The sequence below is a fragment of the Actinomadura harenae genome (genome assembly GCF_003696215.1).
Taxonomy (GTDB): Bacteria; Actinomycetota; Actinomycetes; order Streptosporangiales; family Streptosporangiaceae; genus Spirillospora; species Spirillospora harenae.
Genome location: NZ_RFFG01000019.1, coordinates 57,672 through 114,764 on the forward strand (window position 1 = coordinate 57,672; position 57,093 = coordinate 114,764).

A 57,093-nucleotide genomic window follows, 5' to 3' on the forward strand; every position below is an offset into this window, starting at 1 on the left:
CCGCTATCAGCGTCCCATCGGTTCCGTAGGACCAGCCGTGATAGGGACACGTGAACGCCTTGGCGTTCCCGGAGTCGTACCGGCAGACCCGCATGCCCCGGTGGCGACAGGAATTCAGCAACACCCGGTAAGTGCCGTCACGCTGCCGGGTGACGATGACCGGGTCCGCGCCCATAAAGGTCGTGAAGAAATCGCCCGCCCGCCCGAACTGGGTCTCGTGGGCCAGGAAGAGCCAGCTCCGGGCGAACACGCGTCCGAGTTCCTGCTGGTAGAGCGCGGGGTCCGAGAAGACCGCCCGGTCGACGAGCGTCCGCTCGCCATCGACGAATGCCCTGCCTTGCCGCGGATCCATGCGAACTCCGTCCCCTGCGCGACCCGAGAACAACGGCCGCCCGCCAACCTCGATCCGGCGCGGACCGGCGGCCCCGTCATCCCGGAACGCGCCCGACGGCCGTGGGCTCGCAGGTCGGCTTTCTCGATGCGTATACTACCCTTAGTAGTGGCCTATATGCGATATGTAGTGATGTGCTTGGGGGCACGATGGCCGAGCAAATCCAGGGCGATCCGCCGCGAGAGGCGCCCGAAGGCGTGAAGCTGCTACTCACCCGCACCGCCGTCCGCCAGTTCACCGACCAGCCCGTCGCCGACGACCTCGTGACCCTGATGACCGAGGCGATGGTGGCCGCGCCATCGGCCTCCAACCGGCAGGCGTGGGCCTTCGTCGTCGTCCGCGACCCGCGCACGCTCCGCCTGGTCAGGGCCTTCGCGCCGGGCATCATCGCGCCGCCCACGATGATCGTCGCCGCCTGCTTCGACCGTCCCCGCGCGACCCTGGACGGCGGCGAGGGCGCCGACGAGGGCCTGCTGTGCCTCGCGATGGCGGTCCAGAACCTCCTGCTCTCCGCCCACGCCCTCGGCCTGGGCGGCTGCCCGGTCGCCAGCTTCCGCGAGGAGCCGATCCGCCTGATCCTCGGCCTGCCCGCGCACATCGAGCCCGTCCTGCTCGTCCCCGTCGGGCATCCCGCCCGCCGCAACCCGCACGCCGCCCGACGCGATGCGAACGAGGTGATCCACCATGAGTGCTGGAACGGATCGTGAGATCGGCGAAGAGCTTCTCCTGCTGACCGCCTACCTGCTCAGCAGCGGCCGCGGCCTGTTCGACGAACCCCGCGCCTACGGCCCCCTACGCTGCGCCGACGCCGCCCGCCGCGCCCTGGCCCTGGCCGAACAATCCGGAATCGACAACGAGGAGGTCCACGCCATCCGCACCCGGCTCGACGACGTCGTCCAGGGCGCCATGGGCGAGACCCAACTGGACGACCTGCTCGATCACCTCTGCGAACGAATGGCGACCGTCCTCCACGACTCAGACCTCATTACTCCCACCCAAACCTGACCTACCACCAGAGAGAAGCCCAGCAAGAAACTCCCGCGTCTCGGGATCACTGGCGTAGAGCACCGTGCCCGACATCCCTCGCGTGAGCAGCACCTTGTAGATGTTCCGGATGTGCTGGTCCACCTGGCTGTCGGAGACGCTCTTCTTCGCGAGCACAGGATCCCGGTTCTCCTCCCGGACGGTCACCAGCCGTCCGTTCCGAGCGATCAGATCAGGACCGATCACCACGCCCGACCAGTCGTACTCGAAACCCTGCGCCGTGTAGACGCACCCGATCTGGCCGAACCCGCCGTCCTTGGTCGCCCACAGGGCGCTCGGCGGGGCCTGGCCCACGGCCCGGTCGCCCTTGACGTTCCACGGACGCGCCCAGTCACCGATCTCGACGTCCGGCACCAGGGTGTCGTCCTTGCGCGGATTGCTCCACGGCCAGCAGTAACCCGCCGAGATCCGCGCGGTGCCACCGGCGCGCGTCCTCTCCCGTAGAACCGTCTCCAACTCGGCGGGCGATTCCGCCACGACGACCTCGAAGCCACGGTCCCCGGTCCAGGGCTGCGGCTCGGCCTCCTCGTCGCTCAGGCCGAGCAGATCCAGCACCCACCGCTCGTACTTCGCGCTGCCGCCGCAACGCCACTGCCCGTCCAGGTCGACCTGGTCCACCCGGAACCCGAGGTTGCGCGCGTGACTCCGGATGGCCTCGACCGTCCCGGTCTCGCCGGGCTTCACCACCTGGTGCTCGTCCAGCAGGAAGACCGGCACCCGCGCGGCCGCGATCAGCTCGTCCACCTGCGGCCGGCCGGTCCGTTGCCCCGCGCGCGTGAACCGGTTCTCGGACGTCTCCCTGATGCGGTGCGCCTCGTCGCAGATCAGGACGTCGAGCTCGTTCTTCTCCGCGTCCATGAAGCTGTTGAAGTACATGAAGAACTCCTGGAGCCGCCGGTCGCCCTTGCCGACGTGCTTCCGCATCGTCTGCGTGAACGAGCGCGACCCGGTGGCGTGCAGCACCGAACGCCCCTGCCGGTTCAGCTCGCCCAGCAGCGACAGCGCGATCACGCTCTTACCGCTTCCTGGTCCGCCCGTGATGACGACGACGCGCTTGGTGTCCGACCGGAACGCCTTCCGCACCGCGTGCATCACCATCTCGTAGGCCACCCGCTGCTCGTCCAGCAGGACGAACTGCTCCCGGTTCCTGATCTCCTCGGCCGCGACCTCCATGAGCTTCCTGGACGGCGCGATCCTGCTGTCGAGCAGCCGGTCGGCGGCCCCGGCACCGGGCTCCGGCGCGAACTGGGCGCGCAGGTAGTCCAGGAACGCGCCACGCCGCGTCTTGGTGAACATCCGCGTCCGCTCGTCCTGGACGAGATCGAACAGGTCGTCCACGTCGCGGTCCTCGGCGTTGTGGAGATAGGCCACGCCACGCACCGACTCCGGCTCGTCGTGGACGGCGCCGACGGAGTCCGTGATCGCGTCGCAGTAGTCCCGAACCTGCGACAGCGGATGCTGCGCCGCCCGCGTGTACCCGGGGACGACGACGAGCTTCTCGTTCTCCTCGAACAGCTCGGCCCGGCTCCACTGCTTCAGCTCGACGACCACGTAGAGGTCGCGGCCCGTCCGCCGGTCCATCCCGGCGAGCACGACGTCGGCGCGCTTGTTGCTGCGCGGCATCTGGTACTCGACGAGCATCTCGACCTTGCCGAGGCCCGCGTCCACCAGGTCGCGGGCGAGCACCGGAAGGCTGCGCCGCCAGGACTTCCGTTCGGCCTCACCCGCCCCACGCCCCGTCATCGTTCTCAGGTGGTCGTTGATGACACCGACGAACTGTCGCTCGATGGGTGACACGAGCAGGCTTTCGGGGGACGTGCGGAAGGCCGTCGTCACGAACCAGCTCCCAGGCAGCACGAATTCCTCGTGCGGCGTGGGAGCGTGTCCGCCGACCGTCCCCAGGGACGTTCAGCGGAAGCCCGTCGGGCCGCTAACGCTTACGCGAAGAGATTATCGGTGGATCATGACGTTCCGGTATGCCGAAGCGGAGGAGCTTTACGCGCGGAACCCCGGTACGTCTCGGCGTCGTAGCGCAGCGCGCCCTCCGCCATCTTGTCGGCCGCGGCCTCCAGCAGGTCGACGCCCAGAACGTCGGCCAGCCTCGTCAGGTAGGCGAACACGTCGCCCAACTCGGCACGGACCCGCGCGCCCGCCTCCGGATCGTCCATCACCCGGACGCTCTGCTCGGGCGTGAGCCACTGCAACTCGGCGACCAGCTCACCGACCTCACCCGAGAGCGCCATCGCCAGATTCTTGGGCGTATGGAACTGCTCCCAGTCCCGCTCGGCGGCGAACTCCCGCAGTCGCCCGGCCAGCTCCTCGATGCTCTCCATCGAATCAGGCTAGTGGCCCTGGCCGACCGGGCACGGAACACGGGACCCGCCCGCCCCCGAACGCTTCAGTGATCACGTCACCGCGGGGGCGGCCGAGCGCTGCGATTCGCTCGCCCGCCATTCGAGGGCCTCCGGGGTCTCCGTGTACTCGAGCAGATGATTCCCCGCGAGACGCTCCAGCGCCTCGCGCACGTCCGCCGGTGTCGCGTAGAAGAACTCGCGGCGCTGGTTCACCCGGTTGACGCGCTTCGCCGCGAACTCCTGGTGAAGCCGGTTCTCCAGACCCACCGCGTCCTCACTGAAGATCAGCGCGTGGACGTCGAAACGGAACGGCACCGAGGCGTCGCCGAGCTCCCGGACGCGGTCCATCGGCTCCAGCCGCCGCGTGAGCCCGATCTTCACCACCCTCTCGCCGAACGCGCCGACGTTGGAGATGACGTACACGTAGCCCGCCCGGACATTCGCCTCCCGGCTCTCCACACTGGTGATGGCCGATTCCACGTCGGCGAGCTTGGCCTCCAGGTCGGCCGCGCCGCCCTCGTCGCCCTTGGCGCGCAGGCGGTCCAGGACGGAGACGACGTGCGAACGCTCCTTGAGCAACCGCGCCTTCTCCTTTTCGAACTCCCGCTGGGCCTTCTCCTCCTCGCGCCGGCGCTCCCGCTCCGCACGGACGCGCTCCTTCTCCTCCTCGACCTTCGCCAGGTGGTCGGCGGTGAGCGCCAGCTCCCGGACGCGCAGCGTGCGGTACTCCTGGGTGATCCGGATGCGCATCGTCCTGCCCAGCCGCTCGATGGTCTGCGCGGACTTCTCCAGCCGGGTGATCGAGGACTCCAGCTTGTACGGACGCATCGTCCGGACGAGGTTGTCGGCCTCGGCGTTGAACGCGCGCAGCATGAGTCTGGACTGCTCGCGCACCATCTTGCGTCCCTCCGTGGCGGAGCCGTTGACCGTCCAGGAGGTGTCGCCGTCCACCGCGCGGTCGGCCCGGACCATCGCCTTGACGGAGTCCTTCAGCCGTGCGAGCTCGGCCTTGTAGGCGACGGCGTCGGCGAGTGGGTGGCGGTACTCGTACAGTCCGGCCTCTTGGAGCAGTGCCACGTCCTCGGTCTCGACGATGGTTCGGCGCGCCTGGGCGAGTTGTGCGCTCTCCTCGACCAACTGCTGCCGGAGCGCGGTGGCCTCACCCCGGAGCCGCTCGATCTCCGAGGTGATCTGCCATGCCTCGAGTCCTCCCAGCCGGGCCAGCTCCTGCCGCAAGCGACTGTTCTCGGCCTCCAGGTCCTCGATGCGCTGCTTCTTGCCGAACACCGGCGCCTTGGCGGCCTGCGCGTGCGGGGGAGGCGCCATGTGCGGTGTTGCCGGGACCGGCATCTGCGGTGGCGGTGTCGTGGGGACGTCCGGGATCCAGAACCGCCAGTTCTGCGGCGGCGGCGGCCAGCTGGGATCCGGGTGCCAGCCTGTCGGCGGAATCCAGCCGGGCGGCGGCGGTGGCCACGTCGGTGGAGGGTTGTACCGCCAGCCCGCGGGCGCGGGCGGGCCGCCGGTGGGTGGCGTGGGGCGGTCATGGGGGTGCATGGGGGCTCCAGGGAGTCTGCGGTGCGAGGGAGGGAGCAGGGCTCCGAACCGGTGCCCAGGGGCTCGGTGTCAGCCGCGGTCTCATGTGGCGGTCATGCGGAACCGCTGTCCGGTTCACCTGGTCCGGCCACGGTTCCCCGGCGCAGCGGCCGAGTGGGGGACTAGGACGTCCGAGGAGGAGGGATCCAAGCTCGGATCGCGAAAGCGGCGGACGGGCTGAGCGTGGATCGTGTTCGCCGACGCGTTCACGTGGTCGGCGTGTTCCAGTGCTCGCCCGATCTGTGCCACCGGCGCTCCCGTCCTGCGCGGGCGCGGTGTGAGTAGCGCCCTGACAGGTGCGACGTGTGAGTCCTGGTGGCGGTTGTCCGAACGCAGGGTGCCGTTACCGCCATGTCCCTACTGAGGGTGCGTCCGCAACGAAAACGGGTCGGTCAGGCGGGGACGGGGCCGCCGTCGGATTCGCCCTTTCGGTTGGGGTCGTCCTCGAGGTACTCGTCCTCGGGCCAGAGGTCGTTGGCGAGCCAGGCGAGGTACTCCTCGTCGCCGGGCGGGAGCTCGGCGGTCATGGACTCCGGGTACGGGGGAGGGGGCTCGGGGGTGCGCGTGGGCATGGCGCGGAGGAGGCGCGGCAGGCACAGAGTGGCGAAAAGGCCGGCGAGCATGGCAAGGACCAGAGCTGCGATCAACCCCTGCCGTCCTTCCGTGCGTAAGGAGCAAAACAGTTGAACGCTACTAGAGGCATCTATCGGACGTCGGGGCGACATGCCGCGTGTGTGGGAGGGATCTTGCGAAGTTTCACCGGAGTTGGACCATGCCTCGGCCCCCGGCCGGAGCCGGGGGCCGAAACGGGGGTCACGCGGGGACGGCCTCTTCGAGTTCCTGTTCGAGGTCCTCGCGGGCGAGGGCGGGAGCGGGCCGCGGACGTCGGGCGCGGGACTCGTGGTATGCGGCGAGGCAGATGAGGACGACGCCCGCGAGCAGCCAGAGGCCGAGCGTGAGCAGGTGCCCGCCGAGCGCGTGCCCGTCGAAGTAGACGAGGCTGCGGACGCCCTCGACGAAGCCCGCGCCCGTCCAGAAGGAGTGGAGTGAGGCGAAGAAGCCGTTCTGGAGTTCGGGGCGGAAGACGCCGCCGGCGGTGGTGAAGTTCAGCATCACGAACAGGACCATCATCGCCAGCATCGTGAAGCGCTTGAGGAAGGTGTGCAGGCCGACGCCGATCAGCAGGATGCCGGTGGTGTAGACGGCGGCCATCCCGAACAGCGCGGGCAGGTCGTGGTCGACGAGGTGGAAGACCGGTCCGGCGAGCAGGGTGCCGATGGCGCTGACGACCAGGCCCGTCCCGACGGCGATCAGGGCGCGCAGCCGCATGGGGAGGGGAGCGCCCGCGCCGCCGATCGCGGCGACCGAGGTGTACGAGCCGATGCTCAGCGCGACGAGCAGGAAGAACAGGCCCTGTGCGGTCGGGTCGCCCTTGGCCGGTGGCGCGACGTCGGTGACCTTGAGCGGCGCGTGCTGTGCGGACGCGACGTCGGTGAACACCTTCTGGACGACGGTCGCGGTGGTGTCGGAGCCCGCCGAGGCGACCAGCAACTCCGGGGAGGCGCCCGGCGCGTACGCGCCGAAGATCTTCTGGTCCTGGAGCTGGGAGACGGCGGTGTCGCGGGTCGGGACGGTCCGGACGTCGAGGGCGTCGGCGGCCTTGTCCTTGAGCGTCTGCGCGAGGACCTGGGTCCGCGGGCCGCTGCCGACGATCGCGACCCGGAGGTCGTGCGGCTCCGGCTGGTGGAACGCGCCGAGGTAGGCCAGGCCCATCCCGACGCACATCAGCAGCGGGACGATCAGGTGGCCGAAGAGGTGGCGCAGGGTGGCTCGCGTGTCGCCGGAGCTCGTCATGGTCCTCCCATCCAGGTGAGTTGTAAAATACAACTGCGTATAGTTGTACTATACAACCATGGATGCGGTGACGGAACGTGATGACGAGCACACCCGCGACGAGGCCCTGGAGAAGATCCGCTGGGAGCTGACCGCGCTGGCCCGCCGCGCGCGGGCGATCGCGGGACGCGCCCATCCGGACCTGTCCCTGGTCTCCTACAGCCTGCTCAGCCACCTGGACGAGACCGGCGGATGCCGCGCGGTCGACCTCGCCGACTACTTCCTGCTCGACAAGTCCACGGTCAGCCGGCAGATCGCGGCGCTCGAGCGCCTCGGGCTGGTCGAGCGGCACGCCGGCTCCGCGCACGCGCGCGGGCAGCGCCTCGCGCCGACCGAGGCGGGACGCGAACTGCTGGACGAGGCCGTCCGCCGCCGCCACGGGGCGATCACCGAACGCCTCCGGGACTGGTCGGACGACGATCTGGCCAGGTTCGCCGGATATCTGATCCGCTACAACGCCGCCGAGGAGTGACGGGGGCAGAATCGGTGCATGGGCGAAGCCGTCACGTACTGCCGGATCTGTGAGCCGCTCTGCGGGCTGACGGCGACCGTCGAGGACGGCGTGGTGGCCGCGATCCGCGCCGACCGGGCGCATCCGCTGTCGCGCGGGTTCGCGTGCCCGAAGGGCATCGCGATGACCGAGGTGCAGAACGATCCGGACCGGGTCGTCCGGCCGCTCCGGCGCAGGGCGGACGGCACCTTCGAGCCCGTGACCTGGGACGACGCCCTCGGGGACATCGCCTGGAGGCTGAACGCCCTGCGCCGCGAGCACGGCGGCGACTCGATCGGCTGGTATTTCGGCAACCCGGCCACGTTCTCCTACACGCACCCGTTGTGGCTGAACGGCTTCATGCGCGCGCTCGGCTCGCCGCATCTGTACTCGGCCGGTTCGCAGGACACGAACAGCCGGTTCGCCGCGAGTGCCCTGCTCTATGGCTCGCCGCACCTCGTTCCGCTGCCCGATATCGAGCGGACCGATTTCCTGCTGATGCTCGGCGCGAACCCCCTCGTCTCGCACGGGAGCCTGGTCAGCGCGCCGCGCATCCGGGAGAGCCTGAAGGGGATCGTCGAACGGGGCGGACGCGTCGTCGTCGGCGATCCGCGCCGCACTGAGACCGCGCGGGCCTTCGAGCACCTGCCGATCGCTCCGGACGGCGACGCCTGGCTGCTGCTCTCCCTGCTCAACGTGCTCTTCCACGACGGCCTCGCCGATATCGACAGCTGCGTCCGGCAGGCGCGGGGACTGGCGACGCTCCGCGGTCTCGTCCGCGACTTCCCGCCCGAGCGGACGGCCCCGCACAGCGGTGTCGCGCCGGACGCGGCGAGAGGGCTGGCCCACGATCTCGCCTCCGCCCCCCACGCCGTCGTCTATGGACGGACCGGAACGTGCCTCGGCACGCACGCCACGCTCGTGGCCTTCCTCATCGACGCGGTCAACGCCGTGACCGGCAACCTCGACCGTCCGGGCGGCGCGGTCTTCGGCGAGTCGCCGCTGCCGGTGGACGAGATCGTCAAACTTTCCGGCCTCGGCACGTACGGGCGGACGCACTCCCGGATCGGCGGCTTCCCGGACGTCCTCGGCACCTTCCCCGCCGGGATCATGGCCGACGAGATCACCACGCCCGGCCCGGGACGGATGCGCGCGCTGATCGTCTCGGCGGGCAACCCCGTGCTGTCCGTTCCGGGCGCGACCGCGCTCGACGCCGCCCTCGACGAGCTCGACCTCCTGGTCTGCATCGACCTGTACGTCGGTGAGACCGGGCGCAAGGCGGACTACGTGCTGCCCGCGACCACCTTCCTCGAACGCGAGGACTTCCCGCTGCCCTTCCTGCAGAACCACCTGACGCCCTACGTCACCTGGACCGAGGCCGTCGTCCCGCCCCGCGGCGAGGCCCGCCAGGAGTGGGAGGTGATCGATGAACTTGCCACACGGATGGGCATCGGCGTCGGAGCGTTCGGTCCGCAGCGGCTCGCACACCGCCTGGGCCTGCGTCCGTCCCCTCGCCTGATGGTGGACGCGCTGCTGCGGTCGGGCCCGCGCGGTGACCGCTTCGGCCTGCGGCCGGGCGGGCTCAGCCTCCGGAAACTCCGGAAGAACCCGCACGGGATCGTCCTCGCCGACCATCAGCCGACCGGACGTCTGCGCCGCCGCATCACCCACCCCGACCGGCGCGTCCAGCTGGCCCCGGACGAGATCGCCGCCGAGATCAGGCGCCTCCAGGAGGCTCCCCGAGCACCCGCCGACCTGCCACTTCGCCTGATCGGCCTCCGCGAACCGCGCTCGCACAACTCATGGATGCACAACGCGCCGTCCCTCATGCGCGCGCGTAGGCAGACCGCGCGGCTGAACCCGCGGGACGCCGCGCGCCACGGCCTCGAAGACGGGGCGCTCTGTGAGATCACGTCCGCGCACGGGACGATCCGCCTCCCGGTCACGATTACGGACGAGATCACGCCCGGTGTCGTGGCCGTCCCGCACGGGTGGGGGCACGAGGGCGGCGGATGGCGCGTCGCGAACGCGAACGGCGGCGTGAACGTCAACGTCCTCGCCTCACCGGAGCCGGACGACCTGGAGAGGCTCGCCGGGATGGCCCGCCTGAACGGCATCCCGGTGAAGGTGGGGCCCGTGATGCGGGAATCGAACACGGAGGACATCGGGTCACGATCGGGACGCCCGGTTACGGACACAGGGAATTGCTGATCGTCAGAAGCCGAAACCGGCCTTCTTGGTTAACTCTTTACCTTCATGTATTGATCGCTCAGGAAAGCGGGTCCGAGTCGTTCTCGACGTCGAGACCGACGACCGAGGCGCACCCCGTGCAGATCCACTCGGCCACCACCGCCTCGGGTTCGCTGCCCAGTCCGAGGGCGCGGTACGGCTGGTTGACCTGGCGGCGGCGCATGCCGTGGCCGCAGGACGAGTGCAGCAGCCGTCCGCAGCGCGGGCACGGCCACACGTCCTCCCGGCGCAGCCGGCAGCTCGGGCAGTGCGGGACCTCGGTGAGGTCGAGCAGTCCGAGCTCGTGCCGCCACTGCTGTTCCAGGTCGAGGTAGTCGTCGGCCGGCCAGTGGTGGTCGGCGAGCCAGGCGAGGTACTCCTCCGCGGCCGGCTCCAGCTCGGCGGTCAGGGACTCCGGATGTCCGCCCGAGGTCGTCTCGTCGGTCTGACCGGCCGCGACGGCGGGGCGCGGACGGGGCGCCGCGCGCCGCACCGCGGCCAGCAGTGCCAGCAGGCCGGCGATCACGATCACGGCCAAGACCATCGCGGAATCCTTTCATGATCGTGCTGCGGGGAAGTCGGATCATGAATTCACTTCACAAAGCCGAGCGAACGCTATCGGAAAGAGTCTTATCGGAAAAGTCGATCTCCCGTCCGAGAGAATTCCGATCATGAAACGGTGATGTCCGAAACTGGTTCAAACCGGGTCCAAAAATCCATCATCCATCAATCGGGACACCACGCTTCGCGCACGCCCCGTGACCTCCCGCCCGCGGCCCGTTCCACGCGGAAGGTGGGGTTCTCCGCAGGTCCCGCCCTCCGGACAACCGGAGGGGAGTGGGCGGTGGACCTCATGGTGCGCCGGAACCGTTGTTCCTAGCGTGGCGATCATGATGGAAACGACGACGGGATGGGCCGTGGCCGCCGCGGGCGACGGCGGGATCACCGGCTGGGCCACCGACCTGATGGAACGCCTCGGCGCCCCCGGCGCGGGCATCGCGATCGCCCTGGAGAACCTCTTCCCGCCGCTGCCCAGCGAGGTGATCCTTCCGCTGGCCGGGTTCACCGCCGCGCGCGGCGACATGAACCTCGTCGCGGCGCTGGTCTGGACGACGATCGGGTCGGTCGTCGGCGCCCTGGCGCTCTACGGCATCGGCGGCGCGATCGGCCGCGACCGGGTCCGGGCCATCGCGTCCTGGCTGCCCCTGGTCAAGGTGGAGGACCTCGACCGCACCGAGGCGTGGTTCGTCCGGCACGGCACGAAGGCGGTGTTCTTCGGCCGGATGATCCCGATCTTCCGCAGCCTCATCTCCGTCCCCGCCGGGGTGGAGCAGATGCCGCTCGCGCCCTTCCTCCTCCTGACCACGCTCGGCAGCGCGCTCTGGAACACCCTGTTCGTCATGGCCGGGTACTGGCTCGGCGACAACTGGCACGTGGTCCAGGAGTACGTCGGCGTCTACAGCAAGGCCGTCCTGGTGGTGGTCGTGCTCGCCGCCGTGGCGTTCCTGGCCGTCCGGATCATCCGGAACCGCCGCGCCCGCACGACCGACCTCGACGCCACCGTCACCCGCCCCGACCTCCCCCTCCCGCCCCACGGCCGTCACCCTCACCATGGGCAACACCGCAGGGACGCCGGATACGGTCGGACCTCGCCCCAACACGATCTCCCACCGTCCCGCCGAACCTGAGGAACCCCCATCCCCTCCCACCGACGACGCACCAGAAGGCCCGAGGAATGACAGGCTGGCGAGACACCGGACGGACGCTGGGCCGAACCGTCGCGGGCCTGACGCTCGGGACGGCGACCGCCGTCCTCACCGTCCCCCTGGCGCCCTTCCTCCTCCACGCCGGTCCCGCCCGCGCGATGGCGAAGGTGGAGCGGCGCAGGCTCCTGACCTTCCTCGACGCGGACATCCCACCCGCTGACCAAGACCGGGACCGAGACCGGAACCGCCGCCGCGCGGCGGCCCACCTCCTCGCCCGCGTGCCGATCGGCCTGCTCGGAGGCGTGATCCTGGGGTTGTGCGCGGCGGGCGCCGTGACGGCCGTCCGTGTGGCCGTCGGATGGTGGATCACCGGGCGGAACCTCGACCGCATCCCGCCCTCGCCCGTGATCATCGTGTACTTCGCGCTGGCCGGGGCCGTCCTGGCGTTCCTGGCCGGGCAGGGCCTCGCCGGGGTCGTGGCCGCGGAACGGCGGCTCGCGGCCCGCTTCCTCGGCCCCGACCGCCTGGAGGCGTACCGGCGGCGCGTCGCGGAGCTGGCGGCGAGCCGCGCCGAGGTCGTCGCCGCCGTGGACGACGAGCGCCGCAGGATCGAACGCGACCTGCACGACGGCGTCCAGCAGCGGCTCGTCGCGCTCGGCCTGCTGATCGGACGCGCTCGCCGCGCCGGCGACCCGGACCGCGCCCGCGACCTGCTGCTCCAGGCCCACGACGAGTCGCGCCGCGCGCTGGAGGACCTGCGCGAGACGTCCTGGCGGGTCTTCCCGTCCGCGCTCGACTCCGAGGGCCTCGCCGCGGCGCTGGAGGCGGTCGCCGAGCGCGCCCCGTTCCCGGTGGACGTCGAGGTGGCCCTGGACGCGCCGGGCCGTCCGCCGCGCGAGGTCGAGACGGCCGCGTACTTCGTGGTCTGCGAGGCCGTGACGAACGCGGCGAAGCACGCCGGGGCCTCCCGCGTGACGGTCCGGGTCGCCGGGGACGGCAGAATCCTCGTCGTGAGGATCATCGACGACGGGACGGGCGGCGCCGAGCCGTCCGGCGGCGGCCTGCACGGCCTGGCCCGCCGCGCGGCGGCACTCGACGGGACGTTCACCGTGGTCAGCCCGCCCGGCGGCCCCACCGAGATCACCGCGGAGCTGCCATGCGGGTGATGCTGGCCGAGGACTCCGCGCTCCTCCGCGAGGGCCTCGTCCGCCTGCTCGCGGAGGAGGGCCACGAGGTCGTCGCCGCGGTCGGCGACGCCGAGGCGCTGCTCGCGGCCGTCGCCGACGACCCGCCGGACGTGGTCGTCGTGGACGTCCGCATGCCCCCCACCCACACCGACGAGGGACTGCGCGCCGCGCTCGAACTCCGCAGGACGCGGCCCGAGATCGGCGTTCTCGTCCTGTCGCAGTATGTGGAGCGCAGGTTCGCGACCGAACTGCTCACGTCCAGCGCGAGCGGCGTCGGCTACCTGCTGAAGGATCGCGTGGCGCAGGTGGACGAGTTCCTCGACGCCCTGGACCGCGTGCGCGCGGGAGGCGCGGCCTTCGATCCGGAGGTCGTGCGGCGGCTGCTCGCGGGCGCCGACCGCGAACGCGCCGACCCCCTCGCCACCCTCACCCCGCGCGAGCGGGACGTCCTGGCGGCCATGGCCGAGGGCCTGACGAACGCGACGATCGCCGAGCGCCTGTACGTCTCGCAGAGCGCCGTCGAGAAGCACGCCAATGCGATCTTCGGCAAGCTCGGCCTGGGGGAGTCGTCCGGGTACAGCCGCCGTGTCCTCGCCGTCCTGCGCCACCTCGGAGCCTGACGAGCCCCCGCCATGGCCCGGACACGTCCGCCACCTCCACGGTTCGGCGAGCCCGACGAGCCCGGGCGCGGCCCGGGCACGCCCGAGACCTGGCAGGCTGACGATCACGGATTCCCGGCGCGACCGACGGAGGAGAACGGCATGACGGACAAGCTCGACTGGATCACCGCGACGGAGCGCCCCGACCTGCTGGCCGCCCCCGTCGCCGCGGCCATCGCGGACGTCCAGGGGGCGAAGGTCGCCGAGATCGACCCCGAGCTGGCCGACACCGCCGCCTTCTGCGAGCGGTACGGCGTCGCGATGGAGGCCAGCGCGAACTGCGTGGTCGTCGCGGCCAAGCGGGGCGGCGAGGTGACCTACGCGGCGTGCATGGTCCTCGCCACCGACCGGGCGGACGTGAACGGCGTCGTCCGCAAGCACCTCGGCGCCCGCAAGGCGTCCTTCGCGCCGATGGCCGAGGCGACGTCGCTGACCGGCATGGAGTACGGCGGCATCACCCCGGTCGGGCTGCCCGCGGACTGGCCGATCCTCGTGGACGCCGCCGTCGCCGAGGCCGGGGAGGTCGTGATCGGCGGGGGAGTGCGCGGCTCGAAGCTCCTGCTCCCGGGCAAGTCCCTGGCCGCGCTGCCGGGCGCCGAGGTCCTCCCGCTGGCCCAGTAGGAACCACCGGGGACCAAGGGAAACGACAGGAACCAAGAGAAACCGACAGGAAGCCTTCCAGTCGGAATCGTCCCAGAAGGGAACGTTCCCGCGGCGCCTAACGGCCGGTGTCGCGGAGGTTGTCGGCGACGCGGGTGAGCGCCGTCCCGAGGACGTCGAGCTCCTCGGCGGACAGGACCCCGATCATGTGCCGCCGGACGACGCTCCGGTGCCCCGGGCGCACCCTGGCCAGTCGCTCCTCGCCCTCGGCGGTGAGCTGCGCCCAGACCGCGCGGCGGTCGGTGGGGCAGGGCGTCCGGCGCACCAGCCCGCGCTGCTCGAGCTGCGTGATCTGGTAGGTCAGGCGGCTCTTGGAGATCATCGCGCGGCGGGCGAGGTCGGTCATGCGCAGCCGCCGCTCGTCCGCCTCGCGCAGCGTCACGAGGATCTCGAAGTCGGCGTGGGAGAGCTCGCCGTCCGCCTTGAGCTGCCGCTCGATCTCCTGTTCCAGCAGGTGCGACGCGGCGAGGAAGCTCTTCCAGGCGCGCAGCTCGGCGGCCGCGAGCGGAGCGCCGCCGCCGCTGGACCCGGAGGGGGCGTCGGAGGCGGAGCCGGGGTCCGCGTCGCCGGACGGGCCCGGCTGGTCGGTGCGGTCGGGGTGGAACATGAACCCGATTCTATTCGGTTCAGATTTGAATCATCCCCGCGGGAGTGTTAGTACAGGTTTGAACGATCACGTTCCCCGCCATCACGACCCGCCCGGACACTCCCGTCCGGGCGATCCCCGCGAAGGAGCTCCCGTGTACCTGTCCCGCAGATTCCCCGCGCTGTCCGACGCAGGGCTGCTGCTCGGCCGCCTCGTGCTCGGCGCGGTGTTCATCGCGCACGGCTGGCAGAAGTTCCACAAGTACGGCCACGGCAACGTCACCAAGATGTTCGACGGCATGGGCATCCCGCTGCCGAGCCTGGCCGCGTTCTACGCGACGTGGGTCGAGCTCGCCGGCGGCGTCGCGCTCGTCGTCGGCGTCCTGGTCCCCCTCGTCGGCGTGCTGCTGTTCGCCGACATGGCGGGCGCGCTCTGGTACGCGCACGCCGACCACGGCTTCTTCTCCGAGAAGGGCGGCTACGAGTACGTGCTCGTGCTCGGCGTCCTGTCCCTGCTCGTGGCCTTCGCCGGTCCGGGGCGCCTGTCCCTGGACGCGCTGCTCGGCGGCGGCCTGAGGAGGGAGGCAGTCCACGGCGAACGCCGGGCCGTTGAGGTCTGACCCTTTCAGGGCCGGAACTCGACCGGAACGCCGTCCCCGTGTGAGTGCGGGCGCCCGGGGACGGCGCCGACCGGCGAAGGGGCCCGGATCCGACCGGCGGGGGTCGGGTCCGGGCCCCTCTCATGCCCGCGGCTTTGAGCGACTTCTGCGCCACCTGTCGTGTCGTGCGAAGAATGGCCAGGTAATGACCCGTATGATGCGCTCTTGTGATCATGTGCCCGCGTGACCGGCTCCCGGGCGGGTAGAGCACAGGTGATCATTCGGATCACCGGAAGGGCGGGTCCTGGGGTGTCGCGCGCAAGAGAGTTCGTCGTGGTGGCCAACCGCCTGCCCGTGGACCGGGTCGTCGGCGCGGACGGCTCGCCGTCCTGGCGGCGCAGCCCCGGTGGGCTGGTCAGCGCCATCGCGCCGCTGATGCGCCGCCGGCACGGCACCTGGATCGGCTGGTCCGGCGCACCCGACGAGCGGCTCGAGCCGTTCCGCGAGGACGGCATGTCACTCGTCCCCGTCCACCAGTCCTCCGAGGACGTCGAGCTCTACTACGAGGGCTTCTCCAACGCCACCCTGTGGCCGCTCTACCACGACGTCGTCGCCCCGCCCGTCTACGACCGGGCCATGTGGGACGCCTACGTCCGCGTCAACGAACGCTTCGCCGAGGTGACCGCCGAGGTCGCGGGCAAGGGCGCGATGGTCTGGATCCAGGACTACCAGCTCCAGCTCGTGCCCGCCCTGCTCCGCAACCTCCGCCCGGACCTGCGCATCGGCTTCTTCCTGCACATCCCGTTCCCGCCGCTGGAACTGTTCTGGCAGCTGCCGTGGCGCCGCCAGATCCTCGAGGGACTGCTCGGCGCCGACCTGGTCGGCTTCCAGCTTCCCGGCGCGGCGCAGAACTTCGTCCGGCTCTGCCGCCGCCTGCTCGACACCCGCACCGCCAAGCAGGACGTCTTCTGGGACGGCCGCACCGTCCGCGCCCGCGCCTTCCCCATCTCGGTGGACGCCGGGGAACTGGGCCGCCTCATCCACGAGCCGTCCGTCCGCCGCCGCGCCGCCGAGATCCGCGAGGACCTCCGCGACGCCCGCGTGCTGCTCGGCGTCGACCGGCTCGACTACACCAAGGGCATCACCCAGCGCCTGGAGGCCTTCGGCGAGCTGTTCCGCGACGGCGAGCTGCGTCCCGGCGAGGCCACGTTCATCCAGATCGCCACGCCGAGCCGCGAACGCGTCGAGCAGTACCAGCTGCTCCGCGACCAGATCGAGCAGCAGGTCGGGCACATCAACGGCGAGCACGGCGAGCTCGGCACGCCGGTCATCCACTACCTGCACTCGTCGTTCGACCGTGCCGAGCTCGCGGCCCTCTACCTCGCGGCGGACGTCATGGTCGTCACCCCGCTGCGGGACGGCATGAACCTGGTCGCCAAGGAGTACGTCGCCTGCCGTGAGGACCTGCGCGGCGCCCTCGTCCTCAGCGAGTTCGCGGGCGCCGCCGCCGAGCTCAAGCGCGCCTACCAGGTAAACCCGTACGACATCGACGGCCTGAAGAAGTCCCTCCTGGACGCCCTGCGCGACCATCCGGCCGAACAGGGCCGCCGCATGCGCGCGATGCGCCGCCGCGTCCTGGAGCACGACGTGGACCGCTGGGCCCACGACTTCATCGCCGCGCTGGAGGAGCCGACTCCTCCCACCGCCATAGCCCGCGAAGCCGTCTGACCGAATTCACTCCGACCCCGCCCCTCGCCTAAGGGGGGCGGGGTCTTCGCGCACGGAACGAGACCGGCACGGAACCGGCACGAAACCGGTACGCAGAGTCCCTGTGCAAAGCACGACGGGCGTGCCGTCCGAGTGGAAAGACGACACGCCCGTCGCGGGCTTTCTCAGGCCTGCTGACGAGGCCCGGAGAGTCAGGACGCGAGGTTGAAAGCGGCCCAGACGGCCTTGCCTCCGGTGCTGAGCGGCGCCCAGCCCCACGCGTCGCTCAGACCAGCGACGACGAGCAGTCCGCGGCCGTCCTCGCTGAAGAAGTCCTCAGTGCGGGCCAGAGTGGGCCTGCTGCCGCTCGGGTCCGTCACCGTGACGACCAGCCGGCGCGGGTGACCGAGCAGCACCAGCTGTATCGGACGTGACTGAATCTGATTTACGGGCGTCTCAATTCCGTGGCGCAGGGCGTTGGTGACGAGCTCCGAGACGGCCGTCAGGACGTCGGAGCCGTCGCCGGGCAGTCCCCACGCGGCGAGCGTCTCGCGCGCGAACGCACGGGCCGTACGGGGCGCCGTGGCGTCGGCCGACAGGACCTTGCGGGCCGTGCGCGGACTGCCCTCGTGCGGCGTCGGCCAGAGCCCGGCGAAACCGGACGAAATGGTCGGATCGCTATGACTCGACAGCAACGGGGTCGTGTCGCCCGCCGCGGCGCCGTCGGCCGTGGCGGGATCGGGGGAGGCGTACGGGAGCTCCAGGGGCCGCCGGCCCCGCTCGACGGAAGCCGCGAGGTCGTCGGCCTGGTCAACGAACATTGGCAACCCCAGGGGCGTGCGGACGGAACGGGTGCGAGCGTTCGCTATCTTGCTCCTCACGTCGTGCAGATGCAAGACCGTATGCAAGCACGAATGCAAGGCCATACGCACGACCAGATGCACGTGCATTTCGTATCATCGACCTCGGGGCCGGTCCGGTGCCGGGGGTGGGGACAGTGAGGCCCGTCGTCCGGACGGGCCACGACGCCAGCAAGGGGGGGCTCACGATGGACGGCGAGTCAGTGCCGACCGTCATGCGCGAACGGCTCGTGTGGCAGAAGAGCCGCCGTAGCAATCCGAACGGCAACTGCGTGGAACTGGCGGAACTGCCGACGGGGGACATCGCGATCCGCAACTCCCGTGATCCCGAAGGCTCGATCCTCGTGTACACACGCGCGGAGGTAGAGGCGTTCGTCGGCGGGGCCAAGGACGGGGATTTCGACCACATGCTGGTCTGAGCGCCGGGCCGCGTTCCGACCCGCACGAACGGGAAGCGGCCCGACGTCACCGGCTCGACCCGGCAGTGGAACCGGGGCGAACCAGCCGTCCGAACCGGGTCTGGTTCTGGCCTGCCGGAACCGGCCCTACTCGGCGGCGAGAATGGGCCCCTTCCGGTAGCCCGAAACAGGTCCGATTCGACGATCCGAAACTGGCGGCCGCCGTCCGGCGGACCGCATCCGGCCGCACGAGGACCCGAGAACCCGCTCCCGGCCGCCGCGCGGGCGGCCTACCGAATCTCATTCCATCCGGGGTTCGGGGCGGGTAGCGTGCGATCCCATGCACCTGGGGCAGATCGCCGCGCAGACGCCCGACAAGCCCGCCGTGATCATGGCGGGTTCCGGCCGGGTCCTCACCTTCCGGGAGCTGGACGAGGAGTCCAACCGCCTGGCCCGGCTGCTGGCCGCCGCAGGGCTGCGCCCCGGCGACCACATCGCCTTCATGCTGGAGAACCATCCGCTGTTCCTCGCGGTCGCGTGGGCGGCGCAGCGTTCCGGCCTCTACTACACCGCCGTCGGCTCCCGGCTCCAGCCCGACGAACTCGCCTACATCGTCGGCAACTGCGAGGCGAAGGCGTTCATCACCAGCGCCGCCCTCGCCGACCGCGTCGCCGCCGTCCCGCCCGAGCGGATCCCGAACGTCACGCTGAGACTGATGCTGGACGGCACCGCCCCCGGCTACGACTCCTATGAGGAACGCGTCGCCGAGCAGGCGCCGACTCCGCTGCCGGACGAGGTCGAGGGCGCGGACATGCTCTACTCGTCCGGTACCACGGGACGTCCCAAGGGCGTCAGGACGCCGCTCACGCTCGCACCGGCCGGGACGCCCTCCGGGCTGTTCCGGCTGATCAACCTGCTGTTCCAGCCGGACGGCGACTCGGTGTACCTGTCGCCGGCGCCGCTGTACCACGCGGCACCACTGCGCTACAGCCTGAACTTCCATCGCTGTGGTTCGACCGTCGTGGTGATGGAGAAGTTCGATCCCGAGGCTGCCCTCGCGGCGATCGAGCGGTACGGCGTCACGCACAGCCAGTGGGTGCCGACGATGTTCATCCGGATGCTGAGACTGCCCGACGCGGTCCGGGCGCGGTACGACCTGTCGTCGCTGAGGCACGCCGTCCACGCCGCGGCGCCCTGCCCGATCCCCGTCAAGGAACGGATGCTCGACTGGTGGGGCCCGATCCTGCACGAGTACTACGCCGGGACGGAGGGCAACTGCTTCGTCTACGCCAGTCCGTCGGACTGGCTCGCCCACAAGGGCACCGTCGGCCGTCCCCTGCTCGGGCAGGTGCACGTGTGCGACGAGGACGGCAACGAACTTCCCCCTGGTCAGGACGGCACGCTCTACTTCGGCGGCGGCGCGTCGTTCGAGTACCACGGCGACCCGGACAAGACCGCCGCCTCCCGCGACCCGCACGGCCACGGCTGGACGACCCTGGGCGACGTCGGCCATGTCGACGAGGACGGGTTCCTGTACCTCACCGACCGCCGCTCGTACATGATCATCAGCGGCGGGGTGAACATCTACCCGCAGGAGGCGGAGAACGTCCTCGCCGTCCACCCGGAGGTGGCGGACGTCGCCGTCATCGGCGTCCCGGACGAGGAGATGGGCGAGGCCGTCAAGGCGGTCGTCCAGCCCGCGGACCCGGACCGCGCCGGGCCCGGGCTGGAGGACGAGCTCATCGCCCACTGCCGTGACCGCCTGGCCCATTACAAGTGCCCGCGCTCGATCGACTTCCGCGCCGAACTGCCTCGTCATCCCACCGGGAAACTCTTCAAGCGCCTGCTGAGGGACGAGTACTGGAAGGGGCACGGCCCGCCCGGAGCCTCCTGACGCGGTGGCGATCGCGCGGAGGTCCGGCCGATGCGTGGCGGATCGCTCGGGGCTAAAGAGTGTGCGGTGGGCTCGGAGGCGCGTACACGATCACCTCATGTCCTATGAGATCACTGCACGACACGTGGAGATCGAGGTCGGCGGGTCCGGCCGGATGACGGCCTACCTGGCTCGTCCGGACGACGCGGAGACGCGTCCGGTCGTGCTCGTCGGCTCCGAGTTGTGGGGGCTGACCGGAGCGGTGCGCGACATCGTCCGCAAGGTCGCGGAGCTCGGCTACGTCGCGATCGCTCCTGACGTCTACCACCGCTTCGGCACCGAGGGCGCGTCCGGGATGGAGGAGAACGACGCGAACCGGCAGCGCGGCTTCGAGATGATCGGGCGGCTCACGCGGAAGGACGTCACGGCCGACTTCACCGCCGCGCTGTCGCACGCGCGGACGGAGGCCGGCGGTGGGTCCAAGGCCGGTGCGCTGGGCTTCAGCCTGGGCGGGCACCTCGCCTTCTTCGCGGCCGGACGGCTGGGTCTGACGGCAGCCGCGATCTACTACCCGGGGTGGCTGCCGGTCGCCGGAACCGCGTTGAGCCGTCCCGAACCACTGCTGGAACTCGTCGCACAGGAGGTCTCCGACGGCGGCGGGAGCCGGATGCTGCTGTTCTGGGCGGAGCTCGACCACATCATCGACGCCGGCCAGCGGCGGCGCATCGACGAGGTGCTCACGGAGGCCGGCGCCGAGCACGAGTCGGTCGTCTACCCCGGCGCCAGGCACGCGTTCTTCTTCCCCGGCCGTGAGACGTACGACAAGGACGCCGCCGAAGACTCGTGGGCGCGTGTCCGGGACTTCTTCGCCGCCGAGTTGGCCTGATCCCTCTCCTGCCGCGCGCCGGCGCTTGAGGTGGTTTGCCGGTTGCGACGCTCGGGGCGTGCGCCCGGGGTGTTCGTGCGGTGCGCGAGGGGATGGGGTGGGAATGCGGGACGCCCCGGCGTCCGGCCTTCGAGGGGCCGGGCGCCGGGGCGTCCGAGTGACGGGAGACCCGTCAGTGCATCGGCATCGGAGCCTCAGCGGTCGTGCTGTCGGGCTTGCGGCGCGGCAGGAACAGCGCCGGCACGAAGGCGAGGACCAGGAGCGCCGCCGACCACCAGTAGGTGGTCTGGAAGGCGTCCGCCATCTTGTGCGGGACCTGCGCCAGGACCTCCTTGGGGAGCTTCGCCATCGCCGCGGCCTGCTGGGCCTGGTCGCCACCCGAGGGGAGACCGCGGTCCTTCAGCTGGGTGGCGAGCAGGACCGCGATGAACGCGGTGCCGATCGAGCCGGCGACCTGCTGGATGATGTTCAGCGCGGTGCTCGCCCGCGGGACCTCCGCGTGCTGCAGCGTCTGCATCGCGGCGGACATGGTCGGCATCATCGTCATGCCCATGCCCATGCCCATCAGGAACAGCGCGCCGCCGAGCCCCCAGAACGAGGAGTCGACGCTGATCTGGCTGGCGAACGCCGCCACACCCACGATCACGGTGGTCAGGCCGACCAGGACGACCTTGCCCGGGCCGAGCTTGTCGGTCAGCTTGCCGCCGATCGGCATGGTGATCATCGCACCGAAGCCCTGCGGGGCCAGCAGCAGGCCGGCGTGCAGCGCGTTCTGGCCGCGGATCGACTGGTAGTACAGCGGCAGGATCAGCATCGCGCCGAAGAACGCGCAGGCGAACAGCACCATCGTGCCGGCCGCGGCCGCCACCGAGCGGCGCTTGAACAGGCGCAGGTCGATCAGCGGGGCGGCGTTCCGCTTGCTCAGCGCGTGGGCGCCGAACAGCAGGACCAGGATGGCGCCGCCGACCGTGGTGGCCAGCACGTCCGGACGGGTGAAGTCGTTCTTCTCCGCGCCGGTCGCGAGACCGTAGATCAGCGCCGCGAGACCCGGCGACAGCAGGACCAGGCCGAGGATGTCGAGCTTCTCGCCCTTGCCCGGCTGGTCCTTCTTCAGGATGCGGGCCGCGAGGTACACGGCCACGGCGCCGATCGGCACGTTGATGTAGAAGATCCAGCGCCAGGACACGTCGTCGACCAGGTAGCCGCCGAGGATCGGGCCGAGGATCGGGCCGAGCAGCATCGGGATGCCGACGATGCTCATGACCTGGCCGACCCGCTGCGGGCCGGCGGCCTGGGTCAGGATCGTCATGCCGGCGGGCATGATCATGCCGCCGCCGAGCCCCTGGAGCACGCGGAACGCGATCAGGGACGGCGCGTCCCACGCGGTGCCCGCGAGCGCGGAACCCGCGACGAACAGGACGATCGAGATGATGTAGAGCCGCTTGGTGCCGAACCGCGACGCGGCCCAGCCGGTGACCGGGATGACCGTGGCGAGCGCCAGCGTGTAGCCGGTCGCCACCCACTGGATCGTCGCCAGGTCGGTCTTGAAGTCCTCGGAGAGATGACGAAGTGCGACGTTGACGACGGTCACGTCCAGGATGGACATGATCGCGCCCAGCACGACGACCATGGCCACCGCGAGCACGCCTCGATCGAGACCTCCGCTCGAGGCGCCCGCCTCAGGAGGGCCGTCCGTCGTCTGGGGAGACGCGGGAGCGGTCAAGAGAATCATCCAATCGTTGGGCCCGCGCGCACGGGCGGCGTGAACGGACACGGGGTGGTCCGGGGGATCGACCGCGCCAAAATAGTGCAGTCACTGACACTTTCGCGAACCATTTAACCCGGCAGGTTCCCGGAGTATTCCAGCGACGTACGACACTTCTGACAGGTCACGACGTCCTCCGACCTCAGGGCGGGTCGAGAGGAGTGTGACCTTCGCTACACCGCACCCTCACTCTGCCGCGAGGGTGCGCGCGTGCTCACAGCCCGTGATGTTCCGGTCTCTCCTGAAACATCCGTCGCTTCCGGACCACTACCCGGTGATCGACGATCAGAGAGGAGCCCGGCCGATGAGGCGATGGGCCAGGGGTGCGGTCGCACTCGTGTTGGGGGCGGCGATCGTGCCGCCCGGTGGAGGGACGCCGGCGTTCGCCGGGGAGACCGCGGGACCAGGAGGGCGGGACGCCGTCCTGACGCTGGTGACGGGCGACCGCGTGCACGTGGTGACCGGTTCGGACGGGGAGCGGCTCGTCCGGGTGGAGGCGGGTGAGGGGCGGAGGAACATCGCCTTCTACCGGAAGGCCCGGGCGGGGGAGCTGTCGGTCATCCCGGCCGACGTCGCTCCGCTGGTCATGGCGGGCCGGGTCGACCCCGCGCTGTTCAACGTGACCCGGCTGCTGAAGGAGGGATACGGGGACTCGGCCAGGAAGGACGTCCCGCTGATCGTCGGCGGGACGCCCAAGACCCGGGCCGTGGCCCCCGCGGGCGCGCGCGACGTCCGGCCACTGGCGGCACTGAACGGGACGGCGATCACCGCGCGGAAGGACCAGGCGGCGTCGGTATGGCAGTCCCTGACAGGCGGTAAGCGGACGCTCGCCCCCGGGATCGCCCATGTGTGGCTGGACGGCAAGGTGCACGCGACGCTCGACAAGAGCGTCCCGCGGATCGGCGCGCCGGCGGCATGGAAGGCCGGGTTCACCGGCAAGAACGTGACGGTGGGCATCCTGGACACCGGCATCGACGCCACCCATCCGGACCTGGCCGGTTCCGTGGTGGCGGAGCGCGACTTCACCGGCTCCGGGAACGTCCGTGACGGCAACGGGCACGGAACGCACGTGGCCTCGATCATCACCGGGGACGGCGTCGCCGACACCAAGTACCGGGGCGTCGCGCCGGATGCCCGGCTCGTCGTGGGCAAGGTGCTGGACGAGAACGCCTCGGGCAGCTTCTCGAACCTCATCGCGGGCATGGACTGGATCTCCCAGCAGCACGTCCGCGTGGTGAACATGAGCGTCGGCGGATACGTCCCCAGCGACGGCACCGACCCGCTGTCGGCGGCGGCGGACGAGCTCACGGCCGGCACCGGCACGCTGTTCGTCGTCGGGGCCGGGAACGACGGAGCGGACCACGCGGTTCTGGCTCCCGGGATCGCCGCGTCGGCGCTGACCGTCGGAGCCGCGGACGCCGACGACGCCGTCGCCGACTTCTCGAGCCGGGGGCCGCGCATCGGCGACGGCGCGATCAAGCCCGACGTGATCGCTCCGGGCGTCGGCATCACCGCGGCGCGGGCGGCGGGCACCTCGCTCGGTGAGCCCGTGGACGACCACTACACGAAGCTGAGCGGCACCTCGATGGCCGCCCCGCACGCGGCGGGGGCCGCCGCCCTCCTGGTCCAGGAGCACCCCGGATGGACGGCCGCCCAGATCAAGGCCGCGCTGATGGGGACGGCCAAGCCGAAGGACGGCGTCTCGGCGTTCGCCCAGGGGACGGGCCGGATCGACGTCGGCCGGGCCTCGGCGGCCAAGGTCTTCGCCGACCAGGGCAGCCTCTCGTTCGACCTGACGGGGGCGGCCTCGACCCAGCGCGTCCGGTTCCGCAACGAGGGTGACGCGCCCGTGCGGCTGGACCTGGCGCTGAAGGTCACCGGCCCGGACGGCGCGGACGCGCCCTCCGGCATGTTCGGCGTCAGCCCCGCCGTGCTGGACGTCCCCGCCGGCGGCAGCGCCGAGGCCACGGTCTCGGTCGACCCCGCGAAGGGAGCCCTGGGCCGGTACAGCGGCGGCCTGACGGCCACGCGCGGAAGCGAAGAGGCGGTGCACCTGGCCGTCGGCGGCGTCCGGCAGGCCCCGGCGCACGAGATCCGGCTGACCGGGATCGACCGCAACGGGAACCCGGCGGGGACGAGCATGGAGACCCTGCCGTGGATGTCCCTGACCAACCTGGCCACGAGTGAACTGGTCGACAACTACTACAGCGGTAACGGTGTGGTGGCGCGGGTGCCCGCCGGGCGGTACTCGGTGCAGGCCGTGGTCCCCACCGGGCAGGAGGACTACGCGTTGTTCGTCTACCCCGAGGTGGTCGTGGGCGACCGCGACGTGGCGATCACCGCCGACGCCCGCCAGGCCAGGCGGGTCGCGGTCCGGGTGGACAGTAAGACAGCCGTGCGCGCCGGCACCGACGAGATCGGCGTCACCGAGACGGTGGCGGGCTTCCAGCAGTCGTTCGGAGTGGGCGTCGAGGGCACGTCCGGCCTCTCCGCCATGCCCACCAAGGAGGTCGCCGGACGCCAGTACGGCTTCTACCAGGTGGCGAACCTGGTCGAGCCCAACGGGCCCCGGGCCTACCACCTGCAGCGCCTCGTCGATCACCGGATCCCGGGCGACCTGGAGTACCAGGTCGCGGACGCGCAGCTCGCGGCGGTCGAGTCGACGTACCACTCCGACCGTCCGCTCACCGGCCTGCGCACGACCTTCGCGAAGGTCCCGGGCGTCATCTTCGGGGCGGGGTACAGCACCTACTCCGTTCCCATGCCCGGCCGGAGGGTCGAGCTCTACACCGCGTCCCCCGGCTTGCGCTGGGGCCGCTACCTGGAGGCGACGGCGAACGACGGAGGCCCCTTCGAAGTCGGGACCAGACCGTCCACGGACAGGCCGGGGCGCACGACCTATCACTGGAACATCGCCGCGCTGGGCTCGGTCGGTGGTGGAATCCGCAAGTTCAAGAACAGCCCGATGGCATTCTCGGCATACCCCTTCGTCTCGTCCGACGGCAGGGATGCGCAGAGCAGCCCGCTGACCGCGAAGACCGAGGTGTGGCGCAACGGCGAACTGCTGGGAGCGCAGGACTCCACGGCCGCCTGGGTGACCACGCCGCCGGGTGAGGGGCGCTACACCGTCCGCTCGACCGCGGATCGCAACGCCTCCTGGACGAGCCTCGGCACCCACTCCGAGACCGAGTGGACCTTCCCCTACACCCCGACCATGGCGGCCATGGAGGAACCGCCCATGTTCGCCGTCCGTACCGAGGGGGCCTTCAACCGGAACAACCGCGCCCCGGCCGGAACTCCGTTCAACCTGGCCTTGCGCATCACGCCCGGTCCCCTGAACGCACCCACCTCGCCGCCGCGTCTCACCCACGCCACCGTCGAGGCGTCCTATGACGACGGCAAGACATGGCAGCCCGCCAAAGTGACGCCGACCGGCGACGACCGCTGGAAGGCGTCCCTGACCCACCCGTCCAACGCGGGCGGCTACGTCTCGCTTCGCATCAACGTCTCCAACGACGAGGGAACCTCCCTGAAGCAGACCGTCATCCGCGCCTACGGCCTCAGCTGACGTCCGCGGACCATTTCTTCAGGCGGCGTCCCAGGCGCTCGCCGCCGATCACCGGCTGGCCTTCGGAGATGTAGACGGTCAGTGCCCGGCACGATGCGAAAGGGGTGAGGTCGAGGGCCTTACCGGAACTGCGGTTGAAATAGACCGTGCGAAGCCGCGGGAGGGAGGCGAGCGGAGTGAGATCCCCGAGGTCGGGGCAATTGCGAAGCCAGAGGTTCTTGAGGTGCGAGAGTTCATGCGTCCAGGCGAACTCGGCGACGCTCGTCCCCTCCATGCTCAAGGTGACCAGGCTGGTGAAAGTGCCGATGTGGCCGAAATCGCGCAGCCGGTGGCAGTTGTCGAGGGTGAGGGTTCGGAGAGGAAGTCCGGTGAGGAAGCCCAGGTCTTCCAGCCATGCGGAGTCGCTCAGATCCAGGGTTATCAGGTGGTGGGCCTCGGCGACGGCGAAGCGGACCACGTTCTCGGACGCGGCTCCGGTCAGCCCGAGGTGTGAGAGCTCGGTGAGTGGAGGCAGTTGCTCGGTGCGTTCAAGGAATCGGGCGTCGTTGAGGACGAGCGAGGTCAGGTGCTTGTAGCTCTGTAGCCGCGAGTAGTCGGTGAGGGATTTGCAGTTCCAGAGGTGAAGGCGCTTGAGCGCCGGCATCTTCTGAAGGAGAACGAGTGATTCCACGGGAAGATCCGCGCCCAGGGTGAAGCCTTCGAGGTGTGGCATGGCGAGGAGGCGCGCGGGGTCGACCTTCTCCATTGACGGGCCGTAGATCTGAAGGTCGGTGAGTGTGGAGCTGTGGTGCTGAAGGAGGTCGAGCTCGGCGGAGTCCTGAACGTAGACGTTCAGTTGCTCGCGGGGTGGGAGACCGTGGAGTGCTTCCAACTGTCCACGCGTGTCGACTCGTATCCGCACGTCTTGTGGAATGAACCGCACCACGCGGTCGGCGTACTCCGAGTCGTCGAAGTAACCCCAGGCCTCGGTCAGCCCGGCCGTCACCTCGAACCGGGTGTCGGTGGCGTAGCCGCCGAGGAGGCGTAGTGCTCCGGGGCCGTTGATCAGCCAGGCGGTCTTGATCGTCGCCTGCGCGACCGTGGGGGACAGGTTCTCGACGGAGTCGGGGAGGGCGTCCAGGACGGGTTCGCCGGCGGTGGCGAGGGAGCGGGCGGCGGCTTCGTCTCGGGGCGGGACGAGTTCCTTCAGGCAGCGGTCGAAGGCGGGGCGCAGGTCGGGCGGGACGGCGGGGAGGGTCTCCAGGCAGGAGACCAGGAGGAGTTTCAGGCGCCGGGCTCGGCGGGGTTCGGTGTCGATGCGGGTGAGCAGGCCGGTGACGAGGTCGCGGCGGAGGGGTTCGTTGGCGTGGCCCGCGGCCATGATGACGGTCTCGCGCCACTGGTCGCGGTGGGCCTCGCGGACGAGCAGGTCGATGTCGCCGATGTCGGCCGCGTGCTGCGCGGTCAGGTACTCCTGGACGGTCCGGTGGACGAAGTCGATGCGGCCCGGGACGGGCTCGCGGAGCACGCCGCTGCGCTGGAGGAGCGCGTCCAGGACGTCGGCGGCGTTCGCCCCGACCTTGGGCATCGCGGCCAGGCGGTCGGCGATGAGGCGTTCGACCATCGGTTTCGGGAGTTCCACGCGGTTGCTGGTGGACAGGCTCCAGGCCAGGTCGCGCAGGATGCGGATCTTCTGGTCCTTCTCCAGGGCGACGGCCTGGGCGCTCGGGACGCCTCGTTTGGCGTCGCGGGTCTCCAGGAGGAGGTCCAGTGCGGCCGAGTACAGGCCCATGCGGTCGCGGGGGAGGGATTCGCGGTCCAGGTTCAGGGCGCAGAGCATGGCGGCCAGGAGGGGTGTGGACGCCAGGGTGCGCAGGTGCGGGGCCGCTTCGAAACGTGCCAGGAGGCGGGACTCGTAGCCGGGGAGGCGTTCGGGTTCGCAGGGGAGGTCGTCGCAGTCGCGGACGGCCGAGTGCCAGTGGTTGATGAGTTCGCGCAGGTCGGCGGGGCCGAGCTGTTCGAGGAAGGCGGTGCCGAAGCCTTCGGCGCGAAGCCAGTCGGCGGCCGCGGCGGCGGGACGCGAGGTGACGATGACGCGGACGCCGGGGAAGTCGTTCGCCAGGCGGCCGACCCATTCGCGGACGGCCTGGCGCTGCGAAGTGGTCACCTCGTCCACGCCGTCCACGAGGACGAGGGCACGGCCGGACGACAGGACGCGGTGGACCCAGCCGCGCGGCATGAGGCCGGCGAGGTTCCCGGCCGTGTCGTCCAGGAACTCTTCGGGGGAGGGGAGTCTTCCGCCCGCGTGGCTGCGGAGCTTGATGAGGAAGGGGACGAGGCCGCGCCATTCGGCGAGCTCGTCCGAGAAGGATCCGCGGGCGGCTGCTATGGCGAGCCATCGGAGCAGGGTGCTTTTGCCGCCTCCCGCTTCCGCGCGCACGAGGAGGAGGCGGTGGTCCTTGAGGGCGGTCTCGATGCGGACGGTTCCGCTGGTGCGTTCCTCACGCCATTCGGCGCGCGGGACGGGTTCCTGTCGATGGCGCGCCCTGTCGTGCTCCTGGGAGACGTTCAGGCTGATGTAGGCGACGCTGAGGCTTGTTCTGGGGCGGCTCATCCGTTCGAAGCGGACGCCGAACAGTTCGAGCGTGTCGAGGGTCTCGCTCAGGGACGACAGGTAGCGGCGGGCGAACTCGTCGTCCTCGCCCATTCCCTCGGGAGCGGTCAGGGATCGGGCGGGCATGCGCGCCAGGAGGGTTTCGACCTGTTCGGCCAGGCCGGAGAGCCGGGAGAGTGTCTCGGCGGAGGCGCGGGGCGCGAACTGGGGGAGGTGGGTGAGGACGCGGGCCAGGCAGTCGCAGCATTCGTCCAGCACCACGTCGTAGAGGCGTCCGCCCGCGTCGCCGAGCTGGAAGGACGCCTCGCGGGCGGGGAGCGTGCGCCGCAGGCGGCGGGCCAGTTTGACCGGGTCGGCGTCGTCCGCCATCAGGGCCGTGTCGGACAGGTCGGCTTTGTCCAGAGTGAGGACGACCTGGGCCAGCACCGCCTCGCGGTCGCCGTCGGTGAGGCCGCGGTACTCGGCGCGGCAGAACTTCAGCAGGCGGTCGGCGACGGCGGTCGCGATGTCCTCGAACTGCGAGACGGCCTTGCGGCGCCTCAGCTCGTCCGCGTAGCCGACCTTGATGAGGTCGACCAGGTCGGACGAGCGGTCGAGACGGGACGTCCGGCCGGAGAGCACACGGCCGAGGACGAGTTTCGCTACGGACTTGCCGACGCCCACGGCGGCCAACTCGACGGACATTCGATCAGTATCGCCCGCCGAGTTGGGCCGATGTTGGGTGTTTCGTGCCTCAGAAGGAGGCGGGCAGGCCGAGGGCGCGGGCGATGAGCATGCGCTGCACCTCGCTCGTCCCCTCGCCGACCTCGAGGATCTTCGCGTCGCGGTAGAACCGGCCGACGGCGTACTCGTTCATGAAGCCGTAGCCGCCGAAGATCTGCGTGGCGTCGCGGGAGTTGTCCATCGCCGCGTTGGACGCCACGAGCTTGGCGATCGCGGCCTCCTTCTTGAACGGCTCGCCCTTGAGCATCTTGGCCGCGGCCGCGTAGTAGGCGAGGCGCGCGGTGTGCGCGCGCATCTCCATGTCGGCGATCTTGAACTGCATGGCCTGGTAGCGGCCGATCTCGCGGCCGAACGCCTCGCGCTCGCGGACGTAGCGCAGGCACTCGTCCACGCAGCCCTGGGCGAGGCCGACCGACAGCGCGGCGATCGCGATGCGGCCCTCGTCCAGGATGCGGAGGAACTGGGCGTAGCCGCGGCCGCGCTCGCCGACGAGGTTCTCCGCCGGGACGCGGACGTCGTCGAACGACAGCTCGCGCGTGTCCGAGGCGGACCAGCCGACCTTGGAGTACTTGCGGCCGACGGTGAAGCCGGGCGTGCCGTTCGGGACGAGGATCGTGGAGATCTCGTTGTCGCCGGTGTAGGCCGTGACGGTCACGAACGCGGTGATGTCGGTGCCGGAGTTGGTGATGAACGCCTTCGAGCCGTTGATGACCCAGTGGTCACCGTCCAGGCGGGCGGTGGTGCGCATGCCGCCGGGGACGTCCGTGCCGCCGCCGGGCTCGGTCAGGCCGAACGCCGCCAGCCGCTCGGCCGTGGTCAGCCTCGGCAGCCACTCGCGCTTCTGCGCCTCGGAGCCGAACCGGTAGATGGGCATCGCGCCGAGCGAGACGCCGGCCTCCAGCGTGATCGCGACGGACGAGTCGACGCGCGCGAGCTCCTCCAGGGCCAGGCAGAGCGTGAAGTAGTCGCCGCCCATGCCGCCGTACTCCTCCGGGAACGGCAGGCCGAACAGCCCCATCTTGCCCATCCCGTCGACGATCTCGTACGGGAACTCGCCGCGCTCGTACAGGTCGCCGATGACGGGGGCGACGGTCTCGCGGGCGAAGCGCTCGACGGTGCGGCGCAGCTCCTCCTGCTCGTCGGACAGCGTGAAGTCGATCATCGGTTACTCCTTGGGCGCGAGCGCCTGGACGACGCGGGAGGGGGACGGGCGGCCGAGCCGGTCGGCCATCCAGAGACTCGTCTGGGCGAGTTTGCGCACGTCGACGCCGGTCTCGATGCCGAGGCCGTCGAGCATCCAGACCAGGTCCTCGGTGGCGAGGTTGCCGGTGGCGACCTCGGCGAACGGGCAGCCGCCGAGGCCGCCCGCCGACGCGTCCACGACGGTGACCCCGGCGCGGAGCGCGGCGAGCGTGTTCGCCAGGGCCTGCCCGTAGGTGTCGTGGAAGTGGACGGCGATCCGGTCCAGCGGGATCCCGGCGCCGACGACCTCGCCGATCAGCGCCGTGACCTGGCCGGGCGTGCCGACGCCGATGGTGTCGCCGAGGCTCAGCGCGGAGCAGCCGAGGTCCATCAGGCGGCGCGCGACGGACGCGACCTGGGCGAGCGGGACGTCGCCCTCCCACGGGTCGCCGCACACCATCGACACGTAGGCGCGCACCCACAGGCCCTCGTCGCGCGCGCGCCGGACGACCGGCTCGAACATCGCCAGGGACTCGTCGATCGTGCGGTTCAGGTTGCGCTGGGCGAACGTCTCGGTCGCCGACCCGAAGATCGCGATCTCGGTGACGCCGTTGGCCAGGGCCCGGTCGAGCCCGCGCTCGTTCGGCACCAGCACCGGGTACCGGTTGAGCGGGTCGCGGGGCAGCACGCCGAGCAGGTCCTCGGCGTCGGCGAGCTGCGGGATCCACTTGGGGTGGACGAACGAGGTGGTCTCGATCGTGGTCAGCCCGGCGTCGGCGAGCCGGGTGATGAACTCGGCCTTGACGTCGACCGGGACGATCGACTTCTCGTTCTGCAGCCCGTCGCGCGGGCCGACCTCATAGACGGTGACGCGCTCGGGAAGCCTGTCGAGCGGAACGCGCATCTGCCTCAGTCCTCCGACTCGATCACGGCCAGCACCTCGTCCAGGGCGACCTGGGACCCGGTGCGGACCGGCAGGGACGTCACCACTCCGGCGCGCGGCGCGGTGACGGTGTGCTCCATCTTCATGGCCTCGACGACGACGAGCGGCTGGCCCTCCTCGACCTCGTCGCCTTCGGCGGCCTTCACGGCGAGAACCGTCCCGGGCATCGGGCTGCGCAGGACGCCGTCGCCGGTGACGGCGGACACGCCGGTGCTCTCGGCGCGTTCGTGTTCGGCCAGGGCCCAGGTCCGTCCGCCGCGTCCCAGCCACAGGGTGCTGTCATCGCGCGCGCACGAGAAACGGATCGTCCGGCCGCCGTAGATCAGGACCAGCTCGGAACCGTCGCTGCGGAGAGAAGCCCGTACGGGCTCGCCTTCGCCGACGATGACCTGTGCGGCGGACGCGCGGCCTTGCACACGTACCTCGACCGGATCCGATCCGGCCGGGGTGATGAGCCAGGGCGTCCAGGCCGGACGTCCGGGACGCCAGCCGTCCGGGATGGCCCACGGGTCGGCGTCGCCGGTCTCCAGGGAGAGCATCCGCTCCAGCGCGGCGGCGGCCAGGACCTCGTCCGGGACGTCGCGCAGGCCGTCGGTCAGCGCGTCCAGGGACCGCTCGACCAGGCCCGTGTCCAGATCGCCGGACGCGACCGACGGCTCGGACAGCAGCCGCCGCAGGAACGCCACGTTCGTCGTGACGCCCAGCAGGTCGTACGCGCTGAGCGCCCGGTCGAGGCCGGTCAGCGCGGCGGCGCGGTCCGGCGCCCAGGCGATGACCTTGGACAGCATCGGGTCGAACGAGCCGCCGACGACCGTGCCGATCTCGATGCCGGAGTCGACGCGGGCGTCCGAGCCGGACGACAGCGCCAGGACGCGGCCGCCGGTCGGGAGGAAGCCGCGCGCCGGATCCTCGGCGTACACGCGCGCCTCGACGGCGTGCCCGTTCAGCTCCACGTCCCGCTGGCCGAACGGCAGCGGCTCGCCGGAGGCGGCGCGGAGCTGGAGTTCGACCAGGTCAAGTCCCGTGACCAGCTCGGTGACCGGATGCTCGACCTGGAGGCGGGTGTTCATCTCCATGAAGAAGTACTCGTCGGGACGGTCGGCCGAGACGATGTACTCGACCGTGCCCGCGCCGACGTAGCCGACCGCGCGGGCCGCCGCGACGGCGCTCTCGCCCATCCGCGCCCGCGCCTCGGGCGACAGCAGCGGCGACGGCGCCTCCTCGAGGATCTTCTGGTGCCGGCGTTGCAGCGAGCACTCGCGTTCGCCCAGGTGGACGGCGTTGCCGTGGGCGTCGGCGAAGACCTGGATCTCGATGTGCCGGGGGTTCTCGACGAACCGCTCGGCGAGCAGCGTGTCGTCCCCGAAGGACGTGCGGGCCTCGCGCCGCGCGGACGCGATCGCCTCCGGCAGCTCCTCGGCCGTCCGGACGAGCCGCATGCCCTTGCCGCCGCCGCCCGCGGACGGCTTCAGCAGGACCGGGAGGCCGACCTCCAGCGCGGCGGCCTCGAGCTCCTCGTCGGACAGGCCCGCCTCGTCCCGTCCGGGGACGACCGGGACGCCGGCCGCCGCGACGGTCCGCTTCGCGCGGATTTTGTCGCCCATCGCGTCGATCGCGGACGCGGGCGGGCCGACGAAGACGACAGCGGCGTCCTCGCACGCGCGCGCGAAGGCCGTGTTCTCCGCGAGGAACCCGTAACCCGGGTGGATCGCGGACGCGCCGCTCGCGCGCGCCGCGTCCAGCACGGCCTCGATGGACAGGTAGGACGGGATCTCGACGGCCTCGTCCGCGTGGGCCGTGTGGAAGGTGTCGCCCGCCGTGTGGACCGCGACCGTGCGCAGCCCGAGCCGCCGCGCGGTGCGGAACACCCGGACGGCGATCTCGCCCCGGTTGGCGACCAGAACGCTTTCGAACATCTCGTCCCTCACATCCGGAAGACGCCGTAGCCGACCGGCTCCAGCGGCGCGTTCGCCGCGGCCGACAGCGCGAGACCCAGCACCCGGCGCGTGTCGCGCGGGTCGATGACGCCGTCGTCCCACAGCCGGGCCGTGGAGTAGTACGGGTTGCCCTGGTCCTCGTACTGCTCGCGGATCGGCGCCTTGAACAGCTCTTCGTCCTCGGCCGACCAGGCGTCGCCGAGCTGGTCGCGCCGGACGGTGGCCAGGACGCTCGCGGCCTGCTCACCGCCCATGACCGAGATCCGGGCGTTCGGCCACATCCAGAGGAAGCGGGGCGAGTACGCCCGTCCGCACATCGCGTAGTTGCCGGCGCCGAAGGAGCCGCCGATGACGATGGTGAACTTCGGCACGCGCGCGCACGAGACGGCCGTGACCATCTTGGCGCCGTGCTTGGCGATGCCGCCCGCCTCGTACTCGCGGCCGACCATGAACCCGGTGATGTTCTGCAGGAACACCAGCGGGATGCTGCGCTGGTCGCACAGCTCGATGAAGTGCGCGCCCTTCTGGGCCGACTCGGCGAACAGGATGCCGTTGTTGGCGATGATCCCGACCGGGTGCCCGTGGATGTGCGCGAACCCGGTGACCAGGGTCGTCCCGAACTCCTTCTTGAACTCCTGGAACCGGGAGCCGTCCACGACGCGGGCGATGACCTCGCGGACGTCGTAGGGGGTGCGGGCGTCCGGGGGGACGACGCCGTACAGCTCGTCCGGGGAGAACAGGGGCTCGGCGGGGTCGGCGCTCGTCCAGGGGCGCGCCTCGCGCGGGCCGAGCGTGCCGACGATGTTCCGGACGATCGACAGCGCGTGCGCGTCGTTCTCCGCGAGGTGGTCGGTGACGCCGGAGATCCGCGAGTGCAGTTCGCCGCCGCCGAGTTCCTCGGCCGTGACGACCTCGCCGGTCGCGGCCTTCACCAGCGGCGGGCCGCCGAGGAAGATCGTCCCCTGGTTCCGGACGATCACCGCCTCGTCGCTCATCGCCGGGACGTACGCGCCGCCCGCCGTGCAGGACCCGAGCACCGCCGCGATCTGCGGGATGCCGTGCCCGGACATGGTGGCCTGGTTGTAGAAGATGCGGCCGAAGTGCTCGCGGTCGGGGAAGACCTCGTCCTGCTTCGGCAGGAACGCGCCGCCCGAGTCGACCAGGTAGACGCACGGGAGGCGGTTGTGGAGGGCGACCTCCTGCGCGCGCAGGTGCTTCTTGACCGTCATCGGGTAGTAGGTGCCGCCCTTGACGGTCGCGTCGTTCGCGACGACCACGCACTCGCGCCCGCTGACCCGCCCGACGCCGGTGATGATGCCCGCGCCCGGCGCGTCGTCCCCGTACATGCCGGTCGCGGCGAGCGGGGACAGCTCCAGGAACGGCGAGCCCGGGTCGAGCAGCGTGTCCACCCGGTCGCGGGGCAGCAGCTTGCCGCGCTTGACGTGCCGCTCGCGGGCCCGCTCCGGCCCTCCGCGCGCGGCGGTGTCCAGCCGGTCGCGCAGCTCGGCGGCCAGGGCCTCGTTGTGCGCGGCGTTGGCCTTGAAGGCCTCGCCCGCCGGATCGGCGCGCGTGCCCAGCACAGGCCCGGATCCGGTTCCGCTCCCGCTCACCCGGTCATCACCCGCCCTCGTGGAGTTAATGCTCATTAACAAGTGCGATGTTAACGCTCATTAACAAGGTTCGTCTACACTCCCATCATGACCGACGCGCGCCCGGCCAGCCCGCGCAGGGCCGAGATCCTCGCGGCGGCCGCCGACCTGTTCGCCCGGCGCGGCTACCACGGCACGTCCATCGGCGACCTCGGCGGCGCCCTGGGCCTCACCGGGCCCGCCCTCTACCGGCACTTCCGGGGCAAGGACGCCGTCCTCGCCGAGATCCTCGTCGACATCAGCGAGCGGCTGCGCGACGAGGGGACCCGCCGGGCCGCCGCGCCGGACCCGTCCGCGGCCCTGGACGCCCTGCTCGACTGGCACATCTCGTTCGCGCTCGACAACCCCGCGCTGATCACCGTGCACGAACGCGAGCTCGACAACGTGCCCGAGCCCCAGCGCCACCAGGTCCGGCGCGTCCAGCGCGCCTACGTCGAGGAATGGGTCGCCGTCCTGCGCCGCCTGCGTCCGGACGAGCCGGAGCAGCGGATCCGCGCCGCCGTCCACGCCTGCTTCGGCCTGCTCAACTCCACGCCCCACAGCGCGACCGGGCTCGACCGCCCGGCCATGGCCGCGCTCCTGCACACGATGGCGCGCGCCGCCCTCTGCTGTTAGCGGGAGGGCGGACAGAGCGCTAGCAGGAGGACGGGCGGCCGTTGAGCGCCTTGGCGACGTCGTGCGCGAACGAGTCGGCGCCCCCGGCCGTCCCGTCGAAGATCTTGTTCGAGCACTCGCGGAACGTCGCGGAGAACGTCGGGTAGTGCTCGGTCTCCGGACGCGGCAGCGCCCGGCCCAGGGCCGTCACGACGGCCTGGCCCAGCTCGGTGAGCTGCTGCTGGTTCGGCAGATCCGGATCGCCCGGCGCGGGCGGACGGCCCGTCAGCGCGGAACACGATCGCGCCTGGACGTCCGCGGGCGACCGTTCGGCGGGCGTCAGACCGAGCGCCGAGTACCGCGCGGGCGCGAAGCCTCCACAGGAGAACAGCTGGCGCTGGGCCGCCGTCCCGGAGAGGTAACGCACGAGGTCGGCGCTCGCACCGGGGCTGGGGGAGTGGGCCGAGATCGCGAGGTTCTGCCCGCCGAGCACGGTGTGCCCGGGAAGCGGCGCGACATGGAACAGCAGGCGGTCTCCGCTCGCGCGCATGCGCGGCTCCGTGGCGAGCGCGGAGAACGCGTACGGCCAGTTCCGCATCAGCTTGTCACCGTTGGCGAACGCGGTGATGGCGTCCTGCTCCTGATACTGGCGTGACGTCTTGAGCGATGTCTGGACCCTCGCGGTGAGGCGGCGGATCGCGGGGTAGACGCGAGAGCTCAGGGCCTTCTCGTCCGTGCGCGCGTTACCGGTGAGGACGTGGGCGGCGCCGTCGTTCCACACGTCCTCCAGGACGTTGACGGTCAGCCCCTCGTAGTCGGCGAGCTGTGCGTCGTACCCCTGCTCGACGAGATCCGACCAGGTGGTGGGCGGTGTCGTGCCCTCGTGGTAGTAGAGCAGGCCCACGTCCACGTTGAACGGCACCGCGTACTGGGCGCCGCGCCACTGGCCGGTGCGCAGCGCGGCTGGGATGAAGTCGGCCGTGTCGGACAGGTTGGTGAACTTCCTGAGGTATCCGGCTTGGGCGAACTGCGCCGTCCACGTGTTGTCCATGATCAGCACGTCGTAGGCGCAGCCGCCGGACTGCTCGACCGCCGCGAGCTGGCTGTGCTGCAGGTCGGTCGAGTCGGACACCTCGACCAGGCGCGCGTGCCGGTGCGGCCGCCCGTCCGGGTAGGACGAGGCGTTCCACTGCTTGATCAGCGCGCGCCGCTGCGCCTTGAGGCTCACGTCCGTCCCGCCCGCGACCACCAGGTCGTCGCGTCCGCAGTCCCCGGCGAGCGCGTGGTAGGGCGCGCTCGGATGGATCTGCGACACGAACCCGGCCGCCAGGACGGCGAGGGCTCCGACGGAAGCGCACAACAGCACGGCACGGCGCGAGAAATGCGTGCCGTGATGCCTCGGCTCGTGCGCGCGCGTCTCCCCGCCAGAAGGCGGAGGCACATCTGGGGGTCTCCGCTCGGATCCGGTGGCGTCTCCCGTTCCGGAACCGTTCTCCTGCACGGGGTCACCCGAGCCGTTCGGTGTGCCCCGTTCAGGACGGGACGCCTCCGGCGGGTCGCCGTCACGAGACGGAGGACGAGCCGGACGGTCGCGCTCCTCTTCTTCACCGTTCATCGCAGTCCTGAAAGGAATTGGGCGGCCTGCTCCTGTTCGGGGGCGCCGGTAAGGGCGACGCAGCTGCCGCGGCCGGGGCCCATCGCGGACGTGATCTGCTTGATGTGCGCCGTGCCGCAGCCCGCCGGACCGGTGAGGACGACCGTGAGGCGCAGATTCGGGTTGGCCGAGCGGAACGGACCGGCGAGCCACGCGGCGGTGCCCGAGAGGCCCGGATTGCTGCCCGCGCTCTCGCCGTCCGTGACGAGGATCAGGTCCTCCCGGCCGCTGGACAGCCCCGCACCGGAGATCGCGGTGCGGAGCGCCAGGTCACCGCCGGTCGTCGTGATCGCCTGGAGCTGGTTGGCGACCTGGTCCTTCTGGTCGGGCTGCGCGTCCCGCGCCTGGACGTTGCCGAACGTCACGGGACTGCGCGGATCGGCGGACGACGAGAACACCTGGAGCCCGACGCGGTCGGACCCCTGGAGCTGCTCAACGAGGCTCTGCAGGAACGTCACCGCCCGATTGAGGCGGGTGCCTCCCGACGCCGGTCCCGTCGCCGCCGGGGACGGACGGACCGCCGGAACCGACCCGGCCGCCTGGTCCATCGAGCCCGAGACGTCCAGCATCAGCGTCGCCGCGACCTTCGGGCGCGCGGCCGCGAGCCGGTCCAGCGCGGTCTGCACCGCGGGCGCGCCCTTCAGCCGGACGCCCGGCGGCACCGCCCGCTCGCCGACCATGCCCTGAAGGCGCGACAGGTAGAAGTGCGAGGAGTCGCCCTCCGGCGGCGCGGGGATCTCGCCGTTGCCGTCCCGGAGCCCCTGCTCGGCAAGCGGGTGCCCCGACAGCCAGGACCGCAGGTCGCCGATCGCGTCGGTGCGTGCGCGCGTGTCCTGCCCGCGCCAGGTCAGCTGGACGAACGGGTAGTCCATGGTCGGCAGGTCGACCGCGTAGTAGGGGCGCAGCTGCCAGCGCGCGCTCGAGGTCGACGCCACGTCGGCCCGTCCGCAGCGGTCGCCGAGGGCCCGTCCGGCGTCGTAGTCGGCGAGCACCTGCTCGGGGACGGCCACGGCGACGTCCGACGGAGGGTCGGCGCCCTGCGCGGCCTGCGCCCGGAACCGGCAGAGCAGCGTCACCGCGTCGGGCGCGACGAGGTCGGGCGGGCTCGCGAACTTCTCGTTCGCCGCCGGGGACGCCCCCGGCCGCGCGTCGTACAGGGCCGGGGTGACCTCCAGCGCGGCCGACGACGTGTCCGGGACGGGACGGGCTATCCCGCGCAGTCTCACGCCCGCCTGCGCGATCTGTGCCAGCAACGCGCTCGTGCTCGCCTTGAGCGGCGCGCTGTAGGGGCTCGCGACCGCCGTGTCCGCCTTGGGGAACAGGGCGAGCACCATCGGCGAGGTGCCGAGCGAACGGCTGAGCAGCCGAAAACGCGGATCGCCGCCCGCACCCGTCTGCCCCGGCGTCCCGCCCGCCTGGTCGCCGGGGGTGCCCGTCAGTCCGCCGCCGATGCCCGTCTGCCCGCCGCCGGTGTCCGCCTGCCCGCTGTGCGGGACGAAGTCGAGTTCGGCGCTGGTCGCGGGGATCCACACGTCCGGCTGGGGGCCGAGGAGCTGCTGGTCGTCGCCCGTGTCGCTGCGCCGCCAGAGCCGGCTGAACGCGTCGTAGAGCGCGACCGGGCCCGGCTCCGGGACGACCGTGACCGTGTAGCGGCGGCACCCGCCGTCGGTGCGGTCGGCGACGAACTCCGACGCCGCCGCGCGCAGCGGCGTCAGCATCTCCGGCGCGGACATCACGCGCAGCTCCAGCGGCTGCCCGCACGGCTGCGCCGCGTCCCGCAGCGCCCGGACGCCGAATGCCGTGAGCAGCACGATCACCATCACCAGGGCGCCCGCGAGCAGGCACGCCAGCCCCTTCGCCGCCCACGTCAGCGTCGTCGTCGCGCCCCCGAGAACGCTGCCCACCCGCTCCGGATGCGACCTCCAGACCAGCACCGACACGGTCACCAGCACCGCGAGCGCGACGACCGTGTTCAGCCAGAAGATGCCGTGGAAGGCGCTCACCAGCAGGCCGATCAGAACGGACGAGCACAGCTCGTACGCCGTCACCTCGGCGAACCGCCGCAGGGGCGTGCGGCGCTCCTCCGGCGGGGGCGGGCCGTGCGCGCCGGGGGGCGGGGTGCTCTCGGTCTCCGGACCGTTCATCCTGGCCTCGTCGTCGCGTGCCGTCCGCACGGCACGTGCTGCCGATGACCGTCGCGCGGGTGCCGCCCCGATCGGTCACCACGCCGTCAGTCACCGCTTGCTGTCGCCGAATCGCTCCCAGCGTAGTGAGCGCGAAGCGGTCGCGGACCGAAAATCCGCGACCATGATCGGCCGTTTGTTTCCGGTTCGGTGGAGGAACCTCGGCGTGAGCGATTGCCTCCCGGAGATCAGCGGGCGGTGTTCCGGCGGGCCTCGAGGAGGAGCGTGTAGTCGTGCGCGCCGGTCAGGACGGCCTGGTGGACGGCCCGCGCGATCCGCGCGCCCCAGACCGAGCGCGGACCGGCGAACGGCTCGGGCTCCCGCGCTCCGCCGGTTCGGGCGCGGCCACGCAGATCGCGTCGGACGCCGTCCCGGTGCCCTGGTAACCGGCCTCGATCAGCGCCTGGGACTTGGCCTCGGTCGCCGTCATCACCGCGTTGACCAGCGCGGCGTCCGTCAGCGGGACGGGAACGGACACGACGATGTTGATCGTCCCGGGACGCGGGAACGTGCCGTCCAGCCGGATCGGGGCGAGCTCCGGGTCGTCCTCGCCGGCCGGGGCGGCCGCCCACGTCGGCACCCGCAGCCCGACGGTCGCGGACACCTCCACGCCGCCGTCCCCGGCCCGCTGCGTCCGTTCGACGGACGCGGCGGTCAGCATCCCGACCCCCGGTCCTTCGAGCCCGTACGCGGCGGCGAGTTCATGGAGGTGGTCGACCGGGTCCATGCGCGAGTAACCGCCCGCGACCTGCGCGTTCAGCACCCACCGCGCGGACGTGACGCCGCCGCCGAGCATCGCCGACGAGATCATCCGGAGGCCGCCGCCCGGCCGCCACACCGTGGCCGCCAGGCGCGCGCCGTCCTCCTCGCGCCAGTGCAGGTCGACTCTCACCCGGCGGCTCCCCCGGCAGGACGGTTCGGACGTTCCAGCGCCAGCAGCGGGCGCCCCTCCGCATCATGGGCCACGCTGACGTGCGCGTCGAAATGGGCGGCGACCGTCTCGCGGGTCAGCACGTCCGCGGGCGCGCCGGACGCGGCGACGTCACCGTCCGACAGCAGCACCAGGCGGTCCGCGTACTGCGCCGCGAGCGTCAGGTCGTGGATCGTCGAGACGACGGTCAGGCCGTCCGCGAGGCGCAGCCGGTCGATCAGCTCCATGACCTGCTGCTGGTGGCCGATGTCGAGCGCGGTCGTCGGCTCGTCCAGGAGCAGGACGGGCGTCTGCTGGGCCAGCGCCCGGGCCAGCACGACCCGCTGGCGCTCACCGCCCGACAACTGGTCGAGAGCGCGCGCCGCCAGGCCCGACAGGTCGAGCCGCTCCAGCACCTCGGCGGTCACCGAGCGGTCGTGCGCCCCCTCGCGTCCGAAATGCGGGATGTAGGGGGAACGCCCGAGCAGTGCGTAGTCGAACACGGTCATCCCGGGCGGCAGTTTCGGGCTCTGCGGGGCATAGGCGACCAGCCGTGCCCGCTGGCGGGGACGCAGCGCGCGCACGTCCCGTCCGGACACCTGGACCGAGCCCCGCCCGTCGCACAACCCGAGCACGGCCCGCAGCAACGTCGACTTCCCGGCGCCGTTCGGGCCGATCACCGCCGTCCAGGAACCGCCCGCGACCTCCAGGGAGACCGACCGCAGCACCCGGCGCCCGCCCAGCTCGACGTCCAGGTCCCGCACCGAGACCGTCATACGTCCACCTGTCTGCGGGTCGCGCGGAGGACGAGCACGAAGAAGGGGCCGCCGACGAACGCCGTGACCACGCCGAGCGGCAGCTCGGCGGGCGCGACGACGGTCCGCGCGACCAGGTCGGCGAGCTCCAGGAAGGCGCCGCCCACCAGCAGCGACAGTGGCAGGACGATCCGGTAGGACCCGCCCGCGAGCCGCCGCACCAGGTGCGGGACGACGATCCCGACGAACGCGATCAGCCCGCTCACCGCGACGGCGCAGGCGGTGGCGAGGGAGGCGGCGAGCAGGACCAGCAGCCGCACCCGCGCCGCCGACATCCCGAGCGTCGTGGCCTCCTCGTCGCCCACCGCGAGGACGTCGAGCAGGCGGCCGTGCGTGAGCAGGACGACGACCGCGATCAGCGCGTACGGCGCGACCATCCGCAGCTGGCCCCAGTCGGCCGTGCCGACGCCGCCGAGGATCCACGCGAAGATCCTCTGGAGCTGCTGCGAGTTCGCCTGCTGCAGGAACGTCTGGACGGCCGACAGGAAGTTCGCCACCGCGACCCCGGCGAGGACGAGCGTGCCCGTCCCGCCGCCGGGCCCGCCGCGCGACGCCACCTGGCCCAGCCCGTAGGCCATCAGGACGCCGGTGATGGCGCCCGTGAACGCCGCCGCCGGCACGGCGAAATCGGGCGATCCGGGCAGTGCGACGATCGCGAGCGTCGCGCCCACCCCGGCGCCGGCCGCCGCGCCGAGCAGGTACGGATCGGCGAGCGGGTTGCGGAAGACGCCCTGGTACCCGGCTCCCGCGATCGCGAGCAGCCCGCCGACCAGCGCCGCCATCAGCACGCGCGGAAGCCGCAGTTCGAAGAGCACGTTGTGCTCGACCACGCTGAGCCCCGAGTCGACGTGCACGAACGGGATCGTGTCCGCGAGCGCCTTCAGCACCCCGGAGACGGGCAGGCCGGCCGCCCCGACGAGCAGCGCGGCCAGCATCGTCGCGGCCAGCACGGCGAGCGCGACCACGAGCTGGACGGGCCGTAGCCGCGCCCGCTGCTCACGGCGGGCGCGGGGGGCGAGCCCGCGCAGCCGTGAGCGCGGGCCGGCGGACGTCACCTGGAGGCCGACGTCATCGGCCGGCGCGCCGGACCGGTCGTCCGGTCCTCCGCGGCGGCGGTCACTTGGCGGCCGACGCCTTCTGCACGGCGGCGGCGATGCTCTTGACGAACTCCGGCAGCCTCGGGCCCCAGCGGGACGCGATGTCGTCGTCGAGCGCGACCGTGTTCTGCTTCTTCACGGCGGTCAGGTCCGACCAGCCGGGACGCTTGCCGACCGACACCGCGGACTGGCCGCAGCACTTGGTGTCGGCGAGGAAGATCATGTTGGGGTCGCGGCGCAGCAGGTACTCCTGCGACAGCTGCGGGTAACCGCCGGACGCCTTGTCCGCGGTGTCGGCGATGTTCTCCAGCCCGAACAGCCCGTACACCTGGCCGATGAAGGTCTTCGAGGTCACGGTGTGCAGCTGGTTGTCGAGCTCGTGGTAGTAGCTCAGCTTGTGGCCACTGGTGGCCTTGCTCGCGCTCGCCACCGTCTGCTGGATGCCGGTGCGCATCTGCTCGGTCAGCTTGGTCGCCTCGGCGGTGTGCCCGGTGGCCTTGCCCAGGTCCTGGATCTCGTCGTACACCTGGTCCAGCTTGGTCGCGGCCGGCTCGAGCAGCACCGGGATCTTCACCTTGGCCAGCGCGTCGACGATGCCGTCCATGTCGTCGGACAGGACGACCAGGTCGGGCTTGGTCGCGATGATCGCCTCGGCGTTCGGCTTGAAGCCGCTGAGCTTGCTGCGCGGCGCGTCAGCCGGGTAGTTGGACATGTCGTCCACGGCCGTCACCTGCTTGCCCGCGCCGATCGCGAACAGCGTCTCGGTGTGCGTGGGGGACAGCGACACGATGTGCTGCGGCGTCGCCGGGATGGTGACGCTGCCGTTGGCGGCCTGGACGACCACCGGTCCTGCGCCGGAGGTCTTGCCCTTGTCCTTGCCCGAGTCGCCGGAACCGCCGCAGGCGGACGCCAGCGCCATGACGCCGATCACGAGGGACGCGCCGAGCGCGCGAACGGGTCTCACAGCCTGCCTCCAGGGGCAATGGCGGCACGCGGCCCGCGGGGGACGGACCGGCCCTACCGCGGGGTCGAAGTCGTCGGCGTGCGGCAAGGCGACCTGGCTCGGCCTCGGGGGAGGCCATCACAGTTGCGGGACAGCGCCGGGGTCACACCGGACTTCGCTCAGCACACGCTTGATCTGCAACGTTATCAGCAGGCCGGCGCTCCGGCGCACCCCCGGCCCTTGACGGAGTGAGTACTCACTCCGTAGCGTGGAGGCGGATCGGACCTCACCTTGGGAGATGTGCCGTGACCATCAGGCTCAACCACACGATCGTTCCCGCCGCCGACAACGAGGCCGCCGCGCGCTACCTCGCGGCCGTGCTCCACCTGGAGTACGGCGGCCTCCACCCCGTCGCCCGGCACTTCGCGCAACTCCGCATCAACGAGGAGCTGACGCTCGACTACATGACCATCCCGGACGCCCCCGGCCACCACCTGGCGTTCGATGTGGACCCGGTCACGTTCGACGCGGCCGTGGCCCACCTGCGCGCGCACGGGCTGCCGCACGGCGACGGCCCGGGCACGCACACGAACGGCCAGGTGGACGAGCGCCACCCCACGGGCGGACGCGGCGTCTACTTCGCCGACCCGTCCGGCAACCTGTACGAGCTCATCACCTCATCCTGAGCCGAGCCCAGCAGGGGACGCACGCGCGCGCAGAACTCCTCGACCGCCGCAGGATCGGGCCGCTCGTCCTCGGCGAACATCGCCCCCTGGAGAGCCGGGCCGAACGCGTCGAACCGCTCCATGTCCGCCCTGCGGACGGGCTGCACGACGAAATGAATGTGGCCCGGCTCCCCACCCGCGTGAGACCACAGGCACACGTACACCTGTTCCGGCCGGACGAGTTCGGTGACCGCGGCCGAGACCCGCCGGAGCAGCGGCCCGAGCGCCGCGCTTTCGGACTCGTCCAGGTCGGCCACGTGCAGGACGTGGCGCACCGGTTTGACGACGAGCGTGCCGACGCCCAGCGGGCCGACGGCATGCTCGACCACCCAACCGCCATGCTCGGCGACGCGTCCACCCGGCAGCGGACGCCTCCCGTCCGCCAACTCACACGCCAGACACCCCGCGTGTACGCGCGCGTTGCTCACGGCTCGCGCACGGGGTCGGAGGCCACCCGGTCACGGGCTTCACAGAAGAAGTCGTGGACGGCCGTCGCGCCGGGCAGCAGCCTCAGCGGACGCGCCGCTCCGAAGGGCGCGTTCCAGAACGCTCCGACGCGCGTCCGCCAGGGCCCCGCATAGGCGTAGGGCTCGGACAGGTAGGCGTCCCCTGGGGAGACGCCGTAGTTGACCTCGTCCACGGTGATCGCGACGTCGAAGTGCTCGGGCCACAGGATCGGCCGCTCGGACGGCGCGAGCCTCTGCAGGGCCTCCAGACCCCATGCGAAGGCGCGCTCGATGGCGGCGGCCTCGCCCACCTCCAATCCGATGGTGTCGTCCGGGTCGAGCCCGCTGCCCTCCTTGTAGACGCCCTCGGGACGTCCGACCTCCACGTCCGCGGCCGAGGCCACCTCGCGGAACGTCAGGCCGTTCATCGGCACCGCGCGCTCGCCCACGATGAGCTCCGTCCCGCGCACGCGCAGGAGGGGCCTGGCCACCGTGCCGAAACCCCCGTCCGTCACAGCGAGCTCGATCGATCCGCTCGTGCGGAACTGCGGTCCCGCGAGAACCATCTCGGCGACGCCGTGCAGTGCGCGTCGCGTAGTTTCCGCCATCATTTCCGTCACCTCTCCGCCATCCTCTGCCCCCGGCTCCACAAGTCCATGTCCATGTCCATGGCTCCGCCCTGCGGACCGGGTCGAACTTCACGCTCTGGCTAATGGCCACCGCCCGGAGACAACGCTAGGGCCCAGGCACCTCGACTACTCGGTCATTCATGTGTTCCCCATAGAAAGCCACCTGCCGGGCCATGACTTCACGCATGGCCGCGTCCTTGGAGACGCCATAGACGACTCCCGGAAAGTCCATCTGTTGTTGAATTTCCCAAATGTCGTTATGGCTCTCGGGTGAGAGGAGTCGCGCGGGCACGCCGACCGCCACCCAGCCGATCGGCACGACCGTGCCCGCCTCCAGACGCGACCCGACGTGCAGGACGCTGTTGATGCGCATCTCCGCCCGTGCTCCGACGACCGAACCGGGGAACAGTGACGTTCCGGTGGCGAGGAACGCTTCGTCCTCGACCGTGGCGCCGTTGACATGGGCGTGCGGGCCGATGAGCACCGCCTCGCCGATCCGCGCCGGATGGTCCCTGCGTCCGCGCACGAGAGCGTTCTCCATCACCACGACGTTCGACCCGAGGGTCACCTCGCCGTCCTCCGCGCTCAGCACCGCGCCGTGCAGGACACGGCAGTTCTCCCCGAGAGCGACCGCTCCGCACAGGACCGCCGTCGGCGCCACGTACGCCGATGCGGGGACGATGGGACGGCGGCCTCGATGCTCGATCTGCATGCGAATCCTCCGTGACGTTCGAGTTATCCACAGTTGCGCGGGTGACTTCCGATCGGGCGGCCGGTGTCGCGACCATGGATTTCGTGACCGCTATGACCTGGACGAAAACGTCCGACCACACGATCCGTCCGCTCGCCGACGGTCGGCCCTGCCGACTCACCGAGGTCCTTCCCCCGGGTGCCGTGATCGCACGCGCTGCCGCCGCCTGGCTCTGGGGGCTGGACGTCCTGCCTCCCGGCGTCCGCGGGAACGAGGAGGAACTCGACCTCATCCTGCCTCCGGAGAGCGCACCGCCCGACGCCGAGCCCGACCCTCGCTGGGTGCCGCTACCGCCCGAGCACGTGACCACGCGTGACGGTGTTCGGCTGACGACCCTCACGCGCACGGCCTTGGACTGCGCGCGCTGGCTGCCCCGCCTGGACGCCGTCGCCGCCGTCGATCAGTTCCTGCGGGCCGGGGTGGGGGAGGGCGAGTTGCGTGCGATGGCCCGTGAGGTACCCGGCTACCAGGGCGTCCGCCGGCTGTCCGAGGTCTTCCGCCTCAGCGACCGGGGCGCGGCCTCACCAGGAGAGAGCTGGACCCGCGTCCTGATGATCCAGGCGGGCTTCCCGCGTCCGCGCACACAGGTCGCCGTTCCCGGCCCGCACGGCGAACGGCTCTACATCGACCTCGGCTACGAGCAATGGCGCGTCGGGCTCAAGTACGACGGCGAGCGCCATCACACGGGCCGCCGCGCCCGCGCCCACGACGACGGGCGCCGCCGCTGGCTGCGCCGCCAGGGCTGGCAGATCATCCCCGTCACCCGGGACGTTCTGCCGCGTCCGGGGCCGTATCTCGAGGCGCTGCTCACCGCGCTGCTCGACCACGGCTGGCACCCGGACGACCAGGCCATGGACCGCCTGGCCACTCATCTGGCCCGGCTCCGCAACGGCACCTCGCGCCGCGCCCAGGCCGCCAACCCGCCCACCCCGCCGTCCCTGCCCTCGACCTCGGAACCGCCGCGGTCGACGTCACCCCCCCAGAAAGGCAGCACCATGACTCCCGCCACCATGCCGGTGCCGCATTCGACTCACCCGATGAGCGTCCCCGGAGCGGCCGAAGGCGCCCGGCGCTCAGGTCGCCAGGGAAACGGCCGGCAGGCGGAGCGTGCGATACGCGATGAGGCCGATCGGAACGGGCGCCCAGTACGTGACGGCCCGGAAGAGCAGCACGGCCTGCAAGGCGGGCGTGGTGGGGGTGCCGAGCGCCGCCAGCGCGGTGAGCAGGGCGGCCTCGGTGGTGCCCATGCTTCCGGGGAGCGGGATCGCCGCGCCCGCGGCGGCTCCGAGAAGGTACGCGGTGAGCAGCGGAAGCGTGTCGTCGGCGCCGGTCATCGTGCCGGGCACCGCTTGGACGCTCAGGGCGAACGCCATCGCGAGAACAAAGGTGGTGCCGGCCGAGCACGACAGCGTGAGGGCCAGATCGGCCGGGCGGCGGCACAGATCGCTCAGGCCCGTCAGAGCACGGGCGACGGCCGGCGAGTGGACGACGCGGCGCCCCCAGCGAAGCGCGACGGGCAGCAGCACCAGCGCGGCCGGAACGAGGAGAAGGGCGAGCGGCGAAAGGAGATGAGGGTTGAGATGGTCACCACCGCCCAGCGCCAGTGCACCGGCAATGAGCAGCAGGTCGGAGGGGGCACCCGCCGCCTGGAGGACGGCGACGGCCACGAGCGCGCTCGCGAGGGGCATGCCACGGGTCACCAGATAGCGGGCGTTCACGGCGGCGGCGCCGAGCCCGCCCGGTGTGACGCGGTTGGCGGCGGCCGCGGTGAACTGGGCGAGGATCGTCCGGCGCAGTGGGAGCACCATCCCGGACGCGCCGCGCAGCGCGATGGCCGCGAAGACGTAATGCAGAGCCGCGAGCCCCGCGAGGAGAGGAAGGAACTCCCAGCGGGCGTCCCCGAGCGCCACGAACGCCTCCAGGGCACGCCTGACGCCCTGCGTGAGAACCAGCGCGGTGACGATCGCGGCGAGCGGGACGAGCGCGACCGCGATCCGGATCCCACGGGACCGGGCGGCGGCGGTCCGCGCCCGGTCGAACAGTGCGATCGCCGCGCCGGGCCGGGGGACGGCGTCGCCGGCCGGGGCGGGGATCCCGGCGGGAACCGCGGACGCCGAACCGGCGGCGATGTTCTCCACAATGAAGTTGTCGGCGATTTCGGTGACGTTCATGCGGCGACTGGATTCACTTTGGGAAAACGGTGGCCGCAGGATGGGAATGATCGCCGCAGTGCGCGGTTATGCGGCGGGTTGATACCGGTCTTCGCGGGTTTGTGCGCCGATGTAGCGGAGCATCCGGCGCAGCGCGCGATGGTTGAGCCCGCTCGGGACCATCCGGTACCCCTGCCGGTGGGCGAGCGCGAGCGCCCCGAACCGTGCCTGGTCGAGCGGCGTCCAGGGAATGTCGAAGCGGTCCCGGACGAGCGTCGGCAGGCAGCCGAAGGTGATGAGGCGCAGCGGGCGCTCGGCGACGAACCGTCCGGCGCGTTCGAGCCGCGCCCCGCCGACCGGCATCAGCGTGACCGTCTCCGACCCGTACTGCGCGATCTCCAACGCGCGCGCCGCGGCGGGCGTGAGCTCGAGGCGCTCGGCGCACACGCGCCAGAACTTCGCCCGGAAGGCGGCATGGTCGGCGGGCACGGGACGCATGCTCACCCCGTAGCGCGAATACCAGGTGACGGTCTCGGCGTAGAGGCGCTCGCGGTCCTCGGCCGTGAGGGTCTCCGGGTGGAACATCTCGACCGAGCGGAAGATCTCCCAGGTGAACGTCGCGTGCGCCCACCAGAAGGTCTCGGGGTCGAGCGCGTGGTACCGCCGGTTCCGCTCGTCCACGCCACCGATGGCGCGATGCAGGTCGCGGATGGCGCGTGCGCGGTCCGGCCCGTCCGGCGCGAGGATCGTCGCCCAGATCTGCGGCACCGACCGGTGGATGCGGTCGAACGGCGCGTCGAAGAACGCCGAATGCTCCGACACCCCCGCCCCGATGCCCGGGTGCATCAGCTGCATCAACCCGGCCGCGGCCCCCGGAAGCAACGACCGCAGATCCCCCGCGTAGCGCCGCAACAGGGACGGGCTCTCGGCGGCTCCGGTCCCGGACGAGGTCGTCATCCCACCTCCCGGTAATCACTCACTTATCAGACTGGAGGCCCCTGAGACGAAAGTCAATATTTGTCTCATCCTCACCCGCGTCATGCCACCCGACCACCCCACAAGGCGCCCGCGACCTGTGCATTCCGCCGAGTGCCCTCACCACCCCGCCACCCTCCGAACCCAACCGTCGTCCGTCCGCCCCCGTAGCCCGCGCACCCGCTCTCCTGGAGGGGAGGGCGACGCTCGGAACGAGGTGCCTGGCGTGTCGTGAGGGCCTGGGGAGCCCTACCTGACGTTCCTATCCGGGGCGTGGAGGTGGTGGTGGGGCGTGCCGTCCGGCGAGGGGGTGGGGGCCGGACGGCACGCGCTTTGGGAGTGGGTGGTGCTTTGGGGAGTGGCGCGGGTGGGGTTAGGAGGCTGGTTTGTAGACGGCTACGGCGCAGGCGCTGCCCAGGCCGATGTTGTGCTGGAGGGCGACGCGGGCGTTCTCGACCTGGCGGGCGTCGGCCTTGCCTCGGAGTTGCCAGGTGAGTTCGGCGCATTGGGCGAGGCCGGTGGCGCCGAGGGGGTGGCCCTTGGAGATGAGGCCGCCGGACGGGTTGACGACCCAGCGTCCGCCGTAGGTGGTGTCGGCGGCGTCGACGAGTTTGTGGCCCTCGCCGACCGGGGCCATGCCGAGGGCCTCGTAGGTGATGAGCTCGTTGGCGCTGAAGCAGTCGTGGAGCTCGATGACGTCGACGTCGTCGATGGCGACCTCGGCCTCGGCCATGGCGCGGGCGGCGGCGCGCCGGGTGCAGCCGAAGCCGACGACCTCGATGGACGAGTTGTCCTCGAACGACTCGGCGGTGTCGGTGGAGATGTGGTGTCCGGCGATCTCGACGGCCTGGTCCCAGAGGTCGTGCTCGTCGACGAAGCGTTCGGACGCGATGACGGCGGCGGCCGCGCCGTCGGAGGTGGGGGAGCACTGGAGCTTGGTGAGCGGATCGAAGATCATCTTCGCGTTCTTCACGTCGTCCAGGGAGTACTCGGTCTGGAACTGCGCGTACGGGTTGTTCACCGAGTGCTTGTGGTTCTTCCAGCCGATCCACGCGTAGTGCTCGGGAGCGGAGCCGTACTTCTCCATGTGCTCCCGTCCGGCGTTGCCGAACATCTGCGGCATGGGGGCCTTGTCCATCTCCCAGGGGCGTCCAGCGGTCATGGAGCGCAGGTGGTGGTCGATGATCGTCACGGACGACGCGCCCATGCCCGCGCCCAGCGAGCCCTTCTGCATCTTCTCCATGCCGAGGGCGAGGACGCAGTCGGCGAGTCCGCCGCGCACCGACTGCCGGGCGAGGTACAGCGCGCTCGAGCCGGTGGCGCACGCGTTGGAGACGGTCATGACGGGGAGCCCGGTCATGCCGACCTCGTACAGGGCCCGCTGGCCCATCGCCCCGTACACCGACCCCGCGTACGCCTGCTCGACCAGGCCGTAGGCGACGCCCGCGTCGGCGAGCGCCTTGCCCACGGCCTCCTTGGCCATGTCCGGGTACTCCCAGTCGCGGGAGCCCGGCTTCTCGAACTTGGTCATGCCCACGCCGACGACGAAGCTGCGGTTGACCATCGGGCTCGCCTCCAGATGCCGAATCGGGTTCGGGGACACGATAACCCGAACGACCAATCGAGCGCTCGCTTGGGTCCCGGGTGTGCGCGTCGGCGCACGTCGACCCTTGGAGCCGGTCCCCGGCGAGTGCGCCGATGTGGCCCGGGTGGATGCCGACGCGGGCGGGGAGGAAGCCGAGGCGGTCCGAGCGGACGGCTGTGGTCAGCCGCGCGCGGACCGCCCGACGGTCAGTCCACGGAGGTGCGGAGGGCGGCGGTGAAGGCGTCGATGTCGGCTTCGGTGGTGTCGAAGGCGCACATCCAGCGGACCTCGTCCGAAGGGTCGCCGTGGAAGAAGAAGCGTTCGCGCAGGCGTTCGGCGGCCTTCTCGGGGAGGCGGGCGAAGACGGCGTTCGCGTCGACCGGACGGATGATCTCGACCCCGGCGACCTCCGAGACCCGGTCGGCGAGGAGGCGGGCCATGGCGTTGGCGTGCCGGGCGTTGCGTTGCCACAGGTCGCCGTCCAGGAGGGCGACGAACTGCGCGGACAGGAAACGCATCTTGGACGCCAGCTGCATGCTCGACTTACGGAGGTAGTCCGTGCCGTGCGCCGCGTCCTGGTTCAGGACGACCACCATCTCGCCGAGCATCATGCCGTTCTTGGTGCCGCCGAAGGACAGCACGTCCACGCCGACGTCGGTGGTGATCGCACGGAGCGGGACGTCCAGGGACACGGCCGCGTTCGCGAGGCGGGCGCCGTCCATGTGCAGGGACATGCCGCGCTCGTGCGCGCACGAGGCGAGCGCCGCGATCTCGTCCGGCGTGTAGACGGTGCCGACCTCGGTGACCTGAGAGATCGACACGACGGCGGGCTGGGAGCGCTGGACGTTCCCGAAGCCGGTCGCGCGGCGGGCGACCGCCTCCGGCGTCAGCTTTCCGTTCTCGGCGGGGACCGGCACCAGCTTCAGGCCGCCGACATGCTCGGACGCGCCGCACTCGTCCTGGTTGATGTGCGCGGACTCGGCGCAGATCACCGAGCTCCAGCGCTCGCACATCGCCTGGAGGGCGACGACGTTCGCGCCCGTGCCGTTGAACACCGGGAGCGCGGAGGCCTGCGGGCCGAAGTGGCGTTCGACGACGCGGTCGAGGCGCTCGGTCCAGGCGTCCGAGCCGTAGGCGAGCTGGTAGCCGGTGTTGGCCTCGGCGAGCGCGGTCATCACCTCCGGGTGGATGCCTGCGTGGTTGTCGCTGCCGAATCCGTGGTGGACGTCAGAAGAGCTCAAGGAGGGATCCGTTCAGTTCGGAGGTGGGCCGGTTCCAGAGTCCGGCGACGGTCGCGGCGAGGTCGTCCACCGTCGTGAGTCCCGGCTTGGCCTCGCTGACCAGCGCCTTCACGACGAGGATCGTGGCGGCGCCTCCGGCGTCGGCCTCGGACGCGAAGGAGGCGGCCATCGCGAGCGTCCAGGTCTCGGCGGCCGCCTTGGCCGCGCCGTAGGCGGCGGAGCCCGCGTCGGGGTGCCGGGCGGCGGGCTGGGAGACCATCGCGAAGCGTCCGGCGGGCGCGTCGCGCAGGACGTCGTGGAAGGCGAGCGTGGTGTGCTGGAGCGTCCGGACGACCTGGTCGTGCAGGAACGTCCAGTCCGCGAGGTCGGTCCCGGCGAAGGACGGCGCACCGCGCCAGCCGCCGACCAGGTGGATCACCCCGTCCACGCGGCCGTGCCCGGAGATCACCTCGTCGGCGAAGCGGCGGGTCGCGTCCGGATCGAGCAGGTCGACGGCGGTGGGGACGATCCGCGGGGAGTCCCACTGCCGGACGCCGCGTCCGGCGGCGACGACGAGCGCGCCGTCGCCGGCCAGGCGCTCGGTCACGGCGCGCCCCGAGGCGCCGTTCGCGCCGGTCACCACGACCACCCGGCCGTCGGCGCTGGAGGTTTCGGTCATGATCGTATTCTGCCCGCCTACCGGACCACTCGCGGCCTCCAGCCCGGCATCCGCGACCCCACACGAGGGGGACGCCTACGTCGAGGGCCGTGTGGTGCGGCCTCGGCTTGTCCGTGTGCGGGAAGTGGGCCTCTACAGAGGTGCCCGGCCGAGCCTTCGGGCACGCCCGCGTGCAGGAGGAAAGGCCTCCAACGGGGGCGTGTCCCAGGCGAGTGTGTCGGCACCGAGCACGGCGCATGGAGCGCGAAGCAGGTGGCACGGTGCGCGGGGGTGGGGGTCAGTCAGTTGGAGGGGCAGGCCCCACCCGCAGCGTCACCACCAACATCATCAGGGTCAGTTGGAGGCGGGGATCTTGGCGAGGTGGGCCACGTCGTTGTAGACGACCGGGGTGAGGCGGTCGCCGCCGCGGCGCCAGCGGGTCATCGAGGCGTTGGCGATCGAGTCCTTCTCGATCTCCAGGACCTCCTGCTCGGTGAGGTTCTCCACCAGGTAGCGGGTGGTCACGACGATCGCGTCGTGCGCGACGACCAGGACGCGCTGGCCCGCCGCGTCCTCCGCGAGGTCGCGGTAGAAGGAGCGGAGCCGCAGTGCGAGGTCGGCCCAGGACTCGCCGGCGGGCGGGCGGTAGTAGAACTTGCCGAGCTTGAGCTTGCGCTCGAACTCCTCGGGGTGGCGCCGCCGGATGCCCGCGCCGGTCAGGCCCTCGAGGATGCCCTGGTCGCGGTCGCGCAGCCGCTCGTCGATCTGGACGGGCAGGTCGAACGGCGTCTCGTCCAGGGCGATGCGGGCGGTGTCGAGCGCGCGCCGGAAGGGGGACGAGTAGACCAGCGTGGGGCGCTCGTCGGCGGGGACGGCGGCGAGCCAGCGGCCGAGGTTGGCGGCCTGCGCGCGTCCGAGGTCGGACAGCGGCACGTCCGCGTCGCGCTCGGTGATGCCGCTCTCCTCCAGCCCGTGCGCGTGCGCCTCGCGCCACGCGATGTTGGCGGTGCTCTCACCGTGCCGGGTCAGGTTCAGCCACTCCAGCGCCTTCACAGGCGCCATGATTCCACGTCCGATCCGTCCGTCTCGACCCCGGTTCCGTGCCGTTTCCGTGTGCCGCCGTCCTCGATACACGTCCGGACGTGCCGCGCGCCACCTCGCGGCCGGATGTTCTACAGCGCGTAGTACTCTTGGTGGCCTATGACGAACGCCCTGGCCACCGTGATCATCGTGGTGTCGCTGCTCGCCGCCGCGTACAGCCTGTGGAGCGCCTGGCGGAACCGGGCGATGGGCGTGCCGCACCTGGTCGCGCTCGGCGTGCTCGAAGTGCTGCTCGTCACACAGGCGGTGGTGGGGTTCGTGAAGCTGTCGGGTCACGAGGGCCCGACCAGTTCGGCGACCTTCGTGGGCTACCTGCTGGCGATCCTGCTGATCCCGCCGGCGGGCGCCGGATGGGGGCTGCTCGAGCGGTCGCGGTACGGGCCCGGCGTGATCGTCGTGGCCTGCCTGGCCGTCGCCATCATGATCGTACGAATGCAGCAAATCTGGCAGGGGACCCATGCCTGACCGTCCCGAAGCGACCACGCGCAGCGGACCCGGCCGGCTGCTCGTCGCCGTCTACGCGTTGTTCGCGCTGGCGGCCGGCGCGCGCGCCGGGGTGCAGATCGGCACCAAGTTCTCCGAGGCGCCGGCCGCCTACGTGCTGTCGGCCGTCGCCGCGGTCGTCTACGTTCTCGCGACGGTGGCGCTCGCGCTCGGCGGGCGGACGTCGCGGCGGGTCGCCGTCGCCGCGTGCTCGGTGGAGCTGCTGGGCGTGCTGGTCGTCGGGACGCTGAGCCTGGCGGACGCGTCGGCGTTCCCGGACGCGACCGTCTGGTCCGGCTTCGGACGCGGCTACGGGTACGTGCCGCTCGTCCTGCCGGTCATCGGGCTCGTCTGGCTGTGGCGCACCTCCCGGACGGACGGCCGGGCCGAGGCCCTCACCGGCGAGGGCGCCGGCTCCGCCTGATCCGGGTCGCCGGGCGGCGCGCCGTGTCCTGGAAGTGCGGGCGGTGCGCGGTGCGGCCCGACCCGGGAGGTCGTCCGGGTCGAAGCGGCCGCCCCGCGCACCGCGAACCCCCTCCCCGGGGTCCTCTCCGGCGCCGCCTGGACAGGGTCCGGCGGCGTCCGGACGGCGGTGGTGGCTCACCCGTGCCTCACGCGGCGGCCGCTGGGCGGCCGCCGACGGGCAGCACGTGCACCGTCGCGCGGGCGAGCTTCTCCACCTGCTCGGCGGAGTAGTCGGCGGTGTGGTTCTTGTGGATCCAGCGGAGCATGCGGAACGGCGTGGCGAACACGACGCCGTCGGCCTCGAAGGGGGAGCGGGCGAGGCGTCCGCCGTGCACGATCAGCAGCGGGCGGACGGTGATCTTCTCGCCGGTCTCCTCGGTGAGCAGGCGCTCGATGGTCTCGGCCGAGCCGGTCAGCCGGGCCATCAGCTTGGTCTGGGTGCGGCCGTCGACGAACACCTTGCCGCCGTAGGGCGCGATCTCGGTGTCCGGATGCCACGCCTCGTTGTGGATCAGCCAGATCCCGCCGGGCCCGACGAGGACCTCGTCCGCCTGCTCGTGGCCGGGGACGGTCCGCGCGTGCAGCACCCGGTGACCGCGCCTTTCCACGGTGTTCCGGAGCAGCCGGTCGGTGCGCCGTTCGCCGCGCAGCCCGCGCCGCCACACGCTGGAGGCGTTGTAACCGCGCCAGTGGAAGAAGAGGTCCAGAAGTGACACCACAACGGCCATCACGATTCCGAACACGGCGTTCACGAGGGCGCCGCACAGAATGAGCGTCAGCACGGCGAATATGGCACGGTTCCGAAGTCTGGTCTTACGTCCGCGTTCCCACAGCTCCGCGTACACGGCCTGTGGCGTTCCGCCAGTGAACGCCGTCCTGTCGCGAAGATAGATGGAGCTGCCGCCCATCACCCGTCCCTCCCTCGCACCTGCGGTGACGACTCCAATTATGGGGATACCCGCGAGATTGGGACAGCCCGTCATGGGGTGAGGGAACTGAGGCCGAAGAGCTACCGAAGCGCAAGAGATATTGCTATGGGGGCGTTCCTCCGAAGGTTCTTCGGCACGCTCTTGACCTTGGGTTTAGAACGTTCTACGCCGGAAAGGCGAAATGCTCGGTGAAACTATCGCCGCAAGGGTCGGTTCCGGTTTCGCCGTCGTGATCTTGCTCACAGTCGGCGTTCGGTGCCCGGTTCGCGGCGCTCCGTAGGGACGGCCACACTGGACGGATGCACGCCGACCGCCGCGCCGCCCTCGCCGGACTGCCCGTTCGGACCGTCGTCCCCGCCCTTCGCCGGGCACTCGGCGGACGGGGCGTCGCCGTGCTCGCGGCCCCGCCCGGCACCGGCAAGACGACCTACGTTCCGCTCGCCCTCGCCGGTCTTCTCGACGATGCCGAGGGGCCTGAGCGGCCCGGGCGGATCGTCGTCCTCGAGCCGCGCCGCCTCGCCGCCCGCGCCGCCGCGCGCCGGATGGCGTGGCTGCTGGGGGAGAAGGTCGGCGAACGCGTCGGCGTGACCGTCCGGGGCGAGCGGCGGCCCGGCTCGGCCGTGGAGGTCATGACGACGGGCGTGCTGCTCCAGTGGCTGCGGAACGACCCCGAGCTGGACGGCGTCGGCACGGTGATCCTGGACGAGTGCCACGAGCGGCACCTCGACGCGGACACGGCGCTCGCGTTCCTGCTGGACGTGCGCGCGACACTCCGTCCCGACCTGCGGATCGTCGCCGCGTCGGCCACCGCCGACACCGGGCCGTGGGCGGAGCTGCTGGGGCGAGAGGACGAGGCGCCCGCGCCCGTCGTGGAGGCCGAGGCCGTGCTGCACCCGGTGGACGCCGTATGGGCGCCTCCGGAGCGTCCCGTCCGGCCGCCGCACGGGATGCGCGTCGATCCGGCGCTGCTCGCGCACGTGGCCGCGACCGTCCGGCGGGCGCTGGCCGAACGCGACGGCGACGTGCTCTGCTTCCTGCCGGGCGTCGGCGAGATCGCCCGGGTCGCCGGGATGCTCGGCGGGGTCGCCGCGGACGTCCTCCAGGTGCACGGGCAGGCCCCGGCCGCCGTCCAGGACGCCGTGCTCGCCCCGCCGGACGGCCGCCGCCGCGTCGTGCTGGCGACGTCGGTGGCCGAGTCGAGCCTGACCGTCCCGGGCGTCCGGATCGTGGTGGACGCCGGGCTGGCCCGCGAGCCGCGCACCGACCACGCGCGCGGGCTCGGCGCGCTGACGACCGTCCGGGTGTC

The 57,093-nt window shown here is 71.4% G+C and carries 51 protein-coding genes (1 of these 51 cut by a window edge); 19 read left to right on the top strand and 32 right to left on the bottom strand.

What is annotated here, in order from left to right; all coding sequences use genetic code 11:
- Positions 1–352 carry the start of an aromatic ring-hydroxylating oxygenase subunit alpha gene (locus tag EBO15_RS13225; protein WP_122194661.1) on the bottom strand. It extends 995 nt beyond the left edge of the window, so 352 of the gene's 1,347 nt are visible here — the first part of the coding sequence; it begins with the start codon at positions 350–352; its stop codon lies beyond the left edge, outside the window.
- Positions 353–540: 188 nt separating this feature from the next.
- Between EBO15_RS13225 and EBO15_RS13230 the strand changes: the two genes are divergently transcribed.
- Positions 541–1,098 (top strand): nitroreductase family protein, encoded by a 558-nt coding sequence (locus tag EBO15_RS13230; protein WP_122194662.1) that lies wholly within the window; start codon positions 541–543, stop codon positions 1,096–1,098.
- Complete coding sequence (locus tag EBO15_RS13235; protein WP_122194663.1) at positions 1,076–1,396, top strand: DUF6092 family protein; 321 nt, start codon at positions 1,076–1,078, stop codon at positions 1,394–1,396. Before EBO15_RS13230 ends, EBO15_RS13235 begins: the two co-directional genes overlap by 23 nt.
- Here EBO15_RS13235 and EBO15_RS13240 read toward each other — a convergent pair.
- The 5 genes from EBO15_RS13240 to EBO15_RS13260 form a co-directional block, all read right to left on the bottom strand.
- Positions 1,367–3,271, bottom strand: a complete 1,905-nt coding sequence (locus EBO15_RS13240) for a DUF2075 domain-containing protein (protein ID WP_233616158.1) — start codon at positions 3,269–3,271, stop codon at positions 1,367–1,369. The two genes, EBO15_RS13235 and EBO15_RS13240, sit on opposite strands and share 30 nt — an antisense overlap.
- A gap of 125 nt (positions 3,272–3,396) precedes the next feature.
- Positions 3,397–3,768, bottom strand: a complete 372-nt coding sequence (locus EBO15_RS13245; RefSeq protein ID WP_122194664.1) for a nucleotide pyrophosphohydrolase — start codon at positions 3,766–3,768, stop codon at positions 3,397–3,399.
- Between the two features lie 72 nt (positions 3,769–3,840).
- Positions 3,841–5,343: a DUF4041 domain-containing protein gene (locus EBO15_RS13250; RefSeq protein ID WP_122194665.1), complete on the bottom strand. Its 1,503-nt coding sequence runs from the start codon at positions 5,341–5,343 to the stop codon at positions 3,841–3,843.
- A 431-nt stretch (positions 5,344–5,774) separates the two neighbouring features.
- A complete protein-coding gene (locus tag EBO15_RS13255; protein WP_122194666.1) occupies positions 5,775–6,029 on the bottom strand; it encodes a hypothetical protein in 255 nt (84 codons plus the stop codon).
- 166 nt (positions 6,030–6,195) lie between these two features.
- The gene (locus tag EBO15_RS13260) at positions 6,196–7,236 is read right to left on the bottom strand and encodes a hypothetical protein (protein WP_122194667.1); all 1,041 of its coding nucleotides are present in this window, start codon (positions 7,234–7,236) and stop codon (positions 6,196–6,198) included.
- A gap of 67 nt (positions 7,237–7,303) precedes the next feature.
- On the opposite strand from EBO15_RS13260, the gene EBO15_RS13265 reads away from it, so the two are divergent.
- Together EBO15_RS13265 and EBO15_RS13270 are read left to right on the top strand one after the other, a co-directional pair.
- Positions 7,304–7,747, top strand: coding sequence for a MarR family winged helix-turn-helix transcriptional regulator (locus EBO15_RS13265; RefSeq protein ID WP_199744512.1), 444 nt, complete (start codon positions 7,304–7,306; stop codon positions 7,745–7,747).
- A gap of 18 nt (positions 7,748–7,765) precedes the next feature.
- Positions 7,766–9,976, top strand: a complete 2,211-nt coding sequence (locus EBO15_RS13270; RefSeq protein ID WP_122194669.1) for a molybdopterin-dependent oxidoreductase — start codon at positions 7,766–7,768, stop codon at positions 9,974–9,976.
- A gap of 58 nt (positions 9,977–10,034) precedes the next feature.
- Here EBO15_RS13270 and EBO15_RS45240 read toward each other — a convergent pair whose 3' ends face one another.
- Complete coding sequence (locus tag EBO15_RS45240; protein ID WP_199744513.1) at positions 10,035–10,538, bottom strand: hypothetical protein; 504 nt, start codon at positions 10,536–10,538, stop codon at positions 10,035–10,037.
- A gap of 346 nt (positions 10,539–10,884) precedes the next feature.
- Here EBO15_RS45240 and EBO15_RS13280 point away from each other — a divergent pair, with 346 nt between their 5' ends.
- The 4 genes from EBO15_RS13280 to EBO15_RS13295 all read left to right on the top strand — a co-directional run bounded on the left by EBO15_RS13280 (position 10,885) and on the right by EBO15_RS13295 (position 14,167).
- A complete protein-coding gene (locus tag EBO15_RS13280; RefSeq protein ID WP_233616159.1) occupies positions 10,885–11,682 on the top strand; it encodes a DedA family protein in 798 nt (265 codons plus the stop codon).
- Positions 11,683–11,729: 47 nt separating this feature from the next.
- On the top strand, positions 11,730–12,866 hold the full coding sequence (locus EBO15_RS13285; protein WP_122194670.1) for a sensor histidine kinase: 1,137 nt from the start codon (positions 11,730–11,732) through the stop codon (positions 12,864–12,866).
- Complete coding sequence (locus EBO15_RS13290; RefSeq protein ID WP_122194671.1) at positions 12,857–13,507, top strand: response regulator; 651 nt, start codon at positions 12,857–12,859, stop codon at positions 13,505–13,507. Before EBO15_RS13285 ends, EBO15_RS13290 begins: the two co-directional genes overlap by 10 nt.
- 141 nt (positions 13,508–13,648) lie before the next feature.
- On the top strand, positions 13,649–14,167 hold the full coding sequence (locus tag EBO15_RS13295) for a YbaK/EbsC family protein (protein ID WP_122194672.1): 519 nt from the start codon (positions 13,649–13,651) through the stop codon (positions 14,165–14,167).
- Positions 14,168–14,264: 97 nt separating this feature from the next.
- On the opposite strand, the gene EBO15_RS13300 is transcribed toward EBO15_RS13295, so the two are convergent.
- Complete coding sequence (locus EBO15_RS13300) at positions 14,265–14,813, bottom strand: MarR family winged helix-turn-helix transcriptional regulator (protein WP_122194673.1); 549 nt, start codon at positions 14,811–14,813, stop codon at positions 14,265–14,267.
- Positions 14,814–14,946: 133 nt separating this feature from the next.
- Between EBO15_RS13300 and EBO15_RS13305 the strand changes: the two genes are divergently transcribed.
- On the top strand, positions 14,947–15,411 hold the full coding sequence (locus EBO15_RS13305; protein ID WP_233616160.1) for a DoxX family protein: 465 nt from the start codon (positions 14,947–14,949) through the stop codon (positions 15,409–15,411).
- A 288-nt stretch (positions 15,412–15,699) separates the two neighbouring features.
- Entirely contained in the window at positions 15,700–17,118 is a 1,419-nt protein-coding gene (locus tag EBO15_RS13310; RefSeq protein ID WP_122194675.1) for an alpha,alpha-trehalose-phosphate synthase (UDP-forming), read from the top strand.
- Positions 17,119–17,309: 191 nt separating this feature from the next.
- On the opposite strand, the gene EBO15_RS13315 is transcribed toward EBO15_RS13310, so the two are convergent.
- Positions 17,310–17,918, bottom strand: coding sequence for an ATP-binding protein (locus EBO15_RS13315; protein WP_122194708.1), 609 nt, complete (start codon positions 17,916–17,918; stop codon positions 17,310–17,312).
- Positions 17,919–18,145: 227 nt separating this feature from the next.
- Between EBO15_RS13315 and EBO15_RS13320 the strand changes: the two genes are divergently transcribed.
- From EBO15_RS13320 to EBO15_RS13330, 3 genes are all read left to right on the top strand, one after another.
- Entirely contained in the window at positions 18,146–18,376 is a 231-nt protein-coding gene (locus tag EBO15_RS13320; protein WP_122194709.1) for a DUF397 domain-containing protein, read from the top strand.
- A 319-nt stretch (positions 18,377–18,695) separates the two neighbouring features.
- Complete coding sequence (locus EBO15_RS13325; RefSeq protein WP_122194676.1) at positions 18,696–20,249, top strand: acyl-CoA synthetase; 1,554 nt, start codon at positions 18,696–18,698, stop codon at positions 20,247–20,249.
- 97 nt (positions 20,250–20,346) lie between these two features.
- On the top strand, positions 20,347–21,114 hold the full coding sequence (locus tag EBO15_RS13330; RefSeq protein ID WP_122194677.1) for a dienelactone hydrolase family protein: 768 nt from the start codon (positions 20,347–20,349) through the stop codon (positions 21,112–21,114).
- 172 nt (positions 21,115–21,286) lie between these two features.
- Here EBO15_RS13330 and EBO15_RS13335 read toward each other — a convergent pair whose 3' ends face one another.
- Positions 21,287–22,759, bottom strand: a complete 1,473-nt coding sequence (locus tag EBO15_RS13335; protein WP_233616161.1) for a DHA2 family efflux MFS transporter permease subunit — start codon at positions 22,757–22,759, stop codon at positions 21,287–21,289.
- Positions 22,760–23,183: 424 nt separating this feature from the next.
- On the opposite strand from EBO15_RS13335, the gene EBO15_RS13340 reads away from it, so the two are divergent.
- On the top strand, positions 23,184–26,447 hold the full coding sequence (locus EBO15_RS13340) for a S8 family serine peptidase (RefSeq protein WP_158628215.1): 3,264 nt from the start codon (positions 23,184–23,186) through the stop codon (positions 26,445–26,447).
- On the opposite strand, the gene EBO15_RS13345 is transcribed toward EBO15_RS13340, so the two are convergent.
- From EBO15_RS13345 to EBO15_RS13365, 5 genes are read right to left on the bottom strand one after another with little or no spacing between them, the layout of a single operon-like run.
- Positions 26,440–29,724 carry an NACHT domain-containing protein gene (locus EBO15_RS13345; protein ID WP_122194680.1) on the bottom strand — a complete coding sequence of 1,095 codons (3,285 nt, stop codon included), beginning with the start codon at positions 29,722–29,724 and terminating at the stop codon, positions 26,440–26,442. The two genes, EBO15_RS13340 and EBO15_RS13345, sit on opposite strands and share 8 nt — an antisense overlap.
- A 49-nt stretch (positions 29,725–29,773) precedes the next feature.
- A complete protein-coding gene (locus EBO15_RS13350; RefSeq protein ID WP_122194681.1) occupies positions 29,774–30,925 on the bottom strand; it encodes an acyl-CoA dehydrogenase family protein in 1,152 nt (383 codons plus the stop codon).
- 3 nt (positions 30,926–30,928) lie between these two features.
- Entirely contained in the window at positions 30,929–31,849 is a 921-nt protein-coding gene (locus EBO15_RS13355; RefSeq protein WP_122194682.1) for a hydroxymethylglutaryl-CoA lyase, read from the bottom strand.
- Positions 31,850–31,854: 5 nt separating this feature from the next.
- Positions 31,855–33,804 carry an acetyl/propionyl/methylcrotonyl-CoA carboxylase subunit alpha gene (locus EBO15_RS13360; protein ID WP_122194683.1) on the bottom strand — a complete coding sequence of 650 codons (1,950 nt, stop codon included), beginning with the start codon at positions 33,802–33,804 and terminating at the stop codon, positions 31,855–31,857.
- Positions 33,805–33,812: 8 nt separating this feature from the next.
- Complete coding sequence (locus tag EBO15_RS13365; RefSeq protein WP_233616165.1) at positions 33,813–35,405, bottom strand: carboxyl transferase domain-containing protein; 1,593 nt, start codon at positions 35,403–35,405, stop codon at positions 33,813–33,815.
- 117 nt (positions 35,406–35,522) lie between these two features.
- Between EBO15_RS13365 and EBO15_RS13370 the strand changes: the two genes are divergently transcribed.
- Positions 35,523–36,089, top strand: coding sequence for an SACE_7040 family transcriptional regulator (locus EBO15_RS13370; RefSeq protein ID WP_122194685.1), 567 nt, complete (start codon positions 35,523–35,525; stop codon positions 36,087–36,089).
- Positions 36,090–36,108: 19 nt separating this feature from the next.
- Here the strand turns inward: EBO15_RS13370 and EBO15_RS13375 are convergent, their stop codons facing one another.
- The 6 genes from EBO15_RS13375 to EBO15_RS13400 form a co-directional block, all read right to left on the bottom strand.
- Positions 36,109–37,434 carry an extracellular solute-binding protein gene (locus EBO15_RS13375; protein ID WP_158628216.1) on the bottom strand — a complete coding sequence of 442 codons (1,326 nt, stop codon included), beginning with the start codon at positions 37,432–37,434 and terminating at the stop codon, positions 36,109–36,111.
- A 245-nt stretch (positions 37,435–37,679) separates the two neighbouring features.
- Entirely contained in the window at positions 37,680–39,866 is a 2,187-nt protein-coding gene (locus tag EBO15_RS13380) for a vWA domain-containing protein (protein ID WP_122194687.1), read from the bottom strand.
- A 283-nt stretch (positions 39,867–40,149) separates the two neighbouring features.
- On the bottom strand, positions 40,150–40,797 hold the full coding sequence (locus EBO15_RS13385) for an adenosylcobinamide amidohydrolase (protein ID WP_325051906.1): 648 nt from the start codon (positions 40,795–40,797) through the stop codon (positions 40,150–40,152).
- Positions 40,794–41,591 (bottom strand): ABC transporter ATP-binding protein, encoded by a 798-nt coding sequence (locus tag EBO15_RS13390; protein ID WP_122194688.1) that lies wholly within the window; start codon positions 41,589–41,591, stop codon positions 40,794–40,796. The genes EBO15_RS13385 and EBO15_RS13390 overlap by 4 nt, the downstream gene beginning before the upstream one ends.
- On the bottom strand, positions 41,588–42,595 hold the full coding sequence (locus tag EBO15_RS13395; protein WP_233616166.1) for a FecCD family ABC transporter permease: 1,008 nt from the start codon (positions 42,593–42,595) through the stop codon (positions 41,588–41,590). Before EBO15_RS13395 ends, EBO15_RS13390 begins: the two co-directional genes overlap by 4 nt.
- 151 nt (positions 42,596–42,746) lie before the next feature.
- Positions 42,747–43,691, bottom strand: coding sequence for an ABC transporter substrate-binding protein (locus EBO15_RS13400; protein WP_122194689.1), 945 nt, complete (start codon positions 43,689–43,691; stop codon positions 42,747–42,749).
- Between the two features lie 284 nt (positions 43,692–43,975).
- On the opposite strand from EBO15_RS13400, the gene EBO15_RS13405 reads away from it, so the two are divergent.
- Positions 43,976–44,356, top strand: a complete 381-nt coding sequence (locus tag EBO15_RS13405; RefSeq protein WP_122194690.1) for a VOC family protein — start codon at positions 43,976–43,978, stop codon at positions 44,354–44,356.
- Here EBO15_RS13405 and EBO15_RS13410 read toward each other — a convergent pair.
- The 10 genes from EBO15_RS13410 to EBO15_RS13455 all read right to left on the bottom strand — a co-directional run bounded on the left by EBO15_RS13410 (position 44,305) and on the right by EBO15_RS13455 (position 53,871).
- Positions 44,305–44,724 carry an HIT family protein gene (locus EBO15_RS13410; RefSeq protein WP_199744514.1) on the bottom strand — a complete coding sequence of 140 codons (420 nt, stop codon included), beginning with the start codon at positions 44,722–44,724 and terminating at the stop codon, positions 44,305–44,307. The genes EBO15_RS13405 and EBO15_RS13410 overlap by 52 nt on opposite strands.
- 95 nt (positions 44,725–44,819) lie before the next feature.
- On the bottom strand, positions 44,820–45,452 hold the full coding sequence (locus tag EBO15_RS13415; RefSeq protein ID WP_199744515.1) for a hypothetical protein: 633 nt from the start codon (positions 45,450–45,452) through the stop codon (positions 44,820–44,822).
- A gap of 124 nt (positions 45,453–45,576) precedes the next feature.
- Complete coding sequence (locus EBO15_RS13420; RefSeq protein ID WP_122194692.1) at positions 45,577–46,182, bottom strand: gamma carbonic anhydrase family protein; 606 nt, start codon at positions 46,180–46,182, stop codon at positions 45,577–45,579.
- 560 nt (positions 46,183–46,742) lie between these two features.
- Positions 46,743–47,048, bottom strand: a complete 306-nt coding sequence (locus EBO15_RS13425) for a hypothetical protein (RefSeq protein WP_147481482.1) — start codon at positions 47,046–47,048, stop codon at positions 46,743–46,745.
- A 246-nt stretch (positions 47,049–47,294) separates the two neighbouring features.
- Entirely contained in the window at positions 47,295–48,392 is a 1,098-nt protein-coding gene (locus EBO15_RS13430; RefSeq protein WP_122194694.1) for a lysylphosphatidylglycerol synthase domain-containing protein, read from the bottom strand.
- Positions 48,393–48,458: 66 nt separating this feature from the next.
- Positions 48,459–49,328, bottom strand: coding sequence for an oxygenase MpaB family protein (locus tag EBO15_RS13435; RefSeq protein WP_122194695.1), 870 nt, complete (start codon positions 49,326–49,328; stop codon positions 48,459–48,461).
- A gap of 391 nt (positions 49,329–49,719) precedes the next feature.
- On the bottom strand, positions 49,720–50,910 hold the full coding sequence (locus EBO15_RS13440) for a thiolase C-terminal domain-containing protein (protein ID WP_122194696.1): 1,191 nt from the start codon (positions 50,908–50,910) through the stop codon (positions 49,720–49,722).
- Positions 50,911–51,137: 227 nt separating this feature from the next.
- Entirely contained in the window at positions 51,138–52,172 is a 1,035-nt protein-coding gene (locus tag EBO15_RS13445; protein WP_233616162.1) for a threonine aldolase family protein, read from the bottom strand.
- A complete protein-coding gene (locus tag EBO15_RS13450; RefSeq protein ID WP_122194698.1) occupies positions 52,159–52,830 on the bottom strand; it encodes an SDR family NAD(P)-dependent oxidoreductase in 672 nt (223 codons plus the stop codon). Before EBO15_RS13450 ends, EBO15_RS13445 begins: the two co-directional genes overlap by 14 nt.
- 333 nt (positions 52,831–53,163) lie before the next feature.
- Positions 53,164–53,871, bottom strand: a complete 708-nt coding sequence (locus EBO15_RS13455; protein ID WP_122194699.1) for a histidine phosphatase family protein — start codon at positions 53,869–53,871, stop codon at positions 53,164–53,166.
- Between the two features lie 138 nt (positions 53,872–54,009).
- Here EBO15_RS13455 and EBO15_RS13460 point away from each other — a divergent pair, with 138 nt between their 5' ends.
- Together EBO15_RS13460 and EBO15_RS13465 are read left to right on the top strand one after the other, a co-directional pair.
- Positions 54,010–54,375 (top strand): hypothetical protein, encoded by a 366-nt coding sequence (locus EBO15_RS13460; RefSeq protein ID WP_122194700.1) that lies wholly within the window; start codon positions 54,010–54,012, stop codon positions 54,373–54,375.
- The gene (locus EBO15_RS13465; RefSeq protein WP_122194701.1) at positions 54,368–54,817 is read left to right on the top strand and encodes a hypothetical protein; all 450 of its coding nucleotides are present in this window, start codon (positions 54,368–54,370) and stop codon (positions 54,815–54,817) included. The genes EBO15_RS13460 and EBO15_RS13465 overlap by 8 nt, the downstream gene beginning before the upstream one ends.
- A gap of 187 nt (positions 54,818–55,004) precedes the next feature.
- Here the strand turns inward: EBO15_RS13465 and EBO15_RS13470 are convergent, their stop codons facing one another.
- Complete coding sequence (locus EBO15_RS13470; protein WP_233616163.1) at positions 55,005–55,640, bottom strand: nuclease-related domain-containing protein; 636 nt, start codon at positions 55,638–55,640, stop codon at positions 55,005–55,007.
- A gap of 446 nt (positions 55,641–56,086) precedes the next feature.
- On the opposite strand from EBO15_RS13470, the gene EBO15_RS13475 reads away from it, so the two are divergent.
- Positions 56,087–57,093, top strand: a 1,007-nt coding sequence (locus EBO15_RS13475) for a DEAD/DEAH box helicase (RefSeq protein WP_147481483.1), incomplete at its 3' end; no start/stop codon positions are given.

Coding starts and splice junctions, on each gene's coding strand:
- EBO15_RS13230 (WP_122194662.1), top strand. CDS start 541: ATGGCCGAGCAAATCCAGGGCGATCCGCCGCGAGAGGCGCCCGAAGGC.
- EBO15_RS13235 (WP_122194663.1), top strand. CDS start 1,076: ATGAGTGCTGGAACGGATCGTGAGATCGGCGAAGAGCTTCTCCTGCTG.
- EBO15_RS13245 (WP_122194664.1), bottom strand. CDS start 3,768: ATGGAGAGCATCGAGGAGCTGGCCGGGCGACTGCGGGAGTTCGCCGCC.
- EBO15_RS13250 (WP_122194665.1), bottom strand. CDS start 5,343: ATGCACCCCCATGACCGCCCCACGCCACCCACCGGCGGCCCGCCCGCG.
- EBO15_RS13260 (WP_122194667.1), bottom strand. CDS start 7,236: ATGACGAGCTCCGGCGACACGCGAGCCACCCTGCGCCACCTCTTCGGC.
- EBO15_RS13270 (WP_122194669.1), top strand. CDS start 7,766: ATGGGCGAAGCCGTCACGTACTGCCGGATCTGTGAGCCGCTCTGCGGG.
- EBO15_RS45240 (WP_199744513.1), bottom strand. CDS start 10,538: ATGGTCTTGGCCGTGATCGTGATCGCCGGCCTGCTGGCACTGCTGGCC.
- EBO15_RS13280 (WP_233616159.1), top strand. CDS start 10,885: ATGATGGAAACGACGACGGGATGGGCCGTGGCCGCCGCGGGCGACGGC.
- EBO15_RS13285 (WP_122194670.1), top strand. CDS start 11,730: ATGACAGGCTGGCGAGACACCGGACGGACGCTGGGCCGAACCGTCGCG.
- EBO15_RS13290 (WP_122194671.1), top strand. CDS start 12,857: ATGCGGGTGATGCTGGCCGAGGACTCCGCGCTCCTCCGCGAGGGCCTC.
- EBO15_RS13295 (WP_122194672.1), top strand. CDS start 13,649: ATGACGGACAAGCTCGACTGGATCACCGCGACGGAGCGCCCCGACCTG.
- EBO15_RS13300 (WP_122194673.1), bottom strand. CDS start 14,813: ATGTTCCACCCCGACCGCACCGACCAGCCGGGCCCGTCCGGCGACGCG.
- EBO15_RS13315 (WP_122194708.1), bottom strand. CDS start 17,918: ATGTTCGTTGACCAGGCCGACGACCTCGCGGCTTCCGTCGAGCGGGGC.
- EBO15_RS13320 (WP_122194709.1), top strand. CDS start 18,146: ATGGACGGCGAGTCAGTGCCGACCGTCATGCGCGAACGGCTCGTGTGG.
- EBO15_RS13325 (WP_122194676.1), top strand. CDS start 18,696: ATGCACCTGGGGCAGATCGCCGCGCAGACGCCCGACAAGCCCGCCGTG.
- EBO15_RS13330 (WP_122194677.1), top strand. CDS start 20,347: ATGTCCTATGAGATCACTGCACGACACGTGGAGATCGAGGTCGGCGGG.
- EBO15_RS13340 (WP_158628215.1), top strand. CDS start 23,184: ATGAGGCGATGGGCCAGGGGTGCGGTCGCACTCGTGTTGGGGGCGGCG.
- EBO15_RS13345 (WP_122194680.1), bottom strand. CDS start 29,724: ATGTCCGTCGAGTTGGCCGCCGTGGGCGTCGGCAAGTCCGTAGCGAAA.
- EBO15_RS13350 (WP_122194681.1), bottom strand. CDS start 30,925: ATGATCGACTTCACGCTGTCCGACGAGCAGGAGGAGCTGCGCCGCACC.
- EBO15_RS13355 (WP_122194682.1), bottom strand. CDS start 31,849: ATGCGCGTTCCGCTCGACAGGCTTCCCGAGCGCGTCACCGTCTATGAG.
- EBO15_RS13360 (WP_122194683.1), bottom strand. CDS start 33,804: ATGTTCGAAAGCGTTCTGGTCGCCAACCGGGGCGAGATCGCCGTCCGG.
- EBO15_RS13370 (WP_122194685.1), top strand. CDS start 35,523: ATGACCGACGCGCGCCCGGCCAGCCCGCGCAGGGCCGAGATCCTCGCG.
- EBO15_RS13380 (WP_122194687.1), bottom strand. CDS start 39,866: ATGAACGGTCCGGAGACCGAGAGCACCCCGCCCCCCGGCGCGCACGGC.
- EBO15_RS13390 (WP_122194688.1), bottom strand. CDS start 41,591: ATGACGGTCTCGGTGCGGGACCTGGACGTCGAGCTGGGCGGGCGCCGG.
- EBO15_RS13415 (WP_199744515.1), bottom strand. CDS start 45,452: ATGATGGCGGAAACTACGCGACGCGCACTGCACGGCGTCGCCGAGATG.
- EBO15_RS13420 (WP_122194692.1), bottom strand. CDS start 46,182: ATGCAGATCGAGCATCGAGGCCGCCGTCCCATCGTCCCCGCATCGGCG.
- EBO15_RS13430 (WP_122194694.1), bottom strand. CDS start 48,392: ATGAACGTCACCGAAATCGCCGACAACTTCATTGTGGAGAACATCGCC.
- EBO15_RS13435 (WP_122194695.1), bottom strand. CDS start 49,328: ATGACGACCTCGTCCGGGACCGGAGCCGCCGAGAGCCCGTCCCTGTTG.
- EBO15_RS13440 (WP_122194696.1), bottom strand. CDS start 50,910: ATGGTCAACCGCAGCTTCGTCGTCGGCGTGGGCATGACCAAGTTCGAG.
- EBO15_RS13450 (WP_122194698.1), bottom strand. CDS start 52,830: ATGACCGAAACCTCCAGCGCCGACGGCCGGGTGGTCGTGGTGACCGGC.
- EBO15_RS13455 (WP_122194699.1), bottom strand. CDS start 53,871: ATGGCGCCTGTGAAGGCGCTGGAGTGGCTGAACCTGACCCGGCACGGT.
- EBO15_RS13460 (WP_122194700.1), top strand. CDS start 54,010: ATGACGAACGCCCTGGCCACCGTGATCATCGTGGTGTCGCTGCTCGCC.
- EBO15_RS13465 (WP_122194701.1), top strand. CDS start 54,368: ATGCCTGACCGTCCCGAAGCGACCACGCGCAGCGGACCCGGCCGGCTG.